General features: G+C 71.6%; 54 protein-coding genes (2 of these 54 cut by a window edge). 24 read left to right on the forward strand and 30 right to left on the reverse strand.

Annotated elements, in window-relative coordinates; all coding sequences use genetic code 11:
- The 3 genes in view from OG381_RS21485 to OG381_RS21495 are tightly spaced (at most 14 nt apart) and all read right to left on the reverse strand, a layout consistent with a single transcriptional unit that may run on beyond the window.
- A protein-coding gene (locus tag OG381_RS21485; RefSeq protein ID WP_327717694.1) for an SDR family NAD(P)-dependent oxidoreductase crosses the window boundary here: on the reverse strand, window positions 1-98 show its 5' end (the start). Its footprint begins 673 nt before the window's first position; 98 of the gene's 771 nt are visible here — the first part of the coding sequence; its start codon is at window positions 96-98; the stop codon falls past the left edge of the window.
- Window positions 99-109: 11 nt separating this feature from the next.
- On the reverse strand, window positions 110-1,018 hold the full coding sequence (locus OG381_RS21490) for a TIGR03619 family F420-dependent LLM class oxidoreductase (RefSeq protein WP_443062036.1): 909 nt from the start codon (window positions 1,016-1,018) through the stop codon (window positions 110-112).
- A gap of 14 nt (window positions 1,019-1,032) precedes the next feature.
- The gene (locus OG381_RS21495) at window positions 1,033-2,274 is read right to left on the reverse strand and encodes an amidohydrolase family protein (protein ID WP_327717696.1); all 1,242 of its coding nucleotides are present in this window, start codon (window positions 2,272-2,274) and stop codon (window positions 1,033-1,035) included.
- Between the two features lie 208 nt (window positions 2,275-2,482).
- On the opposite strand from OG381_RS21495, the gene OG381_RS21500 reads away from it, so the two are divergent.
- Together OG381_RS21500 and OG381_RS21505 are read left to right on the forward strand one after the other, a co-directional pair.
- Entirely contained in the window at window positions 2,483-5,437 is a 2,955-nt protein-coding gene (locus tag OG381_RS21500; protein WP_327717697.1) for an AfsR/SARP family transcriptional regulator, read from the forward strand.
- A 236-nt stretch (window positions 5,438-5,673) separates the two neighbouring features.
- Complete coding sequence (locus OG381_RS21505) at window positions 5,674-5,874, forward strand: hypothetical protein (protein ID WP_327717698.1); 201 nt, start codon at window positions 5,674-5,676, stop codon at window positions 5,872-5,874.
- Window positions 5,875-5,977: 103 nt separating this feature from the next.
- Here OG381_RS21505 and OG381_RS21510 read toward each other — a convergent pair whose 3' ends face one another.
- Window positions 5,978-7,555: a FadD3 family acyl-CoA ligase gene (locus OG381_RS21510; RefSeq protein WP_327717700.1), complete on the reverse strand. Its 1,578-nt coding sequence runs from the start codon at window positions 7,553-7,555 to the stop codon at window positions 5,978-5,980.
- 94 nt (window positions 7,556-7,649) lie between these two features.
- On the opposite strand from OG381_RS21510, the gene OG381_RS21515 reads away from it, so the two are divergent.
- Genes OG381_RS21515 through OG381_RS21525 form a run of 3 tightly spaced genes read left to right on the forward strand, consistent with a single transcriptional unit; the run spans window position 7,650 to window position 9,990 of the window.
- Window positions 7,650-8,798 carry a lipid-transfer protein gene (locus OG381_RS21515; RefSeq protein ID WP_327717701.1) on the forward strand — a complete coding sequence of 383 codons (1,149 nt, stop codon included), beginning with the start codon at window positions 7,650-7,652 and terminating at the stop codon, window positions 8,796-8,798.
- A gap of 14 nt (window positions 8,799-8,812) precedes the next feature.
- Window positions 8,813-9,220, forward strand: a complete 408-nt coding sequence (locus tag OG381_RS21520) for a Zn-ribbon domain-containing OB-fold protein (RefSeq protein WP_327717702.1) — start codon at window positions 8,813-8,815, stop codon at window positions 9,218-9,220.
- The gene (locus tag OG381_RS21525; protein ID WP_327717703.1) at window positions 9,217-9,990 is read left to right on the forward strand and encodes an enoyl-CoA hydratase/isomerase family protein; all 774 of its coding nucleotides are present in this window, start codon (window positions 9,217-9,219) and stop codon (window positions 9,988-9,990) included. Before OG381_RS21520 ends, OG381_RS21525 begins: the two co-directional genes overlap by 4 nt.
- A 1-nt stretch (window position 9,991) precedes the next feature.
- Here the strand turns inward: OG381_RS21525 and OG381_RS21530 are convergent, their stop codons facing one another.
- The 3 genes from OG381_RS21530 to OG381_RS21540 all read right to left on the reverse strand — a co-directional run bounded on the left by OG381_RS21530 (window position 9,992) and on the right by OG381_RS21540 (window position 13,840).
- Window positions 9,992-10,483: a hypothetical protein gene (locus OG381_RS21530; protein WP_327717704.1), complete on the reverse strand. Its 492-nt coding sequence runs from the start codon at window positions 10,481-10,483 to the stop codon at window positions 9,992-9,994.
- Between the two features lie 104 nt (window positions 10,484-10,587).
- Window positions 10,588-12,924, reverse strand: a complete 2,337-nt coding sequence (locus tag OG381_RS21535) for a serine/threonine-protein kinase (protein WP_327717705.1) — start codon at window positions 12,922-12,924, stop codon at window positions 10,588-10,590.
- A gap of 169 nt (window positions 12,925-13,093) precedes the next feature.
- On the reverse strand, window positions 13,094-13,840 hold the full coding sequence (locus OG381_RS21540) for a VOC family protein (protein ID WP_327717706.1): 747 nt from the start codon (window positions 13,838-13,840) through the stop codon (window positions 13,094-13,096).
- 133 nt (window positions 13,841-13,973) lie between these two features.
- Here OG381_RS21540 and OG381_RS21545 point away from each other — a divergent pair, with 133 nt between their 5' ends.
- Complete coding sequence (locus OG381_RS21545; RefSeq protein WP_046262934.1) at window positions 13,974-14,609, forward strand: TetR family transcriptional regulator; 636 nt, start codon at window positions 13,974-13,976, stop codon at window positions 14,607-14,609.
- Between the two features lie 78 nt (window positions 14,610-14,687).
- Here OG381_RS21545 and OG381_RS21550 read toward each other — a convergent pair whose 3' ends face one another.
- On the reverse strand, window positions 14,688-15,140 hold the full coding sequence (locus OG381_RS21550; RefSeq protein ID WP_327717707.1) for an Lrp/AsnC family transcriptional regulator: 453 nt from the start codon (window positions 15,138-15,140) through the stop codon (window positions 14,688-14,690).
- A gap of 82 nt (window positions 15,141-15,222) precedes the next feature.
- On the opposite strand from OG381_RS21550, the gene OG381_RS21555 reads away from it, so the two are divergent.
- Window positions 15,223-15,840 (forward strand): LysE family translocator, encoded by a 618-nt coding sequence (locus OG381_RS21555; RefSeq protein ID WP_327717708.1) that lies wholly within the window; start codon window positions 15,223-15,225, stop codon window positions 15,838-15,840.
- Between the two features lie 4 nt (window positions 15,841-15,844).
- On the opposite strand, the gene OG381_RS21560 is transcribed toward OG381_RS21555, so the two are convergent.
- Window positions 15,845-16,315, reverse strand: coding sequence for a nitroreductase family deazaflavin-dependent oxidoreductase (locus OG381_RS21560; protein WP_327717709.1), 471 nt, complete (start codon window positions 16,313-16,315; stop codon window positions 15,845-15,847).
- Window positions 16,312-17,517, reverse strand: a complete 1,206-nt coding sequence (locus OG381_RS21565; RefSeq protein WP_327717710.1) for an acyl-CoA dehydrogenase family protein — start codon at window positions 17,515-17,517, stop codon at window positions 16,312-16,314. The genes OG381_RS21560 and OG381_RS21565 overlap by 4 nt, the downstream gene beginning before the upstream one ends.
- Window positions 17,518-17,600: 83 nt before the next feature.
- On the opposite strand from OG381_RS21565, the gene OG381_RS21570 reads away from it, so the two are divergent.
- Window positions 17,601-18,752 carry a thiolase C-terminal domain-containing protein gene (locus tag OG381_RS21570; RefSeq protein ID WP_327717711.1) on the forward strand — a complete coding sequence of 384 codons (1,152 nt, stop codon included), beginning with the start codon at window positions 17,601-17,603 and terminating at the stop codon, window positions 18,750-18,752.
- A 19-nt stretch (window positions 18,753-18,771) separates the two neighbouring features.
- On the opposite strand, the gene OG381_RS21575 is transcribed toward OG381_RS21570, so the two are convergent.
- Window positions 18,772-20,088, reverse strand: coding sequence for a hypothetical protein (locus OG381_RS21575; RefSeq protein ID WP_327717712.1), 1,317 nt, complete (start codon window positions 20,086-20,088; stop codon window positions 18,772-18,774).
- A gap of 246 nt (window positions 20,089-20,334) precedes the next feature.
- Here OG381_RS21575 and OG381_RS21580 point away from each other — a divergent pair, with 246 nt between their 5' ends.
- Window positions 20,335-20,763, forward strand: a complete 429-nt coding sequence (locus tag OG381_RS21580) for a pyridoxamine 5'-phosphate oxidase family protein (protein WP_327717713.1) — start codon at window positions 20,335-20,337, stop codon at window positions 20,761-20,763.
- Window positions 20,764-20,820: 57 nt separating this feature from the next.
- Here OG381_RS21580 and OG381_RS21585 read toward each other — a convergent pair whose 3' ends face one another.
- On the reverse strand, window positions 20,821-22,035 hold the full coding sequence (locus OG381_RS21585; RefSeq protein WP_327717714.1) for an RNA-guided endonuclease InsQ/TnpB family protein: 1,215 nt from the start codon (window positions 22,033-22,035) through the stop codon (window positions 20,821-20,823).
- Between the two features lie 51 nt (window positions 22,036-22,086).
- Here OG381_RS21585 and tnpA point away from each other — a divergent pair, with 51 nt between their 5' ends.
- A complete protein-coding gene (gene tnpA / locus OG381_RS21590; RefSeq protein ID WP_327717715.1) occupies window positions 22,087-22,515 on the forward strand; it encodes an IS200/IS605 family transposase in 429 nt (142 codons plus the stop codon).
- 104 nt (window positions 22,516-22,619) lie between these two features.
- Window positions 22,620-23,285: a pyridoxine/pyridoxamine 5'-phosphate oxidase gene (locus OG381_RS21595; RefSeq protein ID WP_327717716.1), complete on the forward strand. Its 666-nt coding sequence runs from the start codon at window positions 22,620-22,622 to the stop codon at window positions 23,283-23,285.
- Window positions 23,286-23,431: 146 nt separating this feature from the next.
- On the opposite strand, the gene OG381_RS21600 is transcribed toward OG381_RS21595, so the two are convergent.
- Genes OG381_RS21600 through OG381_RS21615 form a run of 4 tightly spaced genes read right to left on the reverse strand, consistent with a single transcriptional unit; the run spans window position 23,432 to window position 25,813 of the window.
- Window positions 23,432-24,301 carry a GNAT family N-acetyltransferase gene (locus OG381_RS21600; RefSeq protein WP_327717717.1) on the reverse strand — a complete coding sequence of 290 codons (870 nt, stop codon included), beginning with the start codon at window positions 24,299-24,301 and terminating at the stop codon, window positions 23,432-23,434.
- Window positions 24,298-24,900: a GNAT family N-acetyltransferase gene (locus OG381_RS21605; protein WP_327717718.1), complete on the reverse strand. Its 603-nt coding sequence runs from the start codon at window positions 24,898-24,900 to the stop codon at window positions 24,298-24,300. The genes OG381_RS21600 and OG381_RS21605 overlap by 4 nt, the downstream gene beginning before the upstream one ends.
- Window positions 24,901-24,955: 55 nt before the next feature.
- The gene (locus OG381_RS21610; protein ID WP_327717719.1) at window positions 24,956-25,348 is read right to left on the reverse strand and encodes a Zn-ribbon domain-containing OB-fold protein; all 393 of its coding nucleotides are present in this window, start codon (window positions 25,346-25,348) and stop codon (window positions 24,956-24,958) included.
- Window positions 25,349-25,363: 15 nt separating this feature from the next.
- Window positions 25,364-25,813: a DoxX family protein gene (locus tag OG381_RS21615; protein ID WP_327717720.1), complete on the reverse strand. Its 450-nt coding sequence runs from the start codon at window positions 25,811-25,813 to the stop codon at window positions 25,364-25,366.
- Between the two features lie 201 nt (window positions 25,814-26,014).
- Between OG381_RS21615 and OG381_RS21620 the strand changes: the two genes are divergently transcribed.
- From OG381_RS21620 to OG381_RS21640, 5 genes are all read left to right on the forward strand, one after another.
- Window positions 26,015-27,625: a subtype B tannase gene (locus tag OG381_RS21620; RefSeq protein WP_327717721.1), complete on the forward strand. Its 1,611-nt coding sequence runs from the start codon at window positions 26,015-26,017 to the stop codon at window positions 27,623-27,625.
- 250 nt (window positions 27,626-27,875) lie between these two features.
- Window positions 27,876-29,066: a flavin-containing monooxygenase gene (locus OG381_RS21625; protein ID WP_327717722.1), complete on the forward strand. Its 1,191-nt coding sequence runs from the start codon at window positions 27,876-27,878 to the stop codon at window positions 29,064-29,066.
- 154 nt (window positions 29,067-29,220) lie between these two features.
- Window positions 29,221-30,744, forward strand: coding sequence for a flavin monoamine oxidase family protein (locus tag OG381_RS21630; protein WP_443061920.1), 1,524 nt, complete (start codon window positions 29,221-29,223; stop codon window positions 30,742-30,744).
- 119 nt (window positions 30,745-30,863) lie between these two features.
- Window positions 30,864-33,089, forward strand: a complete 2,226-nt coding sequence (locus OG381_RS21635) for an acetate--CoA ligase family protein (protein ID WP_327717724.1) — start codon at window positions 30,864-30,866, stop codon at window positions 33,087-33,089.
- Window positions 33,089-33,880, forward strand: coding sequence for an enoyl-CoA hydratase/isomerase family protein (locus OG381_RS21640; protein ID WP_327717725.1), 792 nt, complete (start codon window positions 33,089-33,091; stop codon window positions 33,878-33,880). Before OG381_RS21635 ends, OG381_RS21640 begins: the two co-directional genes overlap by 1 nt.
- A 1-nt stretch (window position 33,881) precedes the next feature.
- On the opposite strand, the gene OG381_RS21645 is transcribed toward OG381_RS21640, so the two are convergent.
- Window positions 33,882-34,823, reverse strand: coding sequence for a hypothetical protein (locus OG381_RS21645; protein WP_327717726.1), 942 nt, complete (start codon window positions 34,821-34,823; stop codon window positions 33,882-33,884).
- Between the two features lie 81 nt (window positions 34,824-34,904).
- Here OG381_RS21645 and OG381_RS21650 point away from each other — a divergent pair, with 81 nt between their 5' ends.
- A complete protein-coding gene (locus OG381_RS21650; protein WP_327717727.1) occupies window positions 34,905-35,498 on the forward strand; it encodes a flavin reductase family protein in 594 nt (197 codons plus the stop codon).
- Here OG381_RS21650 and OG381_RS21655 read toward each other — a convergent pair.
- Complete coding sequence (locus tag OG381_RS21655; RefSeq protein ID WP_327717728.1) at window positions 35,495-36,814, reverse strand: MFS transporter; 1,320 nt, start codon at window positions 36,812-36,814, stop codon at window positions 35,495-35,497. The genes OG381_RS21650 and OG381_RS21655 overlap by 4 nt on opposite strands.
- Before the next feature lie 71 nt (window positions 36,815-36,885).
- On the opposite strand from OG381_RS21655, the gene OG381_RS21660 reads away from it, so the two are divergent.
- Window positions 36,886-37,890: a GlxA family transcriptional regulator gene (locus OG381_RS21660; RefSeq protein WP_327717729.1), complete on the forward strand. Its 1,005-nt coding sequence runs from the start codon at window positions 36,886-36,888 to the stop codon at window positions 37,888-37,890.
- Between the two features lie 626 nt (window positions 37,891-38,516).
- On the opposite strand, the gene OG381_RS21665 is transcribed toward OG381_RS21660, so the two are convergent.
- Window positions 38,517-39,773 (reverse strand): MFS transporter, encoded by a 1,257-nt coding sequence (locus tag OG381_RS21665; RefSeq protein WP_327717730.1) that lies wholly within the window; start codon window positions 39,771-39,773, stop codon window positions 38,517-38,519.
- 152 nt (window positions 39,774-39,925) lie between these two features.
- On the opposite strand from OG381_RS21665, the gene OG381_RS21670 reads away from it, so the two are divergent.
- Entirely contained in the window at window positions 39,926-40,234 is a 309-nt protein-coding gene (locus OG381_RS21670; protein WP_327717731.1) for a hypothetical protein, read from the forward strand.
- Between the two features lie 22 nt (window positions 40,235-40,256).
- On the opposite strand, the gene OG381_RS21675 is transcribed toward OG381_RS21670, so the two are convergent.
- From OG381_RS21675 to OG381_RS21685, 3 genes are all read right to left on the reverse strand, one after another.
- On the reverse strand, window positions 40,257-41,306 hold the full coding sequence (locus tag OG381_RS21675) for a Zn-dependent alcohol dehydrogenase (RefSeq protein WP_327717732.1): 1,050 nt from the start codon (window positions 41,304-41,306) through the stop codon (window positions 40,257-40,259).
- The gene (locus tag OG381_RS21680) at window positions 41,306-42,457 is read right to left on the reverse strand and encodes an acyl-CoA dehydrogenase family protein (protein WP_327717733.1); all 1,152 of its coding nucleotides are present in this window, start codon (window positions 42,455-42,457) and stop codon (window positions 41,306-41,308) included. Before OG381_RS21680 ends, OG381_RS21675 begins: the two co-directional genes overlap by 1 nt.
- 136 nt (window positions 42,458-42,593) lie before the next feature.
- Entirely contained in the window at window positions 42,594-43,499 is a 906-nt protein-coding gene (locus tag OG381_RS21685) for an SDR family oxidoreductase (RefSeq protein ID WP_327717734.1), read from the reverse strand.
- Window positions 43,500-43,584: 85 nt separating this feature from the next.
- Here OG381_RS21685 and OG381_RS21690 point away from each other — a divergent pair, with 85 nt between their 5' ends.
- A complete protein-coding gene (locus OG381_RS21690; protein ID WP_327717735.1) occupies window positions 43,585-44,520 on the forward strand; it encodes a cyclase family protein in 936 nt (311 codons plus the stop codon).
- A 385-nt stretch (window positions 44,521-44,905) separates the two neighbouring features.
- Here OG381_RS21690 and OG381_RS21695 read toward each other — a convergent pair whose 3' ends face one another.
- From OG381_RS21695 to OG381_RS21710, 4 genes are all read right to left on the reverse strand, one after another.
- A complete protein-coding gene (locus OG381_RS21695) occupies window positions 44,906-45,379 on the reverse strand; it encodes an ATP-binding protein (protein WP_327722523.1) in 474 nt (157 codons plus the stop codon).
- 509 nt (window positions 45,380-45,888) lie between these two features.
- Window positions 45,889-46,755 carry an acyl-CoA dehydrogenase family protein gene (locus OG381_RS21700; protein WP_327722524.1) on the reverse strand — a complete coding sequence of 289 codons (867 nt, stop codon included), beginning with the start codon at window positions 46,753-46,755 and terminating at the stop codon, window positions 45,889-45,891.
- 8 nt (window positions 46,756-46,763) lie between these two features.
- Complete coding sequence (locus OG381_RS21705) at window positions 46,764-47,897, reverse strand: acyl-CoA dehydrogenase family protein (RefSeq protein WP_327717736.1); 1,134 nt, start codon at window positions 47,895-47,897, stop codon at window positions 46,764-46,766.
- A gap of 8 nt (window positions 47,898-47,905) precedes the next feature.
- Entirely contained in the window at window positions 47,906-49,114 is a 1,209-nt protein-coding gene (locus OG381_RS21710) for an amidohydrolase family protein (protein ID WP_327717737.1), read from the reverse strand.
- Between the two features lie 99 nt (window positions 49,115-49,213).
- On the opposite strand from OG381_RS21710, the gene OG381_RS21715 reads away from it, so the two are divergent.
- Window positions 49,214-50,722: a class I adenylate-forming enzyme family protein gene (locus tag OG381_RS21715; protein WP_327717738.1), complete on the forward strand. Its 1,509-nt coding sequence runs from the start codon at window positions 49,214-49,216 to the stop codon at window positions 50,720-50,722.
- Here OG381_RS21715 and OG381_RS21720 read toward each other — a convergent pair.
- Window positions 50,701-51,213: an EF-hand domain-containing protein gene (locus OG381_RS21720; protein ID WP_327717740.1), complete on the reverse strand. Its 513-nt coding sequence runs from the start codon at window positions 51,211-51,213 to the stop codon at window positions 50,701-50,703. The two genes, OG381_RS21715 and OG381_RS21720, sit on opposite strands and share 22 nt — an antisense overlap.
- A 149-nt stretch (window positions 51,214-51,362) precedes the next feature.
- Window positions 51,363-51,743, reverse strand: a complete 381-nt coding sequence (locus OG381_RS21725) for an STAS domain-containing protein (RefSeq protein ID WP_327717741.1) — start codon at window positions 51,741-51,743, stop codon at window positions 51,363-51,365.
- A 328-nt stretch (window positions 51,744-52,071) separates the two neighbouring features.
- On the opposite strand from OG381_RS21725, the gene OG381_RS21730 reads away from it, so the two are divergent.
- Both OG381_RS21730 and OG381_RS21735 read left to right on the forward strand, forming a co-directional pair.
- On the forward strand, window positions 52,072-52,656 hold the full coding sequence (locus tag OG381_RS21730) for a sigma-70 family RNA polymerase sigma factor (RefSeq protein ID WP_327717742.1): 585 nt from the start codon (window positions 52,072-52,074) through the stop codon (window positions 52,654-52,656).
- Window positions 52,653-54,053 carry a zf-HC2 domain-containing protein gene (locus OG381_RS21735; RefSeq protein ID WP_327717743.1) on the forward strand — a complete coding sequence of 467 codons (1,401 nt, stop codon included), beginning with the start codon at window positions 52,653-52,655 and terminating at the stop codon, window positions 54,051-54,053. Before OG381_RS21730 ends, OG381_RS21735 begins: the two co-directional genes overlap by 4 nt.
- 172 nt (window positions 54,054-54,225) lie before the next feature.
- Here OG381_RS21735 and purU read toward each other — a convergent pair whose 3' ends face one another.
- On the reverse strand, window positions 54,226-55,107 hold the full coding sequence (purU, locus tag OG381_RS21740) for a formyltetrahydrofolate deformylase (protein WP_327717744.1): 882 nt from the start codon (window positions 55,105-55,107) through the stop codon (window positions 54,226-54,228).
- A 46-nt stretch (window positions 55,108-55,153) separates the two neighbouring features.
- Complete coding sequence (locus OG381_RS21745) at window positions 55,154-55,654, reverse strand: SCO4402 family protein (protein WP_327717745.1); 501 nt, start codon at window positions 55,652-55,654, stop codon at window positions 55,154-55,156.
- Between the two features lie 117 nt (window positions 55,655-55,771).
- On the opposite strand from OG381_RS21745, the gene OG381_RS21750 reads away from it, so the two are divergent.
- Window positions 55,772-56,252 carry the start of an ABC transporter substrate-binding protein gene (locus OG381_RS21750; protein ID WP_327717746.1) on the forward strand. It continues 827 nt past the right edge of the window, so only the first 481 of its 1,308 coding nucleotides appear in the window; its start codon is at window positions 55,772-55,774; its stop codon lies beyond the right edge, outside the window.

Here is a 56,252-nt window from a genome sequence, read left to right on the forward strand (position 1 = left end):
ACGGCGGCCCCCTCCTCCCGGAAGAGCCGCGCCTCCTGCTCCCCCTGTCCGCGTGCCGCGCCGGTGACGATGACGACGCGTCCGTCCAGCTTGCCCATGCGGTGACTCCTCAGAGGTGGGGTGCCACGTCGGTACCGAACGCGGCGATCTGGTCGGTGAGTTCGTCGCTGCCGCGGCTGCGGAAGCGGACCTGGATCTGGTCGACGCCCATCTCGCCGTACGCCCGCAGGGATGCGGCGAGCTGCTCGGGGTCGCCGGTGAGGGTGCGGCGTCCGACCTCCCACGCGGGCCGGCCGATGTAGAGGGGCTCGGCGATGGCGCCGATGGTGAAGGGGCCTTGTCTGTCCCGGCGCAGCTCCCTGATCCGGGCGATCTGTGCGGGCAGCCGGTCCCGCGGGTCGCCCTGCGGCAGCCAGCCGTCGCCTCTGAGCGCCGCGCGCCGGACGGCCGCGGGCGAGGAGCCGCCGACCCAGAGGGGGACGTGCGGCTGGGCGGGCCGGGGCCGCTGGCCGAGGCCCTCGAAGTCGTAGAGCTTGCCGTGGTGTTCGGGGAACTCCTCGGGGCCGAGGCAGGCGCGCAGGGCGTCGAGGCACTCGTCGAGCACCGCGCCCCGCTGCCGGAAGTCGAACCCGAGCGCCTCGAACTCCTCCTGCACATGCCCGGCCCCGACCCCGAGGATCAGCCGGCCGCCGCTGAGATGGTCGAGGGTGGCGTACTGCTTGGCGGTGAGCAGCGGGTGCCGCAGCCCGACCACGGCGACGTGACTGAGGAGTCGTACGCGCTCGGTCGCGGCGGCGAGGTAGGCGAGGGTGGCGACGGGGTCGTACCAGACCGTGCTCATCGCGGGGACGAGCCGGCGGGGGATGGCGACGTGGTCGCAGCCGGCGATGTAGGCGAAGCCGGCGCGGTCGGCGGCCCGGGCGACGGCGAGGAGGTCGGCGGGGCGGGCGGCGGTTTCCCAGGGCTCGGTGTAGAGGGTGCTCTGGGACTGGATGGGGAGCTGGATGCCGTACTCCATGCGCTTCGTGTGCGTCATGTGCGGCTCCACAGGCCCTCGGGGGTGAGGCCGAGCAGCTCGATGGCGTTGCCTCGTACGATCCGCTCGACCAGGTCGGGGGCCAGGTGTCCCATCTGGGCCTCGCCGACCTCGCGGGATTTCGGCCAAGTGGAGTCGGAGTGCGGGTAGTCGGTCTCGTAGAGGACGTTGGCGACGCCGATGGCGTCGAGGTTCTTCAGGCCGAAGGCGTCGTCGAAGAAGCAGCCGTAGACGTGCTCGGCGAACAGTTCGGACGGCGGCCGGTGGACCTTGTCGGCGACCCCGCCCCAGCCGCGGTTCTCCTCCCACACCACGTCGGCACGTTCGAGGATGTAGGGGATCCAGCCGATCTGCCCTTCGGCGTACATGACCTTGAGCTGCGGGAAACGTTCGAACTTGCCGCTCATCAGCCAGTCCACCATCGAGAAGCAGCAGTTGGCGAAGGTGATGGTGGAGCCGACGGCGGGCGGGGCGTCGGCGGAGGTGGACGGCATGCGGCTGGAGGAGCCGATGTGCATGGCGATGACGGTGCCGGTCTCGTCGCAGGCGGCGAGGAAGGGGTCCCAGTCGTCGGTGTGGACGGAGGGCAGGCCGAGGTGCGGGGGTATCTCGGAGAAGGCGACGGCCCGGACGCCGCGTGCGGCGTTGCGCCGTACCTCCGCGGCGGCCAACTCCGCGTCCCACAACGGGATCAGGGTCAGGGGTATGAGACGACCCTGGGCATCGGGCCCGCACCACTCCTCCACCATCCAGTCGTTGTAGGCCTGGACGCACAGCAGGCCCAGCTCACGGTCCGCGGCCTCGGTGAAGGTCTGGCCGCAGAAGCGGGGGAAGGTCGGGAAGCAGAGGGCGGACTGGACGTGATTGACGTCCATGTCGGCGAGCCGGGACGGGACGTCGTACGAGCCCTGCCGCATCTGCTCGTAAGTGATGACTTCGAGCTTGATCTCGTCCCTGCTGTAACCGACGGCGGTGTCGAGGCGGGTGAGGGGCCGGTGCAGGTCCTCGTAGACCCACCAGTCGCCGAGGGGGCCGTCGGAGCCCGGGGCGCCCATCACGGGCTTGAAGCGGCCGCCGAGGAAGGTCATCTCCTTCAGCGGGGCGCGGACTATGCGGGGCCCGGTGTCCAGGTACTTCTTCGGAAGCCGGTTCTGCCAGACATCCGCCGGCTCCACGGTGTGGTCGTCGACGGAGATGATCAACGGAAAGGCCGGGGTGGTGTCCGTGGTCTCGGTCATGGGGGTCACGGTAGCGCCGAACTGACGGTCCGTCAGCTACGGCGGCGGCGACCGACTGTGACGCTTTATGTGCGGAAGTGTGCGAAGACCACGTGAGGGGCTTGTGATATCCCGCGCGCCTCCCTGTGATGGGGGTCTCCACGGCTGACGCATCTGCCATGAACAAGGCAAACTGGCGTCGTTGCTCACTGTGTCTAGGGGGACGGCGATGGACGGAGTACCGCGGGTGCCTGAACAGCGGCGTCCCGGCTCCTCGGCGGAGCCGGAACTGCCGCTGCGCTTCAGCGTGCTCGGACCGGTCCGCGCCTGGCGCGGCGAGGAGTCGTTGCCCATGGGCTCCCCGCAGCAACGGGCCCTGCTGGCCGCGCTGCTGCTGCGGGAGGGCCGTACGGCCACCGCGGCCGAACTGATCGACGCCCTGTGGGGCGAGGAGTCACCGTCCCAGGCGCTGGCGGCGCTGCGGACGTACGCCTCCCGGCTGCGCAAGGTCCTGGACCCCGACGTCCTGGTGAGCGAGTCGGGCGGGTACGCGATCCGCTCGCTGGGAGAGGGCGCGCTGGACCTCGCGGTGGCCCAGGAGCTGGCCACGGAGGCGGAGAAGGCGCGGGGCGCCGGGGATCTGTGCCACGCGCGGGAGGTGCTGGGCCGGGCGCTCGCCCTGTGGGACGGCGAGGTCCTGGCGGGAGTGCCGGGGCCGTACGCCTCCTCGCAGCGGGTCAGACTGGAGGAATGGCGGCTCCAACTCCTGGAGTCCCGCCTGGACATGGACCTGGAGCAGGGCTGCCACGCGGAGGCCGTCTCGGAACTGACGGCCCTGACGGCGGCCCACCCGCTGCGGGAGCGGCTGCGGGAACTCCTCATGCTCGCCCTCTACCGCAGCGGGCGCCAGGCGGAGGCGCTGGCGGTCTACGCCGACACCAGGCGGCTGCTCGCCGACGAGCTGGGCGTCGACCCGCGCCCGGGCCTGCGCGACCTCCAGCAGCGCATCCTCCGCGCGGACCCCGGGCTCGCGGAAGCGCCGTCCCCGCGGCCGGAGCCGGCTTCCGTCGCGGTCCGCCCCGCGCAACTTCCCGCCACCGTCCCGGACTTCACCGGCCGCGCGTCCTTCGTGTCCGAACTGAGCGAGGTCCTGGCATCGGCGGAGGGCCGTGTGATGGCGGTGTCGGCACTGGCGGGCATCGGCGGCGTCGGCAAGACGACCCTGGCGGTGCACGTGGCACACCAGGCGCGCGGCACCTTCCCCGACGGCCAGCTGTACGTCGACCTCCAGGGCGCCGGGTCCCGGGCCGCGGAGCCGGAGACCGTACTCGGCTCGTTCCTGCGGGCGCTGGGCACCGCGGACTCGGCGATCCCGGACTCCCTGGAGGAGCGGGCGGCGCTCTACCGCTCGGTCCTGGACGGCCGCCGGGTGCTGGTGCTGCTGGACAACGCGCGGGACGCCGCCCAGGTACGTCCGCTGCTCCCCGGCACGGAGGGCTGCGCGGCGCTGGTGACCTCCCGGGTACGGATGGTGGACCTCGCCGGGGCGCACCTGGTCGACCTGGACGTGATGTCGCCGGACGAGGCGCTGGCGCTCTTCACGAAGATCGTGGGCGAGGAGCGGGTGGGCAGCGAGCGGGACGCAGCCCTGGACGTGGTGGCGGCGTGCGGCTTCCTGCCGTTGGCGATCCGCATCGCCGCGTCACGCCTCGCGGCCCGCCGCACGTGGACGGTGTCCGTCCTGGCGGCGAAGCTGGCGGACGAGCGCCGGCGCCTGGACGAACTCCAGGCCGGTGACCTCGCGGTGAAGGCGACCTTCGAGCTCGGTTACGGCCAGCTGGAGCCGGCCCAGGCCCGCGCCTTCCGGCTGCTCGGCCTGGCCGACGGCCCGGACATCTCGCTCGCCGCGGCGGCCGCGGTACTGGACCTGGACGCTGAGGAGACCGAGGACCTCCTGGAGTCCCTGGTCGACACGTCGCTGCTGGAATCGGCGGCGCCCGGCCGGTACCGGTTCCATGACCTGGTCCGACTCTACGCGCGTGCTTGTGCGGAGCGGGACGAGTGGCCGCCCAGCGAGAGGGGGTCGGCGCTGTCCCGGTTGCTGAACTTCTACCTGGCCACGGCGGCGGGGGTCTACGCGATCGAGCGGCCGGGTGACCGGCTGGTGGACCACCTGTACCCGACCGGTGGCGCGGGCCTGGCGTTCCCCGACCGGCAGGCGGCCCGGGACTGGCTGTACTCCGAAGCCGTACCGCTCCTCGCCTGTGCACGGCAGTCGGCCCGGGGAAGCACACTGGGACGTGCGATCGACCTCCTGTGGGCCTCCGTCGACCTCGCCGAGTCGGGTGCCAACGCGAAGGAGTACGAGGCCTCGGCCACGGCCCTGCGCGATGCCGCACGCACCGCCGGGGACATCCGCGCCGAGGGCCGGGCCTCCGTCGTGCTGAGCAACGCGCGACTGTTCTCCGGCCAGTTCGACCTGGCGTACCCGGAGGCTCAGGAGGCCATCCGGCTCGCCGAGGCCACGGATGACCCGCTGCCCTCCTGCTGGGCGGCGAACATCCTCGGCAGCATCGCCTTCTACAAGAACCGCCACTCGGAGGCCGAGCGCTACTTCAGCCAGGCACTCGACAAGTTCCGCGACTGCGGCGACATGGCGGGGTCCGCCAGCCCGCTGTGCAATCTGTCGCGACTCCATCTCGCCACCGGGCGGGCCGACACGGCCGTCGCGCTGGCCCGCCAGGGAACGGACATCTACCAGGGGCTGGGACACACCCTCAGAGGCGCCAACGGCCTGTACGCCCTGGGAATGGCTCTCGGCAAGACGGGACAGCACACCGAGGCCGCCGCGCAACTGGTGGAGGCGCTCCGCGTGTTCCGCGACAGCCGGCAGCGTCTGTGGGAGGGGATGACCCTCTGCCGGCTGGCGGAGGTCGAACTGGACGCGCGCAAGCCGGCCCCGGCGGCGAGCAACGCCGAGATGGCGCTCACCGTGCTGAGGGGCATCGGGGGCGAATGGCGCCGGGGGCACGTCCTCACGGTCCTCGGCCGGGCGCTGAACGGCATCGGCCACTCCGGCAGGGCACAGGTCTGCTGGCGCGAGGCGCTGGAGATCTACGAGCGGTTGGACTCGCCGGAGGCGGCCGAGGTGCGCATGCTCCTCACTCCTGTCGCCGCCGCCTGAGCCCACCACCCGGGGCCGTCGGTGTCGGCGTCGGCATCGGCGTTCATCGTTCGTTTATCGCGGCCCGGCAGTCTCTGTCTTGTCGATCCGTCGCGTCGGGGGGCAGACGGATCGCAGGTAAGGCCGCGGTGCCCACGGTTTAGGGTGGGCGGCCCGAGCAGCCCACCCGGGCACCCACGGGGGAGTGACCGGGTGGGCTCTCAGTTCACAATGATCCGCCCCAGGGGAGGCAGCACATGAGCACCAGCGAGACCGACCCGGTCGTCAAGCCGGACAACACCCACGTCACCGACGCGGACAGCGGCGAGGAGATCAAGCCGCTCAACACCCACGTGACGGGCAGCCCGATCAAGCCGCTCAACACCCACGTCACCGACGTGGACGACGGCGGCGTGGCCACTCCGGACAACACACACGTCACGGAAGAGCCCGCCTGACCAGACCTTTTTCCCGCACGGGGATCGGCCGCGGCGGCGCGGAGGGGGAGCCGTCGCGGCCGAGGCGTGTCCGGGAGTCACCGGGGTGGGACGGATCTGCCAGTCACCCCCGCAACTCCCCCTTGACCACCTTTCCGCTCGCGTTGCGCGGGAGTTGTGCCACGAACTCCACCGCTCTGGGCACCTTGTAGTTCGCCATTTCCCTGCGGGCCCAGGCGATCAGGTCGTCGCCCGTTGCCAGGGCGCCCTTCCGGCGCACGACGTAGGCCTTTCCGACCTCCCCGAGCCGAGGGTGCGGGACGCCGATGACCGCCACGTCGGCCACGTCCGGGTGCAGGCCCAGGAGTTGCTCTATCTCCGCCGGGTAGGCGTTGAAGCCGCCGACGATGAACATGTCCTTGAGGCGGTCGGTGATGCGGAGGTTGCCGGCCTCGTCCAGGACGCCCACGTCGCCCGTGCGCAGCCAGCCGTGCGGGTCGAGGACCTCCGCCGTCGCCGTCTCGTCCTCGTAGTAGCCCCGCATGACGTTGAAGCCCCGGACCAGCACCTCGCCCGGGACCCCCGGGGCCACCGTCTGGCCGTCGGCGGAGACCACCCGTACCTCCGTTCCGGGGATCGCCCTGCCCGACGTCGACGCGATCACCGTCGGCTCGTCGCCGCGGCGGCACATCGTCACCACACCGCTCGCCTCCGACAGGCCGTACGCCGTGAGGACGGTCTCCACGCCCAGTTCGGTGCGCAGGCGCTCCACCAGGGTCAGGGGGACCACCGCCGCACCGGTCACCACCAGGCGCAGGGCCGACAGGTCGTACGCGTCACGGGAGGGGTGGTCCAGCAGGGACTGGTGGAGGGTCGGCGGACCCGGGAGGACCGAGACGCGCTCCGACGCGATGTTCGCCAGGGCCGTGTCCACGTTGAACACCGGCTGGGGGATCATCGTCGCCCCCCGCATCAGGCAGGCGATCACGCCCGCCTTGTAACCGAAGGTGTGGAAGAAGGGGTTCACGATCAGGTAGCGGTCGCCCTGACGCAGGCCCGCGAGGTCGCTCCAGACCTCGTACGCACGCAACGTCTGGGAATGCGTGATCACCGCGCCCTTCGGGCGGCCCGTCGTACCCGAGGTGAAGACGATGTCCGAGGGCCATGAGCCGCGCACCGAGTCCGCCCGCTCCCGCACCTCCGCCTTGCCCACGCCCTCGCCGCTCGCCAGGAAGTCCTTCCAGGTCCAGTAGTCGGCCGGGGCGTCGTCCGACAGGACCACCACCTGGGCCAGGGACGGCAGCCCCGCCCCGTCCGCCACCGCCCGCCGCAGCGACGCCACGTACGACGTCCCCAGGAACGTCCCCGTCACGAAGAGCAGGCGTGCTCCGCTGCGGCGCAGGACGTCCGCCGCCTCCGTCCCCTTGAACCGGGTGTTCAGCGGGACCAGTACCGCGCCGGCCGACACCGCGCCCAGCGCCGACACCATCCAGTCCAGGGAGTTGGGCGCCCAGATCGCGACCCGGTCACCCGCCTCCACCCCGTTCGCCACGCACGCCGCCGCCGCGCGCTCCACCCGGGCGCCCAGTTCGGCGTATGTCACCCGGGTACGGCCCTCGACCACGGCCTCCACGTCCGCGTACCGCTCGGCCGCCGCCCGGACCAGACCCGGAACGCTGCCCCACTCCACGTCTCCGCGCACAACCAGCCTCCAGAACCCAGTAGCTGACTACCCGTCAGATTAGCTGTAGCCTGACGCACTGTCAGCCCGGAGGACAGCCCCGCGGAGGTGCCTCATGACCGGACTCAAGGACGCCACCGCCATCGTCGGCATAGGTCAGACGCCGTTCGCGAAAAACCTTCCCGAGGACGAGAGAACCCTCGCCTGCCGTGCCGTGCTCGCCGCCCTCGACGACGCCGGTATCGCCCCGGGAGAGGTCGACGCCCTCGCCTCCTTCACCATGGAGGAGACCGACGAGGTGGAGCTCGCGAAGGCGGTCGGCTTCGGTGACCTCACCTTCTTCAGCAAGGTCGGATACGGGGGCGGGGGCTCCTGTGCCACCGTCGGCCATCTCGCCGCCGCCATAACCGCCGGGCAGGCGAGCGTGGGAGTGGCCTGGCGGTCGCGGAAGCGGGGGTCGGGGCCCCGGCCCTGGCGGAACACGACCGTTCAGCTGCCGACCCCCGCCCAGTGGACCCGGCCCTACGGCCTGCTCCGGCCCGTCGACGAGATCGCCATGCTCACCCGCCGCTACATGCACGAGTACGGCGCGACCCGCGACCACCTGTTCAATGTCGCCCTCGCCTGCCGCAACAGGGCCAATCAGAATCCGGCGGCCGTCATGTACGAACGGCCCCTCACCCGCGAGATGTACATGACCTCCCGCTGGATCAGCGAACCGCTCTGTCTCTTCGACAACTGCCTGGAGACCGACGGGGCGTTGGCGTGTGTCGTCGTCAGCAGGGAGCGGGCACGGGACTGCCGGCACGCGCCCGTCTACGTCCACTCCGCCGCCCAGGGGCTCCCCGCCCAGCACCACGGCATGGTCAACTACTGGAACGACGATCCGCTCACCGGCCCGGCGTGGACCGCCGCCCGGCATCTGTGGAAGCACGCCGACTTCACCCCGCAGGACGTCGACGTCGCCCAGATCTACGACGCCTTCACCGCTCTCATCCCGCTCTCCCTGGAGGGCTACGGCTTCTGCGGGCGCGGGGAGGGCGGCGCCTTCACCGAGCAGGGCGCCCTCGAGATCGGCGGGCGGCTGCCGCTCAACACCGGCGGCGGCGGGCTCAGCGAGGCCTACGTCCACGGCTTCAACCTCATCAACGAAGGCGTCAAGCAGCTCCGCGGGACCAGTACCGCCCAGGTCCCGGACGCCGCGACCTGCCTGGTCACTGCCGGCGAGGGCGTCCCCACCTCCGCGCTGCTCCTGAGGACCTGAAGGAGGCATCCCCCATGCTCACCCCCGTCACCGACTCCGACGGCGCCCCCTTCTGGCGCTACGCCGCCCAGGGCGAACTCCGGGTCCAGACCTGCGCCGACTGCGGCGAACCACGCTTCCCGCCCCGGCCCTGCTGCCCGCACTGCCAGTCCTTCGAGACCGAGTGGCGGCCCGTGTCCGGCCACGGCCGCATCTGGTCCTACGTCGTCCCCCACCCCCCGCTCCTTCCGGACTACGCGGCGCAGGCGCCGTACAACGTGGTCGTGGTCGAACTCGCCGACCACCCCCGCGTCCGTCTCGTCGGCAACCTGGTCAGCTCGGCCGGGGCGCCGCTCAACTCCCTTGACCCGGCCCGGATCCGGATCGGCGCCCGGGTGCACGTGGTGTTCTCCGGTGGGCTCGCGCAGTGGGTGCTGTCGTGAGCGGCCTGGGGGTCGCCGTCGACAAGGACTCCGGCGTCGCCGTCGTCACCCTCGACCGGCCGCACCGGCTCAACGCGATCGATCTCGCCCTGCGGGACGCACTCGTGGAGGCGTGGCGGGAGTTGCGGTTCGACGAGTCCGTGCGCGCGGTCGTCCTCACCGGGGCGGGCGAGCGCGCCTTCTGCACCGGGCTGGACCGGGACGCGCAGGTTCCGCAGCCCGACTCCCCCTACATGGCCGACGATCCGCTCCTGCGTGTCGGGCCCAAGGCCAACGACCTCTGGAAGCCCGTCATCGCCGCCGTACAGGGGATGGCCTGCGGAGGCGCCTTCTACCTGCTCGGCGAGAGCGAGTTCGTCGTCGCCGACACCACCGCGACGTTCTTCGATCCGCACACGACGTACGGCATGGTCAGCGCGTACGAGTCGGTCCTCATGGCGCAGCGGATGCCGTACGGCGAGGTCGCCCGGATGATGCTCATGGGGACCGCCGAGCGGATCTCCGCGCGGCGGGCCCACGAGATCGGGCTGGTCTCCGAACTCACCGAGCCCGGCGCCGCGTTGGGGGCGGCGGTGGAGTGCGCCGCCGTCATCGCCGGATATCCGGCCGAGGGGGTGCAGGGCACCGTCCGCGCTCTGTGGGCGGCCAGGGAGGCCGCGCTCGCCGCCGGCTTCGCGCAGGCCCCGCATCTCATCTCGCTCGGGAACCTGCCGGGCGAGCGGCAGGCGGAGCTGTTCGCCGCCCGCCGCCCGGAGTTCAGGACACGCTGAGCTACCCGGCCACCCGCTGCGGGTCCACCAGCTCGCAGGTGCCGTCGGTCACCGTGGGGCTCGCGGTGACGACGGCGGAGTCGGTGGCGCCCGCGGCGACGGAGAAGATCCCGCTGCTCCCGGTCGCGACCGTCGTCCCGGCGGCGTCCTTGAAGGCCACCTGGAACATGTAGGAGTACGTCTGGCTCGTGCTGCTGTTGGTGGCGCGGACGTCGGCGGTGAGGGTCTGGCCCTCCACCTCGCACTTCTCGATCCTCAGATCCTGGGTCGCCTCACCCAGCGAGCTCGACTCGACGCCGCCACCGCCCGGGACCGAACCGGAGTCGTCGTCATCATCATCGTGGTGGCTGCTGCCGCCGGTCGAACTGCTCGAAGAACCGCTGGAGTTCGAGCTGCTGCCGGAGCAGCCGCCGCCGGACGAGTGCCGGGCTCCGGTCAGGGCGACGACCACCCCGACGACGAGGGCCACCTGACGGACATGGCGAAGCTTCACTACTGATCCCCCGTTGTCACAAGCCCCGAAAGGCACTGTTCATGATCGTGAGCACGTCACGCTAACAGGCGTCATCCGGCGCCCGTCCCGGCCGCGAGAGCCGCCTACGCGGTCCTGGCCGTCCCCGTTCCCTTCTCCGCGTCCAGCGCGTACACGCAGCGGTCCTTGCTGCACGCGTACACGACGCCGTCCTTCACCACCGGGGCACCGGTGATCTCGCCGCCGGTCGCCAGCTTCCAGCGCAGCCGGCCGTCGTCGGCCTTCAGGGTGTACAGCAGGTGGTCCGTGGAGCCGAAGTGGATGCGGCCCTCCGCCACCGCGGGCGCGCCCACGATGTCGCCGCCCGCCTGGAAGCGCCACTTGGGTGTGCCGGTGACCGCGTCCAGGGTGTAGAGCCCCTTGCCGCTGCCGACGTGCACATGCCCGGCCACCACCAGCACCGGCTCGATCGAGGCGCGGGCCTCGGTGGCGATGCGCCAGCGGTCGCGGCCGTCGGCGGCGTCGAGGGCGTAGACCGTGCCGAGATAGTCGGCCAGGTAGACGCCACCGCCGGTCACGGCCGGGCCCGGCACGAAGGCGGGCGGGCAGAGGAAGACCGCCGGGGCCTCGAAGTGCCACTTCACATGGCCGTTCGCGACGTCCAGCGCGAGCACCCGGGTGCCGGCCGAGACGTACACATAGCCGTCGGGCGCCTGGGTCACCCGGACCGGTACGCCGCCGCAGGAGGCCGCGTCGCCGATGGGGTACGACCAGCGCTCGTCGCCGGTGCGGGCGTCCAGGGCGCGCAGCCGGGCGTCCTGCCAGACGTACACCGTGCCGTCGTGCAGCGCCGGACCGGCCTCCGGGGTCTCGAAGTCCGTCTGCGCCCCGGTGAGCTCCCACAGTTTCTGCCCGCCCGAGGCCTCCCAGCCCTGGACACCGCCGCCGCGGCTGCCGGTGACGACGGTGCCGCGGTCGGCCTTGAGGGAGTACACCCAGGCGTCCGTCTGGATCCGCCACAGGTCGGCGCCCTCACGGGCCTCCAGGGCGAACAGGGTGGGGCCGTCGGAGGCGTGGATACGGCCGTCCGCGACCGCCATCGACCAGGCGACGTCCCGGGTCTTGAAGCGGCGGCGGCCGGTGGCCACGTCGAGGGCGTGCACCTCGAAGGAGGTGACGTAGACGAGGTCGTCGGCGACGGAGGGGGTCCCCCACACATCGTTCGACATGCGGAAACGCCACGGCCGCCAGCCGCCGCCCGGCTCCTGTGCGGGCGGTGCGGGTACGGCGGGGCCCACGGCGGCGTCCGTGCCGTTGACGCCGGGGCGCGGCTTGGACCAGCTGGCGACCAGGCCGGCCTCCGGTGGCGGCGCCTTCACGGCGGCGGCGCGGGCGTCCGAGACGCGCGGTCCGGGCCCGATGGGCACCTGGGCGCCCGCCAGCCGCACCGGGCCGGTGTCGGGGGCGCCGACGGACACGGGGGCGGGGTCGTGGGAGGGCGGCGGGGGCAGGGGGGCGACCCGGCCTGCGCCGCTGCGGCCGCCGGGGCCCGGCTTGACGGCCGGGCGTCCGTTGCGGCGCGCCTCGATCAGTCCCACGGCCCGCTCCGGCAGCCAGGCCGACGCCGTACCGCTGTCGTCGGAGCCGGAGCCGAAGAGGTGCGGGGCGAGCTGGGACTGGAGGTCGGCCGGGTTGGGGCGGCCGGTGGCGTCCATCTGCATACAGGACTCGATGAGCGGACGAAGTTCGTCCGGGAGGCCTTCGAGGTCCGGGCCCTCGCGGAGCAGCATGAAGACCGTCTCGACAGGGTTGGCGCCGTGGAAGGGCGGGTGGCCGGTGGCGGCGAAGACCAGCATGGAGCCGAGCGAGAAGACATCGCTCGCGCCGGTGACGCTGCGGGAGTCCTTGGCCTGCTCCGGCGACATGTAGGCGGGGGTGCCCACCGCCACATTGGTCATGGTCAGACGCGTGTTCGATACGCCGGAGGCGATACCGAAGTCGATCACCCGGGGGCCGTCCTCGACGACCAGCACGTTGGACGGCTTGAGGTCGCGGTGGACGAGGCCCGCCCCGTGGATCGACTGCAGCGCCTCCGCGACGCCGGCCGCGAGCCAGCGCACCGCCTGGGCCGGCATCGGCCCGCACTCGTTCACTATCTCTTCGAGGGAGGGCGCGGGGACGTACGCGGTGGCCAGCCAGGGCACGGCGGCGCGGGCGTCGGCGTCGACGACGGCCGCCGTGTAGAAGCCGGAGACCGCGCGGGCCGCCTCCACCTCGCGCGAGAAGCGGACGCGGAACAGCTGGTCCTCGGCGAGTTCCGTACGGACCGTCTTGATCGCCACGCGCCGGCCGGACGCCGAGCGCGCGAGATAGACCAGCCCCATGCCGCCGGCGCCCAGCCGTCCCAGCACCTCGAACGGCCCGATCCGCCGCGGATCGTGCTGCGTCAGCTGATCCACCACTTGCCTGCCACCTCCCCGTACGGGCCGCGTCACACCCTTATGCACGCGACCCCGTGCAGCGTCTCACCACCGCACCGCCATGGCGGCACGCACCCTGATTCTTCCTGGCCGGGGCGCAGGTTGCGAACCCGGTTGCAAATCGGGATGTCTCATGCCAAACCGGTGCTTTTCACCACGCCGGTCGGCCGTCGAGGCGTTCCAGTACGGCGAACGACGCCCCCTGATTGTCGGTGACGACGGCGACTTTGCCGTACGACGTCTCGAAGGGTGGAGCCTGGACCCGCCCGCCGAGCCGGTTCACCGTCCCGAGAACGGCCTCACAGTCCTCGACTCCGAAGTGGACGAGGAAGTGGGGCGGCATCTCGGCCGGAAAGACGTCGGAGACGGGGGCGCGGCCGAAATCGGGCCTCGCGTCCGGTCCGAACAGGGCGTCGTGGAACAGCCCGCCGTAGAAGGTGTTGGCGCCCTCGGTGTCCCGGGCGTACAGCTCGGCCCAGACGAACGTGCCCGGCTCGTGCCGTACGCCGAAACCGGTGTGGGAGTCGGGCTCCCACAGGCCGAAGACGGCGCCGTCCGGGTCGGTGACCAGGGCGCTGGTGCCCAGGTCGCCGACCGGCATGGGGGCGGTGACGACCTGTCCGCCGGCGGCCCAGACCCGGTCGGCGAGGCCCTCGACGTCCGGGGTCGCGAAATACACCGTCCAGACGGTGGGCATCCGCCCGTCCGTCTTGTGCGCGAGCGCGGCGACGGGCTCGCCCTCCTTCAGGGCCCATACGGCCCCGCCGTACCGCTGCTCCTCGAAGGTCCACCCGAAGAGCTCACCGTAGAACCGCTTGCCCGCCTCCACGTCGGGAAGCTGCGCGTCCACCCAGCACGGGACGCCCTCTCCGTACGCGGATGCCCTGTTTTCGGCCATACCGCCAAACTAACGGCGACTCACGCAGCGCGCAGACCAGCGCACCCGTCCCGAAGTGCCCTCGCACCCCATTTGCAGTCGGCCGAATCGCGCTCCGATCACCCCTCGGTAAGCTGACGGCATGACAGGACAAGTGCGTACCGTCGACGGCCGCGTGGCCGGCCGGCGTGGGCAGGCGACCCGGCAGAAGCTGCTCGACTGCCTCAGCGAGATGCTCAGCTCCTCCCCTTACCGGGACGTCAAAGTCATCGATGTCGCCCGGAAAGCGGGCACTTCGCCCGCGACCTTCTACCAGTACTTCCCGGACGTCGAGGGCGCCGTCCTGGAGATCGCCGAGCAAATGGCCACCGAGGGCGGCCAGTTGACCCAGCTGCTCGAGGGCAGATCCTGGGTCGGCAAGGCGGGCTGGCAGACGGCGCAGGAACTTGTGGACGGTTTTCTCGAGTTCTGGCGCAGGAACGACGCGATCCTCAGGGTCGTCGACCTCGGCGCCGCCGAGGGCGACAAGCGGTTCTACAAGCTCCGTATGAAGATCCTGAACTCCGTGAACAACTCCCTGTCCGACTCGGTCGCCGAGTTGCAGGCCAAGGGCAAGGTCGACAAGGACGTGAACCCGGCGGCGGTCGCCGGTTCACTGGTCGCGATGCTCGCGGCGGTCGCCTCGCACCAGAAGGGCTTCCAGACATGGGGCGTCAAACAGGCTGAACTCAAGCCGAACCTGGCGCTGTTGGTGCATCTGGGCGTGACCGGAAAGAAGCCGACCAAGTAACCGACAATCTTTTTCCAGGCACCAAGTCCTGTCTGGCAGGCGGTGGTTCACACGAGTGAGCCGCCGCCTGCCGTGTTTTCACGCCGGTAGCGGCCGGTCCTTCACGACATGCTTCATCACGAGCGTGGACGTCAGCCGCTGCACCCCCGGCAGCGTGGCCAGCCGCTCGTCGTACAGCCGTTGATAGGCCGTGAGGTCCGCCGCGACCACCCGCAGCAGATAGTCAGGCTCCCCGAACAGCCGCTGCGCCTCCTGCACGCCCTCCACCTCCGCGAGTGCCCGCTCGAACCCGGCGACGGTGTCCCGGTCCTCCTGCCGCATGGTGACGAAGACGAGCGCCTCGAAGTTCAGCCCGAGAGCCGAGGGCTCCACGACCGCCCGGTACCCGCTGATGGCGCCGGCCCGCTCCAGCTCCCGCAGCCGCCGGTGGCAGGGCGAGACGCTGAGCCGTACCCGTGCCGCCAGCTCGGTCACGGTCAGCCGCCCGTCCTGCTGGAGCTCGGCAAGAATTTTCCGGTCCACGTCGTCCATGGGGGAGATCTTCCCCCAGAACATCCGATCAAGGGCAAACTTCAGAAACACTTTCGGGCCATTCACGCCTAATGTCCCCTCCATGAACTCGGGAACCCTCCTCTCCTTCCTCGCCGTGGACCTCCTGCTGGTCTGCGTGCCGGGCGCCGACTGGGCGTACGCGATATCCGCGGGTCTGCGCGGACGCTCGGTGGCGTGGGCGGTGGGCGGCCTGGTGTCCGGGTACGCGCTGCACACGGCGCTCGCGGTGGCGGGCCTGGCGGTGCTGGTGGCCGGCGAGCCCGGTCTGCTGACCGCGCTGACGGTGGCGGGGGCCGGGTATCTGGTGTGGCTGGGATGGAGCGTGCTGCGCAGGCCGGGCGTCCCCGGCACCGCGGAGGGGCCCGTGGAGAGCTCCGACGCCCGTGTCTTCCTGCGGGGCGCGACGATCAGCGGCCTGAACCCCAAGGGGCTGCTGCTCTACCTCTCGGTCCTGCCGCAGTTCCTCACCACGACGGGCGCCCCCGTACCCGTCCAGACGGCCACCCTCGGCGTGCTGCACATGGTGTGCTGCGCCGCCGTCTATCTGACGGTCGGCCTCGCGGCCCGCGCGGTCCTGGGCGCCCGCCCGGCGGCGGCGCGCGCGGTCACCCGTACCTCGGGCGCCGCGATGCTGGGAATCGGCGCGTTCCTGCTGGTCCAGCGCCTGGCGACGCTCTAGGGGATCACTTCCGTACGATCCGGAACAGCCGTATCTCCCGCTCGATCCGGGCCTGGTACGTCGCGTACGGCGGCCAGAAGGCCAGTGCCGCCTGCCATACGGCGGCCCGCTCCTCCCCTTCCAGCAGACGGGCCGTCACGGCGATGTCGGCGCCCTTCCAGCTGATCCGGGCGTCGGGACGGGCCATCAGGTTGGCGGTCCAGGCGGGATGCCCGTCCCGTCCGAAGTTGGACCCGATGAGAATCCAGCTCCGCCCGCCCTCCTCGGGCATACAGGCAAGCGGCGTACGGCGCGTCAGCCCGCTGCGCGCGCCGACGGACGTCAGGATCACGCCCGGCAGCATCTGCGCGCTGAGGATGACCTTCCCGCGCGTGAGCCGGTGCACGGCCCGGTCCAGCGCCGGAATGACATGCGGGGCGACCTTGGCGAACCCCCGCGTGGACGAGATCCTCTGTACCGCGCGTTCCCCGATCACACCGCCACCTCCGGCTGCCCGGCCACCTCGAAGAGCCGTGCCGCGTCGGCCGCGTGCGCCCGCAGCCGGTGCACCGGCCCGAACAGCAGCTCGTCGCCGGCGGCCCGCTTGAAATACAGCTGGACGTCGTGCTCCCAGGTGAAGCCGATGCCCCCGTGCAACTGGATGGCTTCACCGGCGGCCGCGCGCAGCGCCTCCAGCCCCTGGGCGAGGGCGAGCCCGCCCACCCGCTCCCCGTGCACGGTGGCCCAGGCCGCGTAGTAGGCCGCCGAACGCGCCGCCTGCACCTGCACATACACATCGGCCAGCCGGTGCTTGACCGCCTGGAACGATCCGATGGCCCGCCCGAACTGCTCCCGCTGCTTCACGTACTCGACGGTCCGCTCCAGCACCCGGTCGGCGGCCCCGACGGCCTCGCAGGCGAGGAAGGCGGCGGCGAAGTCCCCGAGCCGGGCCAGCGCGCCAAGCCCGTCGGCACTCTCGTCGCCCAGCAACCGGGCCCGCACGTTCCGCAGTTGGAGCCGGGCGAGCGGGCGGGTGGCGTCGAGGGCGGTCTGCCGTACCCGCACGAGCCCGTCGGCGTCCCCGGGAACGAGGAAGACAAGGGTGCGGGACCGGGCGAACCCGCCGGTGTGCGCGGCGACGAGCAGCATCCCGGCGCAGTGCCCGTCGAGCACGTGCTCGATCTCGCCGTACAACCGCCAGCCGTCCCCCTCCCCGTCGGCACCGCCACCCTGGACCCGTCGAGCCTGTACGCCTCCCGCGCGCCCGCCGCCCGCCCAGTCCCCGCAGTTGTCCCCGGTGAGTGCGAGACCGGCTGCGGGTGCGGCGAGGGCGGCGGTGAGGGAGCCGTCGGCGATCCGGGGCAGCAGTTCGTCCCGCTGGGCCTCCGTCCCGGTCGCGAGGACGAGCGGGGCGGCGAGGACGGCGGTGGCGAGCAGGGGCGAGGGGGCGAGGACCCGTCCCGTCTCCTCTCCCGCGAGGGCGAGTTCGGTGGCGGAGCAGCCCGCGCCCCCGTACCGCTCGGGAAGGGCGAGTCCGGGCAGTCCGAGCTGCTCGGAGAGGGTGGCCCACAACCCGGCGTCGTACCCCTGCGGACGGTCGACGGCGGCCCGCGCCTCCTGGGCCCCGCACCGCTTGTGCAGGAGTTCGCGCAGGGTGCGGCGGATCTCCTCCTGCTCGGTGGTGAAGCCGGCGTCCATGGCGACCCCTTCCCTCCGGATCTGACGGTCCGTCATATTAGGAGCGGCGGGTCGATATGGACAGACAGAGGGAGAGACCATTCATGACGGCCGGAACCCGGAAAGTCGCCGTGGTCGGTGTGTCCCTCTCCGACTGCGGCCGCGTGGACGACGCGACGCCGTACACCCTGCACGCCCAGGCCGCCCGCCGGGCCCTGGCGGACGCGGGACTCGACAGGTCGCTGGTGGACGGCCTCGCCTCGGCGGGCACGGGGGTGCTGGCCCCGGTGGAGGTGGCGGAGTACCTGGGCCTGCGCCCCACCTGGACGGACTCCACCTCGGTGGGCGGCTCGACCTGGGAGGTCATGGCGGCCCACGCGACGGACGCGATAGCGGCGGGCCACGCGAACGCGGTCCTCCTGGTCTACGGCTCGACGGCGCGGGCGGACATCAAGGCGGGCAGGCGCACCGGCAACCTCTCCTTCGGCGCCCGCGGCCCCCTCCAGTTCGAAGTCCCCTACGGCCACACGCTGATCGCCAAGTACGCGATGGCAGCCCGCCGCCACATGATCGAACACGGCACGACGATCGAGCAGTTGGCGGAGGTCGCGGTCCAGGCGAGGGCGAACGCGGCCCTGAACCCGGAGGCGATGTTCCGCACCCCGATCACCGTCGACGACGTGCTGTCCGGCCCGATGATCGCGGACCCCTTCACCAAGCTGCACTGCTGCATCCGCTCGGACGGCGGGGCGGCGGTCCTGCTGGCGGCGGAGGAGTACGTACGCGACTGCCGCACCGCCCCCGTCTGGATCCTCGGCACCGGGGAGCACCTCTCGCACGCCACGATGTCGGAGTGGCCCGACTTCACGGTGTCGCCGGCGGCGGTGAGCGGACGTCTGGCGTTCGAGCGGGCGGGGGTGCGCCCGGAGGAGATCGACCTCGCCGAGATCTACGACGCCTTCACCTACATGACGCTGGTGACGCTGGAGGACCTGGGCTTCTGCAAGAAGGGGGAGGGCGGAGCGTTCGTGCAGTCCCGCACTCTGCCGGTGAACACGGACGGCGGCGGCCTGTCGGCCCAGCACCCGGGGATGCGGGGCCTGTTCCTCCTGGTCGAGGCGGTACGACAGCTGCGCGGCGAGACAGGTGAGCGCCAAGTACGGGCCAGGGACGGCGGCTTGCCCCGGCTGGCCGTGGCGTCCGGCACGGGGGGCTGGTTCTGTTCCTCGGGGACGGTGATCCTGGGCCGGGGGTGAGCCGGGCCCCGGACACCGCCTACCGCTCGCCCCGGACCCTGATGACGGCCTCGTCGTTGCCGGGCTCCGGGTCCCGGCGGCCGACGTCCCAGGGGGCGGTCGGGTCCGGCTCCTCCAGGGACAGGGTGCCCTCGCCCGGTTCGCCGAGGGTCATGGTGAACTCGAAGGAGCGGGAGTCGCCGGGGGCGAGATCTCCGACGGCGCAGGTGTACGCGTACCCGTTGCTCTCGCAGTACTCCTGGTAGACGCCGTCGTCGTACTCCTCCATGGGCTGCTTGACCATGGCCGTCTCGAAGGGCGGGCTGAACACCAGCTCGGCCGCGGCACCGGCGTCGGCGGGGCCGTTGTTGCGGACCGTGATCTCGAAGGTGCGCCGGTCGCCGGGTTCGCCGACCAGGGTCACATCGGAGACCTCGTAGTCGGCGTAGGAGTCGAGCACGACGTACGTACTCCCCCCGCCCCCGACGTAGGGCCCCTTGACGGCCTTGGTCTTCTCGGGCCGGAGTTCCGGGCCGTCGCCGAAGTCGCCGCCCTTCGGAGCGGTCTTGTAGTGCCCCGGCCCCATGTCCAGCGCCCAGACGTCCTTGCCGTAGGAGACGTACATGTCCTCCTCCGCCGTACGCAGCCGCACGGCGGGCCGCAGGACGACGGTCTCCCCGGGGCCGATCGTCAGCTCCGGGTACTCACAGACGGCGACGTGGTCCTTGCTCCGCGGTGGGTAACGGCAGTTGGAGTACTTCTCCGCGAAACCCGCGCTGCTCGCGCTCAGTTCCACCCCCAGCCCCTTCACCGGCAGCTCTCCGGTGTTCCGCACGACGACGGGGTCCGTCAGCTCGGCCCCGGGCCGCGGCCCGTCCTTCTCGTACTCGGGCGCCAGGGCCTCCACCACCGGCTCCCCCACGACGAACCGGGTCCTCGCGGTGAGCTTCTTCCCGTCCTTCGTGGTGTACGTGTAGGTCACGACCGCCGAGTCCCCGACCTCGGCCCCCTCGGCCGCCACCACCTTGGCGCGGGGCGCGTCGGCCCAGTTGCTGTAGTCGCCGTCGACCTCGCACGTCACATGGGCCGAACTGCCTTTGCACCCGCCGTACTTGCGGATCACGACCGTGTCCTGCCCGCTCTTCGGCACATCCGCGGCGAGCGTCCGGACGCCGGGCTCGTCACCGTCCTCGGCCTTGAGCTCGTACGGCATCTTGTCCCGCACACCGGCCTTGTCGCCCTGGGGACGGAGGTAGAAGACCGCGGGTGCGGTGAGGGACGGCGGCTCTTCGCCGTCGCCGGAGCACGCGGTGAGGGAGGCAGCGAGGAGGAGGACCGCCGCGGCCAGGCGCCTCAACGGACGGTGGGGACGGGGGCCGTGCCGAGGCAGATGGCGCCTTCGCCGGCGCCGGGGCTCGACGTGAACCACGTCAGTTCGGTGTGCACAGCTGTCCCGCTCTCCCTCTCCGGTCCGGGGATCAACGTACTGCCGCGCCCTTCGACGTACCCGCGCCGGACGGGAACATCCTTCCCCTCAGCCGGTGTTGTGGCCTACCGGAACGGTGAGTTCGTGAGGCAGCCGCACACCTCTGGAGGAGACCGTATGACCGCCCTGACCCGGTTGGAACGCGAGCAATTCCTGGCCGAACCCCATGTGGCCGCGCTGTCGGTGGACGCCGGAGAGGGACGGGCGCCGCTCTCCGTGCCGATCTGGTACCAGTACGAGCCCGGCGGCGACATCTGGATCATCACCGGCCTCGGCTCCCGCAAGCAGCGCCTGATCGAGGCGGCGGGCCGCTTCTCCCTCATGGTGGACACGGTCGAGCCGAAGCTGAAGTACGTGTCGGTGGAGGGCCCGGTCCTGGAGACCACCCCCGCCACGATCGAACTCCTCCGGGAGATGTCTGCACGCTACCTGCCGCCCGAGAAGGTGGAGGCGTACGTCGACTTCGCCTGGAAGAACCACGGCGAGCAGGTGATCATCCGGCTGCGCCCGGAGCGCTGGGTGTCCTCGGACATCGGTTCGTTGTAGACGGCGGGTGAGAATCGGGTCGTGACTCCTCCCCCGGCTGAAGCCGGGGGCTTCTCGTTACGCCAGGTTGGCGTCGCGACGGACCAGCCCGGCCCGTAGAACGTTGATCGCCCCGACCGTGTCGGCGTGCGCGGTGTGGCCGCACGAGACGCAGTGGAACTTTTCCTGTGTGGGCCGGTTCTCCTTGGCGGTGTGCCCGCATTCGGGGCAGGTGCGGGAGGTGTTGCGGGGGTCCACGGCGATCACTTCCCGTCCGGCGCTTTCAGCCTTGGCGCGCAGGATCGTCAGGAACACCCCCCATCCGGCATCGTTGATCGACCTATTGAGCCCGGCCTTCGCGGCGGCCCCGTTAGGCAGGAAGGTATCCGGCCGGTCGGGGTCGGGCTTCGGTGCGGGGGCCTTGCTCATGTTGCGGATCTTGAGTTCTTCGTGCGCGATGACGTCGTGTGCGCGGACCAGGCCGAGCGCTGTCTTGTGTGCGTGGTCGAGCCGCTGACGACGCACCTTGCCGTGCAGTTCGGCGACCTTCTCCACCGCGCGCTGGTGGTTGGCGGTGCGGTCCTTGGCCTTGCGGCGCGGGAACCGGGACAGGGCCTGCTGCGCTGCCTGGAGCTTGTCGGCCGCGCGGCGGCCGTGGCGCGGGTTGGGGACGAAATCGCCGCCCGAGTCGGCCAGGAAGTTCGCGATGCCCAGATCGATGCCGACCACGCTGCCGGTCGCCGGCAGCGGCTGCGGCTGGTCCTGCTCGGCGGTCAGCACGACGAACCACCGACGGCCCTCACGCTTGACCGACACGGTCTTGACCCGGCCGGCCACCGGGCGGTGCTGGTTGACCTTCACATGCCCGACGCCCTGAAGGCGGACGCGGGTGGTCGGGTCGTGCGGGGTGGAGTCCCACCGGCAACCGTCCCCGTCCTTCGGGAAGTCCACCGTGTCGAACCAGGTCCCCCCGCGAAAGCGCGGGTAGCCGGGCGTCTGACCGGACTTGACGCGACGGAAGAACGCGGCGAACGCCTTGTTGAGACGGCGAAGCGTCGCCTGCTGCGAGGAGAACGACCAGCGGCCCTGACGCTCCGGGTCGAACGCCCGGATCTCCTTGAGCTGCGCCGACTGCATCCCGTACTTCACGGTGGTCTTCGAGGCGTGCCGCCAGGCGTCGCGCCGCTCCTGCAAGGCCCCGTTGTAGAGGGAGCAGTGGTCCCGCAGCATCTGGCCCAGCGCCTGCTCCTGGCGGACGGTGGGCCGCAGGAGGAACTTGTACGCACGGATCAACTCAGCCCACCCCCTCCGGTCGAGTTCGCTCGATTTTACTACACTTGGCGTATGTCACCACGCTGGGAACCAGATCCTGACGTCAGACGGGGAAACCACGTCATCTGCAACCTCCACGCACACTTGGTGTTCGTCACCAAGTACCGGCGGGAGGTCTTCAACGACGACATGCTGACCCGCTGCGAGGCGATCATGCGCGACGTGTGCGAGAGCTTCGGCGCGGAACTGCGCGAGTTCAACGGTGAAGGCGACCACGTCCACCTGCTCGTGCACTACCCACCGAAAATCGCCCTGTCCAAGCTCGTCAACAGCCTCAAGGGCGTCAGCTCCCGCTACCTGCGCGCGGAGTACACCGGCCGGATCAACCGGATCGGCACGGGCTCGGTGTTCTGGTCCCCGTCGTATTTCGCGGGGTCCTGCGGCGGCGCACCACTAAGTCTCGTCAAGGACTACATTGACAACCAGAAGCGGCCTGTCTGACCGTCAGAACGAAAGCGCAGAGAACTCCGGCGCTTCGCGCCTCCGGGGCGAAGATCGCATTCCCGCTCGGCCTGAAGGCCGGGATTCCCTGCGAAGATCAAGGGATGGGAACAGATCTTCACGCACTCCTGAGATCACTGCGGGTATGGGCCCCCGAGGCCACCACCCTGCCCCCCTTCGACCCGGCCACCGCCCCCGCCGAACCGCTCCCCCTCTTCACGGAGTGGTTCGCGGAGGCGGTGGCGGCGGGCCAGCCCGAACCGCACACGATGTCCCTGGCCACCTCGGACGAGGAGGGCCACCCGGACGTCCGCACGGTGATGCTGCACGGCGCCGACACCACGGGCTGGACCTTCGCCTCCCACGCCACCAGCCGCAAGGGCCGGCACCTCGCCGCCCGCCCCTACGCGGCCCTGGGCTTCTACTGGCCGACTCTGGGCCGCCAGGTCCGTGTCCGCGGCCCGGTCACCGCGGCCCCCGCCCAGGAGGGCCAGGCCGACCTCCACGCCCGCTCGACGGGCGCCCTGGCCGCCGCGCTCACCGGCCGCCAGAGCGAAGTCCTGCGCTCCCTGGAGGAGTTGGCCGAGGCCTCCGAGACGGCCTGGACCGAGGCCCAGTCGCGACCGGACGCCCCGGTCCCGACGTGGACCCTGTACCGCCTGGCCCCGCAGGAGGTGGAGTTCTTCCAGGGAGACGCCCGACGACGCCATGTACGACTGACGTACCGCCGTACGGAGGAGGGGTGGACGTCGACCCTGCTCTGGCCGTGAGCCACGCGCGCCGGGGTCGGGCAGGGAGGGGTCGGGCAGGGCGGGAGGGACTGGCAGATCTGTCCCCCTCCGGGCTCCGCTGACCTGCGGCTTTCCCCACACCTCTGGGACACATCCGCCCATCACCCCTGCCCTGCCCACCGGGGTCAGCCGAGGAAGTCGTACACCTCGAACTCGGCCATTCCCCGGTAGCCCAGCCTCCGGTACAGGCCGTTGCTCGTGGTGTTCGCCAGATCCGTGAACAGCAGCACGTCGTCGGCCCCGGCCGCCAGCGCGCCCCGGCTCGCCGCCACCGTCGCGGCTCCCGCGTAGCCCCGCCCCCGGAGCTCGGCCGGCGTGTAGACGGGCGCCACCCGTATCTGCCCGGCGACCATGGGATGCGTTCCGGCCATGGACACGGGCACCCCGTCCGGGGTCTCCCAGAGCACCACGCCCCCGGAGCGGATCCGGGCGTCCGCCCAGGACTCGGCGTCGCCGGCGGCGACATTTCCGACGGCCTCGGCGAACTCCTCGTGCCAGCGCGTCAGCAGCTCGCGGTCCGGCGCCCCCGCGACCCTGGCCCGGCCCTGGGGCACCGGAGACGGTGGCGTCAACTCGCCGAGGCGGTAGAGCCGTTGGCGCTGACGCAGCTCGGCCTTGGCGCCCGTGCGCCGCTGCCACGCCTCCGCGAAGGCACCGGCCGTCGCCTGCTCGGCGGACACCCCCGGCAGGGCGTGCCCGAGCCCCGCCAACTGCTCGGCCAGCGCCTCCAGCATCGGCCCCTCCTCCGCCTCCGGCACGGTGAGCGGCGTGAGGGTCAGCCGGTACGGCGGCGTACGGAACCACGCCCCCCGGACCGCGCCCCCGCCCTCCAGCACCCCGAAGACCGGCGCCTCCGCCCCGTACGCCTGCGGCCCCCGCACCCGCAGCGTCTCGGTCACCGTCAGCGGGACGGTGTGCAGCACCGGCCGCGAGTGCAGGAAGGTTCCGGCAACGCCGAGGAACTCACCGAGATCCTCGATCACCACCCACCTCATCGGCCCGCCACCTCCGGATCCGTGGACAGTCGGGCGTGCAGATGGACATCCCGGAAGGCGTCCTGCCGTCCCGCCTCGAACATCGCGCCCCGGAGCGTCCCCTCGTAGGGGAATCCGCAGCGCTCCGCTATCCGGCAGGACGCGTCGTGGCCGAGGGCATGGCCGAGTTCGAGGCGGTGCAGGCCGAGGTCGGTGAAGGTCCAGCGGGCGACGAGGGTGAGGGCGCGGGCGGCGACGCGGTGGCCGCGGGCCTCGGGGAGGACCCAGTAGCCGATGCGGGCGACCCGTACGACGTGGTCGATCTCGTGGACGCCGACGTGCCCCAGGGTCGTGTCGCTGTTCGCGTCCGTGACGCGGAAGGCGACGCCGACGCCGTCCGCCGCGGCCTCGGCGGCCGCGCGGAGCGAGGCGCGGGCGTCGTCGAGGCCGGCGATCTCCTTCAGGGGGGTGTTCCAGCGCCGGAACTCGGGGTCGGAGCGGCCGCGCAGCCAGGTCTCGGCGTCCGCGTCGGAGTCCGCGTCCCAGTGGCGCAGGCGCAGCCCGTGGCCGAGCAGTTCGGGAGCGGGGTGGCTCGGGGACCGTTCACGTGTATGGGCCATCGGGCCATTGAATACGGAAGGAGGGCCGCCGATCACCCCTCTCCGGCGGAACATCTCATCCTCTCGGCCGGAACACCGGGATCCCCTGCCGGAAATCGACCTCCAGCGCCATGCCGGCCCGCAGCGTCCGCGGCGGGGCGTCGACGAGTTCCGTCATCATCCGTGGCCCTTCGGCGAGTTGGACGACCGCGGCGACGTAGGGCGTGCGCTCCCCGAAGGGCGGCAGGTCGTTGCGGTGGACGACGGACCAGGTGTAGAGCTCGGCCCGGCCGCTCGCCGGCTCCCATGTCACGTCCTCGCTCCAGCAGTGCGGGCAGAACTCGCGGGGGTAGTGGTGGGTGCGTCCGCACGCCCCGCAGTGGCGTACGAGCAGCCGTCCTTCTTCTGCCGCGTCCCAGTAGGTGCGCGTGAAAGCGTCCGGCTCCGGCACATCGAAGCGCGCGTCCATCAGGAGCCACCTCCCTCAGAAAAGGCCCAGCGCCGCGTCCAGCGACCACTTCTGCCAGGACATCGCGAACAGCGCGACCACCGATATCAGCCCCATCATGGCGTTCTGCCCCTGCTCGGCCCAGTCATGGATCATCAGCGTGAAGTAGAGGACGTTGAGCAGCAGCCCGCCCACCAGGGCCACCGGGGTCAGCAGGCCGGCCACCAGCCCCAGCCCCACCGCCAGTTCCGCGTACACGACGATGTACGCCATCGTCCGCGGCCGGGGCGCGACCACCGTGTCGAAGCCGGAACGGACCGCGTTCCAGCGGTGCTTGGCGGCGACGTCCGCCGCCCACGCGATGCCGGTCCCCCGCTCGAACCAGCCCTTCTTGTCCTTGTGCCGCCAGCTCTCCAGCCACCACAGCCCGAGCCCGATCCGCAGCAGGGCCAGCCATTGCGCGCCGGTGAGCCAGATGGAGTCCATGGATCTGACGGTACGTCAGATAAAGCCCCGCAGGGAAGACCGTGTGTTCCACCTGGGAGAAACCTGTGCGGCGACCTCGAAGCTGTGGGGCCGCGATGAATACGGCAGGATTGTTGGCAATGTTGTCGGCACTCACCTACGTTCGCAGACGCAAGGAGAATCCACCGCGATCCCGGGATCGTGCGAGCGAGAGGGACCACCGTGAAGCACAGGGCAATCAAGCGCAGGAGCGTCGTACTGGGCATCGGCGCGACCGCCGGTGTCGCGGCAGTCGGCGGCATCGCCCTGAACGCGCAGGCGTCGGACACCGGCAGCGGCTCGTCCTCCTCGGACGCCCTGGTCTTCGACAAGGACGCCTACACGGAGCTGACGACGACCGTCACCGACACGGAGGGCACCGAGCACTCGGTGACCTACCACTTCTGGAAGGCGATCACCTACGTCGCCAAGCCGGTGGACGAGAAGTACCAGAGCCTGATCGTCAGCGCCCCCGTCAAGATCGACGGCAAGACGGTCGACGCCTCGAACGCGCCGATCCTGTTCGCGAACTCCATCGGCGGGTACATGCCGTCCTCGGTCGCGGACGCCACCGGGATCGGGGCCGGGGGCATGTCCGGCGGCGGTGCTCCGAGCGGTGCGCCCAGCGCCTCGGCCTCGGCCTCCACCGCCCCCAACGCGAACGGGAACACCAACGCCACCGGCGGTGCCACCGCGAGCAACCAGCTCCTCGCCCTCGCCGCCGGCTACGTCGTCATCGAGCCCGGCGCCCGCGGCCGTACCCTCAAGAACTCCTCCGGCGAGTACTACGGCACCGCTCCCGCCGCGATCGTCGACCTCAAGGCGGCCGTGCGGTACATCAAGTCCAACAAGGGCCGTATCCCCGGCAACGTCGAGCGGATCGTCTCCGCCGGCACCAGCGCGGGCGGCGCCCTGTCCTCGCTGCTCGGCGCGTCCGGCGACAGCTCGATCTACGACAAGCTCCTCAAGGAGATCGGCGCGGCCGACGCCTCCGACGCGATCTTCGCGGTCGGCGCCTGGTGCCCGATCACCGACCTGGAGCACGCCGACGGCGCCTACGAGTGGAACTGGGGCTCCCTCAACACGAAGTCCGGCTCGACCGTCGACCAGACGGTGTCCAAGGCGCTCCGGTCCCAGTTCGCCGAGTACCAGGCGGGCCTGAAGCTGCGCGGCCTGAACGGCTTCGGCTCGCTGAACGCCCGCAACTACGACGAGTACCTGGTCAAGCAGTACCTGGAGCCCTCGGCGACGAAGTACCTCACCGACCTGTCGGACTCCGACCGCGCGACCTACCTGGCGAAGAACACCTTCATCACCTGGAAGAACGGCAAGGCCTCGTTCACCTGGGACGGCTTCCTCGGCCACGTCGGTGCCCGCGGCAAGTCCGCCCCCGCCTTCGACGCCTTCGACCTCTCGGCCGGCGAGAACAACCTGTTCGGCGCGGGCACGACCCAGAACCGCCACTTCACGGCCTACGGCGCCAAGAACGACACCACGGGCCTGAGCACCAAGCGCGTGGCGAGCGACATCCCCGAAAAGCTCAGGCTGATGAATCCGATGTACCACCTGGTGGAGAAGGCCAACGGGAAGCGTTCCAAGCACTGGTGGATCCGCCTCGGCACCAACGACACCGACACCTCGCACGTCATCTCCGCGAACCTCGCCGCCGCCGCGAAGGGTCTCGGGGACGACGTCGACCACCTCTACTACTGGGACCAGGGCCACGGCGCGAACACCGACCCGGGCGACTTCATCACCTGGATCGCCAAGGTGACGGGCCACAAGAAGCGGTGACCCCCGGCCGTACCAGGCCCCGAAGGACGCGGTGCCGGTTTCCCGTCACAGGTCCCCGGCCACCGCCCACCACGGCGCCGAACCCCCTCGTACGCGGGTTCGGCGCCGCGGCTTTCCCGCACTCCGCCCGCACAACCAGGTGACGTACGCCACGAGCCCCACCCACTCCTCCTACAGGCGTGATCAATCCGAAACCAATTCCGGTCTTGACCGAGACCCATCAACCGGAACCCTGATTACGCTCGCGCACATGGCCGACTCCGCAGCGCCCCCCGCGCCCTCCACCGCCCGCCCCGTGTACGTCATCGGCGGCGGTCCGGGCGGCCTCGCCGTCGCCCACGCGCTGCGGGCCCAGGGGATACGTGCCGTGGTGCTGGAGAAGTCCGACCGGGTCGGGGCGTCCTGGCGGCGCCACTACGACCGGCTCCACCTGCACACCACCCGCCGCCTCTCGGCGCTCCCGGGGCTCGCGATGCCGCGCCGGTTCGGGCGCTGGGTGTCACGCGACGACGTCGTGCGCTACCTGGAGAAGTACGCCGAGCACCATGAGCTGGAGATCGTCACCGGCGTGGAGGTCTCCCGCGTCGAACGCTCCCCCGACGGCACCGGCTGGCTTCTGCACGCCACCGGCGGCCGCGAACTGACCGGCGCCGCGGTGGTCGTGGCGACCGGCTACAACCACACACCGCTGGTGCCGGACTGGCCGGGCCTCACCTCGTTCGCCGGCGAGCTCGTGCACGCCGCCGACTACCGCAACCCGAAGCCCTACGCCGACCGGGACGTCCTGGTCGTCGGCGCCGGCAACACCGGTGCCGAGATCGCCGTGGACCTGGTGGAGGGCGGGGCCGGGCGGGTCCGGCTGTCCGTGCGCACCGCCCCGCACATCGTCCGCCGCTCGACGGCGGGCTGGGCCGCCCAGTACACGGGGGTGCTCGTGCGACGGCTGCCGGTCGGGCTGGTCGACCGGCTCGCCCGGCCCCTGGCGAAGCTCAGCGTGCCCGACCTGTCCGGGCACGGTCTGCCCCGCCCCGACACCGGCCTCTACACCCGGGTCCACCAGGGCGCCATCCCCGTCCAGGACGTCGGCCTCATCGACGCCGTGCGCAAGGGCAGGGTCGAGGTCGTCGCCGCCGTCGACGGCTTCGAGAAGGACGAGGTGCTCCTCGCCGACGGCACCCGCATCACCCCGGACACCGTCATCGCGGCCACCGGATACGCCCGCTCCCTGGAGGACCTCGTCGGCCACCTCGGTGTCCTCGACGTGCGGGGGCTGCCGGTGGTCAACGGCGCCCGCTGCCCCGACGACGCCCCCGGCCTCTTCTTCAGCGGCTACGTCACGCCCATCAGCGGCACGTTCCGGGAACTCGCGATCGACGCGGTGAAGATCGCGAAGGCGGTCGCCAAGGACGGGGCCCGGCAGGTCTCCCGACTTCCCGTCTGACACCGAATCCCTCAACTCGCTGACGTACCGCTTCCGTTACTCATGGGTCAGAAGTGCCCGGAGAGCTGTACGGCGCCACCGCATGGGGCCAGAATGTGAGCACTGTTCATGTTCTGGCTCCACTCCAACCTCTCGCACCTGACGGAGGATGCACGTGGCACGTGAAAGACAGCTCCCCCAGCCCGACCGACTCCCCCGGCCCTCCCGGCTCTCCCGCCGCACCCTGCTCGGCGGTGCCGCCGCCACCGCCGGTGCCGCCGCCCTCGCCGGCACCGCGGCCTCGCCCGCCGCCGCGGCCACCCGCGAGGCCGACGTCGTCGTCATCGGCGCCGGGCTCGCCGGCCTCACCGCGGCCCGCGACCTGGTGGCGGCCGGCAAGTCCGTGATCGTCCTGGAGGCCCGTGACCGCGTCGGCGGCCGGGTCGTGAACCTCCCGCTCGCCAACGGCGGGGTCACCGAGGGCGGCGGCGAGTTCATCGGCCCCACCCAGGACCGCATCAAGGCCCTCGCGGACTCCCTCGGCGTGGGCACCTTCGCCACCTACAACACCGGCAAGAACCTCCTCTACAAGGACGGCAAGAAGACCGCGTACGCCACCGACGGTCTCCTCGGCTCGGTCCCGCCCATCGACGCGGCCGGCCTCGCCAACGCCGCGATCGTGCAGGCCACCCTGGACGACCTGGCCAAGCAGATACCGGTCGACGCGCCCTGGACCGCCGCGAAGGCCGACGAATGGGACCGGCAGACCTTCGAGACCTGGCTGCGCGCCAACGCCGTCATCCCGTCGGCCAAGTTCCTCTTCGACGTGGCCTGCACCTCGATCTTCTCGGCCGAACCCCGTGAACTCTCCTTCCTGTTCGTGCTCTTCTACATCGCCGCCGCGGGCAACGAGACCAACGTCGGCACCCTGGAGCGCCTCACCGAGACCGCCAACGGCGCCCAGGAGCTGCGCTTCGTCGGCGGCTCCCAGCTGGTGCCGATCAAGCTCGCCGCCACCCTCGGCGACCGGGTGGTGCTGAACGCCCCGGTGCGCACCATCGCCAAGTCCGGCGCCAAGTACGTCGTGACGGCCGACGGCACCACCGTGACCGCCAAGAAGGTCGTCGTCGCCGTGCCCCCGCCGATCGCCGCCCGCATCACCTACGACCCGCTGCTCCCGGCCTCCCGCGACCAGCTCACCCAGCGGCTGCCGATGGCCTCGGTCGGCAAGGCCATCGCCATCTACGACACCCCGTTCTGGCGTGCCGACGGCCTCAACGGCCAGGTCGTCAGCGACACCGGGATCATCAGCTCCACCTTCGACAACTCCCCGCCCGACGCCTCCTACGGCGCCCTGATGGGCTTCATCGAGGCCGACGAGGCCCGCAAGTACGACGGCGCGAGCGAGGCGGAGGTCAAGGCGGCCGTCCTGAAGGACTACACGACCTACTTCGGCGCGAAAGCGGCCTCCCCCACCTCCTTCGTCCTGCAACGCTGGAACAACGAGACCTACACCCGCGGCGGCCCCGTCTCCATCGCCGCCCCGGGCGTCCTGACCCAGTACGGCCCCTCCCTGCGCACTCCCGTCGGCGGCATCCACTGGGCCGGCACGGAGACCTCCGTCCACTGGATGGGGTTCATGGACGGTGCGGTGCGGTCGGGCGAGCGGGTGGCGAAGGAGGTGCTGGCGGTGCTGTGAGCGGTTCCGTCGGCATGCTCTGCCCAACTTTGTGTGCACGGCCATTCCTGACACAGCGTCAGTTCCTTTAATCTGACACTGCGTCAGTTAATCGCTGTCACACAGGAGCGGGCGGACCGATGCTTGGATCAACCCACGGCACCCTCACCACCGACTCCCGCCGGGCCCGGGTCATCGCTTGCGGCGAGCAACCCGGGCCCGCCGTCCACGGCAGGCCGGCCGAGGTCGACGACCTCGACGTCAGCGGCCGGCCGCTGTACTGCGACGTCCCCGATCTGGACCGGTTCTTCCGGCCGGAGTCGGTCGCCGTCATCGGCGCCTCCGACGCCGAGGGGCGCCCGAACACCGGTGTCACCCGGCAGTTGGTGGCCTGGGCCGAGCGGGTCGGGGCCCGGCTGCACCCGGTGCATCCCACCCGCCCGTCCGTCTTCGGCATCCCCTGCTCCCCTTCCGTCGCCGACCTGCCCGAACAGGTCGATCTCGCCGTGCTGCTGGTCGCCGACCCCCTTCCCGTGGTCGAGGAACTGGCCGAGGCCAAGGTGAAGTTCGCGGTCGTCTTCGCCTCCGGGTTCGCGGAGACCGGCGAGGAGGGCGCCGCCGCCCAGGCCCGGCTCTCCGCGGCCGTACGACGGTCGGGGATGCGGCTGCTGGGGCCCAACACCAACCTCAACGCCTTCGAGCGGTTCCGCGACGACCTCGACGGACCGGCGATCGCCCTCATCACCCAGTCCGGCCACCAGGGCCGCCCCGTCTTCGCCCTCCAGGAGCTCGGCATCCGCCTCTCCCACTGGGCGCCGACCGGCAACGAGGCCGACCTGGAAACCGCCGACTTCCTCTCCTACTTCGCCGAGCGGCCCGAGGTCGGCGCGATCGCCTGCTACCTCGAGGGGCTGAAGGACGGCCGCTCCTTCCTGCTCTCCGCCGACCGGGCCGCCCGCCGCAAGGTGCCGGTGGTCGCGGTCAAGGTGGGCCGCACCGAGACCGGAGCCCGCACGGCCGCCTCCCACACCGGCAAGCTGACCGGCGCGGACACGGTGGTGGACGCGGCGATGCGGCAGTACGGGGTGATCCGCGTCGACGGTCTCGACGAACTCCAGGACACCGCCGCCCTGTTGGCCCGGGCCCGCCCGCCGCACGCCGAGGGGGTCGTCGTCTACTCGATCTCGGGCGGCACGGGCGCGCACTTCGCCGACCTGGCGACGGAGGCGGGGCTGAGCCTGCCCACGCTCTCGGACACCAAGCAGGCCGAGCTGCACCAGTGGATACCCGAGTACCTGAACGTGGCCAACCCCGTGGACAACGGCGGCCATCCGGTCGGCGACTGGCGCGGCCGGAAGATCATCGACGCGATCCTCGACGACCCGGCGGTCGGGGTGCTGATCTGCCCGGTCACCGGCCCCTTCCCGCCCCTGAGCGACAAGCTCGTCCAGGACCTGGTGGACGCGGCCGAGCGCACGGACAAGCTGGTCTGCGTGGTGTGGGGCTCACCGGTCGGCACCGAGCCGGCCTATCGCGAGGTCCTCCTCGGCTCCTCCCGGGTGGCCACCTTCCGCACGGTCGGGAACTGCATCACCGCGGTCCGCGCCTACCTCGACCACCACCGCTTCGTCGCCGCCTACCGCTCCCCCCTCGACGAGGCCCCGCGCACCACGTCCCCGTCCTTCCGCAAGGCACAGGCCCTGATGCGCCCGGGCCAGCAGCTGAGCGAGCACGCGGCGAAGCAACTGCTGCGGGCGTACGGCATCCGCGTACCGCGCGAGCAGCTGGTGACCAGCGCGGCGGCGGCCGTACGGGCGGCGGGCCAGGTGGGCTACCCGGTGGTGATGAAGGCGTCCGGCGCGCAGATCGCCCACAAGACCGAACTCGGTCTGGTGAAGATCGAGCTCACCTCCGCCAGCCAGGTCCGGGACGCCTACCGGGAGCTGACCGACATCGCCCGCTACGAGGGCGTCTGTCTGGACGGCGTCCTGGTCTGCCAGATGGTCGAGCGGGGTGTCGAGATGGTCGTCGGCGTCACCCACGACGACCTCTTCGGACCGACCGTCACGGTCGGGCTCGGCGGGGTGCTGGTCGAGGTCCTGCGCGACACCGCCGTACGTGTGCCGCCCTTCGGGGAGGAACAGGCCCGGGACATGTGCGGTGAGCTGCGCGGGCGGGCCCTGCTGGACGGGGTCCGGGGGCGCCCCCCGGCGGACCTCGACGCGCTCGTCGAGGTCATCCTGCGGGTGCAGCGCATGGCGCTGGAGCTCGGGGACGAGCTGGCCGAACTGGACATCAACCCGCTGATGGTGCTGCCCCGCGGGCAGGGCGCCGTGGCGCTGGACGCGCTGGCGGTGTGCCGCTGATGGCGTCGGCAGGGGTGCGCCAGGAGACACGCGACCAGGTCTCGCACATCACACTCGACCGGCCCGAGGCCCTCAACGCCCTCACCCCCGGACAGCGGGACCACCTCATCGGGCTGCTCGGCGACGCCTCCGGCGACCCGGAGGTGCGGGCCGTGGTGCTGACCGGCACGGGGCGGGGGTTCTGCGCGGGCGCGGATCTGCGAGGGGCGCTCACGGGAGGCGACCGGGTCCCCGGTGACGTGGCCCGCACGATCCGGCTCGGCGCCCAGCGGCTGATCACGGCCGTCCTCGACTGCGAGAAACCCGTGATCGCCGCGGTGAACGGGACGGCGGCGGGCATCGGCGCACACCTCGCGCTCGCCTGCGACCTCGTCCTCGCGGCCGAATCGGCCCGGTTCATCGAGGTGTTCGTGCGCCGGGGACTCGTACCGGACGGAGGCGGCGCGTATCTGCTGACCCGGCTGATCGGCCCGCAACGCGCCAAGGAGCTGATGTTCTTCGGCGACGCGCTGAGCGCCGCCGACGCCGAACGCCTCGGCCTGGTCAACCGGGTCGTGCCGGACGGGGAGCTGGACAAGACGGCCCGTGAATGGGCGGCCCGCCTCGCCGCGGGGCCGACCCGCGCCCTCGTCCTGACCAAGCAGCTCGTCAACGCCTCCCTCGACGGCGACCGCGCCACCGCGTTCGCCGCGGAGGCCGCCGCACAGGAGATCAACATGACGACCGAGGACGCCCAGGAGGGGGTGGCGAGCTTCGTGGAGCGGCGGAGCCCGGAGTTCCGGGGGCGCTGACTCAGTCCCGCGTGAGGATCCGCAGGGCCCCCGCGTCCGGGTCGCCGAACAGGACGAACAGCTCGGGCTCACGCTCGGTGCCGCCGATCGTCCAGAGCGTCGGCGCCCCGCATCCGCCGTCGACGCGCAGGCCGACGCCGTCACGGTCCGCGGCGTCGTCCTTGTCCGCCCGCACCGGTTCCCAGGCGCCGGTGCCCTCGCACACGGTGTAGGGCGGGTCGGCGGACCAGTCGTCGTGCTCCGACACGGTGGGCAGCGCGGTGAGTTCGGCCCGGCCGCCCGGGCGCAGCCGCAGGACCGAGCCGTCCTCGCCACGCCATACGCCGGCGAGCTGCCCGGCGGACAGCTTCGGGGGCTCGTACTCCTCGACGATCCCGGTCTCGGTGGCCAGTACGGCGCCCCCGAAGACGACCATGAACAGCACGAAGGAAATCCCCGCCGACAGGATCCAGGTCCCCGCACACCCCCACGCCCGCCCACGGGACCGGCCACCGCGCCCGAAGTACGCCACACCGAGCACCGGGAGGATCCCGAGGGCCACGAAGGCGGCGGCCGTGGCGGCGAACGGCAGGCCGGCGGGCAGGGCGAAAGCGCCCGCCCAGACCACCCCGAGCACCGCCGCCCACGCCAGGTGCCACGCCCACTCGGGTCCGCGGACGCGGCGGACGGTGGCCCGGGCGAGCACGGCGGCCGGCAGGGTCTGCGCGCACGCGTGCAGCAGTCCCACGAACGGCAGCCACAGCGGCGCGAGGAGAAGCAGACAGGCCAGCCCGTACGCGGCGCCCGAGCCGCCGTAGTCGTCGCCCGTCGTGACGTCGACGTACGCGATCAGTACGGCCGCCGGCAGCTGTGCCGCCCCCACCGCCGCGGCCGCGTTGACCGCGACCGAATCCCCGGCCCGCCGGGCACGCCCGAGCTCACGCCGTATGTCTCCCCACCCCATGGGCGCAGCGTACGCAGCCGCCTTCGCCGCCTTCGCACACCCCTTCCTATCTGACGGCCCGTCAGCTTCAATGGGAGTGTGATGGGACAAGCAGGTATGGCCGAGGCCGCCGTCCGCTATCTCCGGTCGGCCGGCGCGGCGCCCGTGGACGCGATGCCGCGGCCCGAGCTGCGCTGTGTCCGCGAGGACGAGCGAGCGCCGGTCGCACCGGCCGAGTTCCGGCGGGTGCTCGGGAGCTTCGCCTCCGGCGTGGCCGTCGTCACCTCACCCGCCGCCGAGGGCGAGGACGGCCCCGCCGGCTTCGCCTGCCAGTCCTTCGCCGCCCTGTCCCTCGACCCGCCCCTCGTCGCCTTCATGGTCGGCCGTACGTCGACGACCTGGCCCCGTATCGCCCGCGCCGGGGTGTTCTGCGTCAACGTCCTCGCCGCCCACCAGGGCGAGCTGTGCCGTGGCTTCGCGGTGAGCGGCGCGGACAAGTTCGCGGGCGTCGCCTTCGACGCGGCACCGGCGTCCGGCTCACCGCGGCTGGCGGACACGCTCGCGTGGATCGACTGCACGATCCACGCCGTGCACACGGGCGGCGACCACCTCATCGTGGTGGGACGGGTGGACGCGCTGGGGGCGGCCGACGAGGACCGGGCACCGCTGCTCTTCCACAAGGGGCGGTTCGTCTAGGCCACGGCCGGGACCAGCGCGGCCGGCCTGCGCCGGATCACCAGCGCCATCAGCGCCGCCGCCGCGCACAGCGCCCCGGACGCGTACCAGATCATGTCGTACTCACCGAAGACGTCCCGCACCACACCGCCGACGAAGGCCACGAGCGCCGCCCCGACCTGGTGCGAGGCGAGGACCCAGCCGAAGACGATCGCGCTGTCGTCGCCGTAGTGCTCACGGCACAGGGCGACGGTGGGCGGGACGGTGGCGACCCAGTCGAGGCCGTAGAAGACGATGAAGAAGAGCATCGGCGGGTGGACGCTCGGCCCGAGCAGCATGGGCAGGAACAGCAGCGAGATGCCGCGCAGGGCGTAGTACACCGCGAGGAGCCGGCGCGCGTCGAAGCGGTCGGTGAACCAGCCCGAGGCGATGGTGCCGACCACGTCGAACACCCCGATGACCGCGAGCAGCGAGGCCGCCGCCGTGATGGGCATGCCGTGGTCGTGGGCGGCGGGCACGAAGTGGGTCTGGATCAGGCCGTTGGTGGAGGCGCCGCAGATCGCGAAGGTGCCGGCGAGCAGCCAGAACGGGCCGGTGCGGGCGGCCTTGAGGAGCACGGTGACCGCGCGGCGGGCGGCGCCCGGCACGGGCTCCGGCTTGGGCACGAACTCCGTCGCGCCGTACGGCTTCAGGCCCACGTCGGCCGGGTGGTCGCGCAGCAGCAGCCAGACGAAGGGGACGACCGCGAGGGCGGCCAGGGCCACGGTGACGGCCGCCGGGCGCCAGTCGTGCCTCTCGACCATCCAGGACAGCACCGGCAGGAAGATCAGCTGGCCGGAGGCGGAGGCGGCGGTCAGGATGCCGGTGACCAGGCCGCGCCGTTCGGTGAACCAGCGGTTGGTGACCGTCGCCGCGAACGCCAGCGCCATCGAGCCGGAGCCCAGCCCGACCAGCAGGCCCCAGCACAGCAGCAGCTGCCAGGCCGCCGTCATCCACACCGTCAGCCCCGAGCCCAGCGCGATCACGGTCAGCGCCACGGCGACGACCCGGCGGATGCCGTAGCGGTCCATCAGCGCGGCCGCGAAGGGGGCGGTGAGCCCGTACAGCGCGAGGTTGATCGAGACGGCCGCGCCGATCGTGCCGCGCGACCAGCCGAAGTCCTCGTGCAACGGGTCGATGAGCAGTCCGGGCAGCGAGCGGAAGGCGGCCGCGCCGATGATCGTCACGAAGGTGACGGCGGCGACGAACCAGGCGCGGTGGATGCGGGTGCGGGGGACGCGGTTGCGCTTCTTTCCCGTGCGGGGTGCCGGTGCGGCGGCTTCGGTTGTCTGGGTCACGACATAGAGCTTCCGGCCTGGCCGCCCGCCGATCCACTGGCCCGAAGGACAGCATTCGTTAGGATCGGGCCATGGCCGCGTCCGAGGAACCGTTCCGCCCGCATCGCGTCGCCGTCCTCGCCATGGACGGTCTGCTCCCCTTCGAGCTGGGCATCCCGCACCGCATCTTCGACCGCCCCAGGGACCGTCTGGGGCGGCGTCTGTACGAGGTCGTCACCTGCTCGATCCGGCCGCCGGGCCCGGTCCGCACGGACTCCGACTTCGACGTCATGGTCGCGAACGGCCCGGAGGCCCTGGCCACCGCGGACACCGTGATCGTCCCGGCGTCCTACGAGTTCGGCCCGGTCTACGAGGACGGTGTCCTCACCCCCGAGCTGGCCGCCGCGCTCGCCCACATCCGGCCCGGCACCCGGCTCGCCTCCATCTGCACCGGCGTCTACGTCCTCGCCGCCGCGGGCTACCTCGACGGCCGTCCCGCCACCACGCACTGGGCCGACGCCGAGCGCCTCCAACGGCTCTTCCCGCGGATCGCGGTCGACCCGAACGTCCTGTACGTCGACGACGGCGACGTCCTCACCTCCGCTGGCGTCGCCGCCGGCATCGACCTGTGCCTGCACATGCTCCGCCGCGACCACGGCAGCGCCGTCGCCAACGCGGTGGCCCGGCGCACGGTCGTACCGCCGCACCGCGAGGGCGGCCAGGCCCAGTACATCCGGCGCCCCGTGCCGGAGCCCCAGCTGGCCACCACGACCACCGCCCGCGCCTGGGCCCTGGGCCGCCTCCACGAGCCGATCCAGCTGCGGGACATGGCCGAGCAGGAGTCGATGTCCGTACGGACCTTCACGCGCCGCTTCCGCGAGGAGGTCGGCATCAGCCCCGGCCAGTGGCTCACCCAGCAGCGAGTGGAGCACGCCCGGCACCTGCTGGAATCCACCGACCTCTCCATCGACCAGATCGCCCGCAACGCCGGCTTCGGCACGGCCCAGTCCATGCGCCAACACCTACAGTCGACCCTCGGCGTCACCCCCACCAGCTACCGCCGCACCTTCCGTACGGGGAGCGGGATCAGCGGCTAGGCCCACAGTGGGCTCAAGCCCTCGCGGACGGCATCGACGGACAGCTCAGCAACGCCACGCGGGCCCGGCCGGACGGCACCGAGGGTCGGGTGCGCGGCACCACTCGGTCGCGCCAGGATGCCGTCAGCGGCAGCAGCCGACCCAGCGACAGCGACGGCCAGGCCCCCGGCGGGGCTCAAGCCCGCGCGGCCGCCCTCGACGGACGCTCAGCGACGCCACGCGAGCCCGGCACGACGGCACCGAGGGGCGGATTCACGGCGGCGCGCGGTCCCGGCAGGATGCCGTCACCGGCAGCAACCGACCCAGCGACAACGTCGGCCAGGCCTGCGGCAGGGCACGAGCCCTCGCGGACGGCATCGACGGACACTCAGCGACGCCATACGAGCCCGGCCGGACGGCACCGAGCGCCACGCGGTCGCAGCAGGACGCCACCACCGGTAGCAGCCGGCCCAGCGGCAGCGACGGGCAGAGCCCAAGCCCACGCGGACGGCATCGACGGACAGCTCAGCAACATCACACGAGCCCGGCACGACGCCATCACCGGCAGCAGTCGGCTCAGCGGCAGAGCCCCCGCGGCCGACACCGACCCACAGGTCAACGGCGCCACACGGGCCGGCAGGACGCCATCACCGGCCGCAGCCAGGCCCAGCGGCATCGTCGGTCAGGTCCGCCACGGACCCTGAGCCCGCGGCAGCGTCAGGAGCGGCCGACCCAGCGCCCTCCCGCCGTATGCCCTCCCGTCGTACCTCTCCCCACCACCCGAGTGCCGTCAGCAGCAACGTCAGTGCCACGCCTGCCAGGATCGCCGTGGACGGGGTCACCACCTGGAGCAGTCCACCGGCGAGGGACCCGGTCGCCGCGTACCCCGCGCCCGCGGCCGCGTACATCACGGAGTACCCCGCGGCCAGCGCGCCCGGCGGCAGCGCCTCCCGCAGGGACAGGTTGCGGGTGATCAGCGCGCCCGACTGGAGCGTGCCCGCCAGGACGAGGGCGACCGCGATCCCGGCCGCCCCCGGTATCAGCGCGGCGAGGCTCACGAAGACCGACATCCCGCACATCAGCACGACACTGCGCCCCCGGAGCCGCCCGGGCCACGACCGCAGCCCGTACACGAACGCCCCGAGCCCCGCCCCGACCGCCAGCCCCGCCAGCATCGGCCCGGACCAGCCGACCCCGATGCCGCGCTGTTCCAGCAAGGCGGGCAACGTCAGTTCCGCCAGGCCGAGCAGCGTGAGGCTCGCCGCGCCCGTGACGTACACCGGCCAGGCGCGCACCAGGACTCTGATCCGGCCCGACTCCCCGCCCCGCTCGCCCGTGTCCCAACGGGCCGGCAGCCAACGGTGCCCCGCGATCGACAGCGCCATCAGCGCGGCGCCGAGCAGCAGCGGGAGGCGCGGTGCGACGCCAAGGGCGAGCCCGGCCACCGCGACCGGGGAGACGGCCCACACCCCGGACATCAGCATCGACTCGGCGGACAGCGCCTGTGCCACGGACCGCTCCGGGACCAGCGAGGTCAGCAGCGCCCGCTGCCCTCCGGCGGCAGCGGAAGGAGCCGCCCCGGCCAGGAACGCGAACACGCCCAGCACGGGATGCGCCCCGGCCAGCACCCCGAGCCCCGCGAACCCGGCCGCCCCGCCCGCGAGCCCGAGCATCAGGTGCCGCCGGCCCCGCGCCGGGTCCATCCGCATCCCGAGCACCGGCGCCCCGATGATCTCGCCGATCACGTACGCCGCCGCGAGCGCCGCCCCCAGCGTGTAGCCGCCGGGGCGCTCACGCACCAGGAAGACCAGCGCCAACGGGGCCATGGCGACCGGCATACGGGCGGCGACGGCGGTGCAGGCCCAGATGAGGACCGGTCTGGTGGCGATGTCTCGGTAGGTCATGAGTCGAAGCTACGGCCCGCCACCGACAGCGCCCCAGGAGTTTTCCGGCGCCTGTGGACAACCCCTGGCATGTCCAGAACGCCGGGCAACGCGCCGAGCCCTGACGGCACATGGGACTCTGCGTCAGCAGACGAGCCCGGTGGGAGCAACCCGTGACACTCGAGGAACTGGTCAGCCGGCTGGCTGAGGCGGATGACGGCCTGACCGTCTTCGCCGCCGAGCCCTGGACGGCGCAGAGCGACGCGACGGCTGTCCCCGACCCGGGCGGTCCGAGCCGGCCGGACGCGGAGGGCCGCACCTATCTCCTGGAAGTCTTCCTGATCCGCGACGTCCTGGAGACCTGGCGGGCGCACCGCGGCGGCGCCGTTCCCTCCCCTCGAGAAGCCTGCGAGGCAGTCATCCACTACGCCGAGCACGACACCTATCAGTACCCGGACGAAGAGCCGCCCCTCTCCCCGTGACCACGGGCAAGGAGCCCCCCGTTCAGAAGGTCAGCACCCCTCTGGCCACCTTCCCCGCCTCCGCGTCCGCCACCGCCCGCTCGAACTCCTCGACCGGATACGTCTGCGTCACCAACTCGTCGAGCAGCAGCCGCCCTTCGCGATACAGCTCGGCGTACAGGGCGATGTCCCGCTGCGGCCTGGACGACCCGTACCGGCATCCCAGGATCGACTTGTCCAGGAACATGGACGCCACGACGAAGGACGCCTCGGCCCCGGCGGCCGGCATCCCGAGCAGCACGGCCTGACCGTGCCGGTCCAGCAGATCGACGGCCTGGCGGACGAGTTCCACCCGCCCGACGCACTCGAAGACATGGTCCGCCCCCGTCGGCAGCAGCTCCCGCACCCCCTCCGTGGAGGTCAGGAAGTCGGTCGCCCCGAACTGCCGCGCCACCGCCTCCTTGGCGGGGTTGGCGTCGACGGCGACGATCCGCAGCGCCCCCGCGATCCGGGCCCCTTGGAGGACGTTGAGCCCGATGCCCCCGGTGCCGATCACGACGACGCTGTCCCCGCGATCCACCTTGGCCCGGTTGAGCACGGCTCCGACGCCGGTCAGCACCCCGCACCCGATGAGCGCGGCGGAGGGCAGCGGGATGTCCCGGGGGATACGCACCACCTGCACGGCCTTCACCACGGTCCGCTCGGCGAAGGCGGAGTTGGACGCGAACTGGAAGACCGGCCGCCCGCCCCGCGCGAACGGCTGTCCCGGCCGCCCGATCGCCTTGCGGCACATGGTCGGCCGCCCCCGGTCGCAGTCCGCGCAGGTACCGCAGTTGGCCAGTGTGGACAGGGACACATGGTCCCCGGCCGAGACATGCGACACCCCCTCCCCCACGGCCTCGACGACCCCGGCCCCCTCGTGTCCCAGCACCACGGGCACCGGAAAGGGAATGGTCCCGTCCACCACGGACAGATCGCTGTGGCACAGCCCCGCCGCCGCGATGGCGACCAGCACCTCGCCCGGCCCCGGTCCCCGTACCTCCAGGTCGTCGACGACCTCGACCCGCTTCCCGTCGAACACCACGCCGCGCATCACACAACCCCCTTGGGTTCCTTCGGCAGCCCGAGCACCCGCTCGGCGATGATCGTGCGCTGGACCTGGTCCGAGCCGCCGTAGATCGTGTCGGCCCGGGAGAACAGGAACAGATGCTGAAACGCGTCGAGTTCGTACGGCGCCGTGACCGACCAGTCGACAGGCCCGACCCCCGCCACCGACCCCCGCACCTGCATGGCCAGCTCCCCGAGCCGCTGATGCCACCCGCCCCACAGCAGCTTGGCGACGTTGGAAGCGCCGGCGTCCCCCGAACTCCCCAGCGTCCGCAGGGCGTTCCACCGCATCACCCGCAGCTCGGCCCACTGCCGGACCAGCCGGTCCCGTACGACGGGATCACCCACCGCCCCACTGTCGACGGCCGCCCGCACCACCCGCCCCAGCTCGGCGGCGAACCCGATCTGCTGGGCGAGCGTGGACACCCCCCGCTCGAACCCGAGCAGACTCATCGCGACCCGCCACCCGGCCCCCTCGCCTCCGACGACGTGCTCCACGCGCGCGTGCGCACCGTCGAAGAACACCTCGTTGAACTCGCTGGTGCCGGTCATCTGCCGAATGGGCCGCACCTCGATCCGCCCCGGCTGGTCCATGGGAACGAGCAGGAAGGACAGGCCACGATGGCGGCTGGACCCGGGGTCGGTGCGGGCCAGGACGAAACACCAGTCCGCCTCCCGCGCCAGGGACGTCCAGATCTTCTGCCCGGTGACGCGATACGTACCGTCCCCGGCCCGCTCGGCCTTCGTACGGATCCCCGCGAGATCGGAGCCGGCCCCGGGTTCGCTGTACCCCTGGCACCACAGTTCGTCCCCGGCCGCGATCGCGGGAAGGAACCGCCCCTTCTGCTCGGGCGTGCCGTGTGCGAGCAGGGTCGGCGCCAGCAGGTTCTCCCCGATGTGCCCGGAGCGAGGCGGCGCACAGGACCGCGCGTACTCCTCGGCCCAGGCAACCTGCTGCGTGAGCGTGGCACTCCGATTCCCGTACCCGCCCTCGCCCCACCCCAGCCCGATCCACCCGGCCTTCCCCAGCGCACGCTCCCATGACCGACGATCCAGCTCAGCCGATGCATGCTCACCGAGCCAAGCCCGAGCCTCCGCCCGGAAAGCCTGATCCTGGGCGCTGAATCCAAAGTCCACGGACCTCTCCTCCCAACGCCGGTTCCGCTGCCCCACCTCAGGGGCGCGGGGCTGTATCGATATGCGGCTACCGCCGCGTGGGCGCGACCAGCCACAACGAACCCGCAGCCGCCAACTCACCGATCCGCGCACCCCACTAGGCGTTAGGACGTTCCCCCTCACGCGCGGCCCTCTCCATGGCGGCAAGCCGCTCCAGCATCGGCATCGGGTCCACCCCCACGGACCCCGGCAAAAACTCCGCGATCGTTTCCGGCGTCCAACCGCCGGAGGCATACGCCGAGCGCAGCTCCCTCGGCTGCGCCCACACCGCGATCTTCGGCCCGGCGACCGTGTAGACCTGCCCGGTGACCTCCCGGGCCCGCTCCGACAGCAGATACACGACGAGTGCGGCCACATCCTCCGGCTCCCCGATCTCCGCCAGCTCCATCGGCACCCCGGCGGACATCCGCGTACGCGCCACCGGCGCCACCGCGTTCGCGGTCACCCCGTACTTGTTCAGCCCCAGCGCCGCACTCCGGACCAGCGAGATGATGCCGCCCTTCGCGGCGCTGTAGTTGGCCTGCGAGACGGACCCTTGGTGGTTTCCGCTGGTGAACCCGATCAGGGTCCCGGTCCGCTGTTTCCGCATGACGGCGGACGCGGCCCGGAACACGGTGAAGGTGCCCTTGAGGTGGGTGGCGACGACCGGATCCCACTCCTCCTCGGTCATGTTGAACAGCATCCGCTCGCGCAGGATCCCGGCTACGCACACGACGCCGTCCAGCCGCCCGTACGACGACAGGGCCACGTCGACGACCCGCTGTCCCCCCGCCATGGTCGACACGTCGTCGGCGACCGCGACGGCCTCCCCGCCGGCCGACTCGATCTCCTTGACCACGCCCGAGGCGACCTCGCTCGTCGGCGACCCGCCGTCCACCGATACCCCGTAGTCGTTGACGACGACGGATGCCCCCTCGGCCGCCGCGCAGAGCGCCACCGCCCGCCCGATCCCGCGTCCCGCCCCCGTCACGGCGACCACCTTGCCTGCCAAGAAGTTCCCCATGCCCGGCCCCTTCCCGCGGTTTCTGACGGACCGTTAGATTTTATGTCCCGTCAGACACCCGTAGACAAGCCCCGGGGGAGCACCGATGCCACTGCCCGCGATGCATCCGGCGTTTCACGACATCGCCAAGCGCGTGAACAACTGGGGCCGTTGGGGGGCCGACGACGAGATCGGCACCCTGAACCTGATCACCGACGAGGTCGTCCGCGGGGCCGCGGCGGAGGTCAGGTCCGGCCACCGTGTCCCGCTCTCCCTCCCGCTGAAGGAGGACGGTGTGCAGACGGGACTGATACCGGGCCGGGTCAACCCCCTGCACGCGATGGTGCAGATCAACCAGGAGATCTTCGGCCCGGGCACGGTCGCGTGCAGCGACGACACCGTGACGATGGGCCTTCAGGCGGCCACGCACTGGGACGCGCTCACCCACGTCTCGCACTCGGGCGTGCTCTACAACGGCCGCCCCGCCGACACCGTGACCGCGCACGGCGGCGCCCGGTTCAGCGGCATCGACAAGGTGCGGCACATCGTCTCGCGCGGGGTCCTGCTGGACGTGGCCCGCGTACGCGGCACGGACCGGCTGGACGGCGGGCACGCCGTCACACCGGAGGACCTGGAGGCCGCCGAGGAACTCGCGGGCACGCGCGTGCGGGCCGGCGACATCGTGCTCGTACGGACGGGGCAGATCCAGACGTATCTGGCGGGCGACAAGCACGCGTACGGCTATCCGTCGCCGGGGCTGTCGATCCGTACGCCGGAGTGGTTCCACGCACGCGATGTCGCCGCGGTCGCGAACGACACGCTGACCTTCGAGATATTTCCGCCCGAGATCGAGGATCTGTGGCTGCCCGTGCACGCGCTCGACCTCGTGGAGATGGGGATGCTCCAGGGCCAGAACTGGAATCTCGAAAAGTTGTCCACAGCCTGTGGAGAAGCGGGCCGCTACACGTTCCTGCTGTCGGCGATGCCCGAGCCGTTCGTCGGCGCGACGGGCACTCCGGTGGCGCCGGTCGCCATTCTCTGACACCAGGGATCCGGGCAAGGTCGGACGGCGGCGCCCCAACGCCCGCCCCGAGCACGGCATCGCACTCCGCCGTCCGACTCCGGCGCACCCGCCCCGCGTCCCCCGGCCCTGAAGGAACCCGGCGCCGAATCACGACCCACACTCGCCGAGGGCCCCCGTCACCGGAACCCTCGTCGTCCCCTCGCGGCGAATCGCTGACCACAAGCGTGAGCAAACGGACACGCGGCGTCAACACCTGTTCGGGGATTTATGACTTACGCCCCCTTTGATACGGGCGCGCACGGAAGCACATCACGGCGCACCACCTGCCGGTCGACAGGGAGGACAGGGGCATGCCGCGACCGAGCGCCGACCGTGCCGATCGCACCGTCTCGGGACAGCGGCCTCAGACCGCCTCGTACGCCAGTCCCTCGTACCCCTCGAACGCCGCGGCACCGCCCGCGAAGGGCGCCGCTCCTTCACGGCCCTTCGCCGCACAGCGGTCGAGTTCGCACCAGATGCGCTTGCCGGCCCCTTCGGGGCTCCAGCCCCACCGGTCGGCGAGCCCGTCGACCAGGGCGAGTCCGCGTCCGCCCGTGGCATCACCGTCGACACAGCGCGGCACGGGGGCGCGGCCACTGGCGTCGGCCACCTCGAGACGCACCGTGGCCTGCTCGGCCGCGGTACAGGGCAGCGACAGACGCAGCACGGCCGGACAGCCGGTGTGCACCACGGCGTTGGTGACCAGTTCGGACACCAGCAGGATCAGCGTCTCGGCAAGCCCCTCGTCAGCCCCTATCCCGGACCCGGCGAGCCGCGAACGGGCCCACCGCCGGGCTCGCCCCACCTCAGCGGGGTCGGGCCGGATCTCCAGCTGCACTTGAAGCACCTGCACCGCTCACACCATCCGAACCGGCAGACACATAGCCTCGCGCCTCACGAGGGCCACGATCGTAGCCATTTTTTGCATGGCCAGAACAACAGCCACAGCCGGGATCACAGAACGTGAATCCCTTACGAGACAGCATGGTTGACGTACAGTCACCTCAACAAGCGCTTCGGGCATATTCCAGCGCGAAGGAGTACCCGGGTGGCATACTGTGCGACGCTCGTTGCGGGGAGTCGAACAGGTGGCGGCCAAAGGCCCACCGACCGTGCGGGAAGCGGCGCGCACCTCCGTATCCGGAGCCGCCACAGAGGCAACACCGGCACGGCTCGTGCTCGGAACCACTCGCATCCCACAGAAGGTACCGGAGCGGCTCCCCGACTCCAGGCCGTGACGGGTCACGCATAGGACACAACCCGATATCAACGCTCCGTAATTCCGGTATGCCACAATCCGCGACATTCACGGGAGCGCTCCCGCCGATTCCGCGGCCCACGCCCTCGTCAGGCTGCCAGCTCGGCCGCGAGCAGCTCCTCACTCTCCGTGCGTCCGCCGCCACGCTGTGCCCGCACCCAGGCCCGCTTCAGATGCAGATGCACCTCGGACTCCCAGGTGAAGCCCATGCCTCCGTGCACCTGGAGGCAGTCGCGGGCGCCGCGTACGGCGGCCTCGTCGGCGAGCAGCCGGGCCGCGGCGATGTCGGCCGGGTCCCCGGTGACGGAGGCCGCGTAGACCGCCGCACGGGCCACCTCGGCCCGCACCAGGAGCTGCGCGCACAGATGCTTGACGGCCTGGAACGCCCCGATCGGCTGCCCGAACTGCTCACGCGTCCGGGCGTGTTGCACCGCCAGCTCGCACGCGCGCGTGGCGGTGCCGAGCTGCTCGGCGGCGGTGAGGAGCACGGCGACGGGATCGGTCACGGCGACCGCGGGCGTGCGGTGCAAGGGCGTCAGCGGATCGACCGACCGCAGCGCCACAGCGCCGGCGGCATCTCCCCGTACGACGTCGGCGGCGTCCAGCCACTCCACCAGCGCCCCGTCCACGCCCGCCACGACGACCGACCCGTCGGCCGCCCCGGGCACCGCGCCCGCCGCGAGATGGGTGGCCACCAGCGGCCCGGGCAGCAGCACCCGCCCCGCCTCCTCGAAGGCCAACACGGCCTCGGGCAGCCCGAGTCCGACCCCTCCGTCGCCCTCCGGCACCCGGAGCGCGAAGAAGCCGGCCTCCCCCAGCTCCCGCCACAGGGCCCGGTCCAGGCGGCCGGGCGAGTCGACGGCGGCCCACAGCGCCTCGCGGTCGAAGCGCCGGGCCAGCAGCGCTCGTACCCCGTCCCGCAACGCACGTTGATCATCGGTCAGTTGGAAACGCACGGGAACAGTCACCGCCCCTTCGGCAGCCCCAGGATCCGTTCGGCCACGATGTTCTGCTGGATCTGCGAGGTGCCGGCGGCGATGGTGTACGACAGCGAGGACAGCCGGTCCAGGACCCACGGCCGGTCGAGGTCGAGGGCGTCGGGGCCGAGGACATCGGCGGCGGTGTCGTAGAGCTCCTGCCGCGCCTGCGAATACCTCAGTTTGAAAACCGAACCCCCCACGCCGGGGACTCCCCCGGAGGCCTCCGCCTCGCTCACGTTCCACTGCGTCAGCCGCCACAGCGCCCGGAACTCGGCATTCAGCCGCCCGAGCCGCCGTCTGAGTTCCGGCTCGTCCCACCGCCCGTTCTTGCGCGCCTCAGCGGCGAGTTCGCGCAACACGCGCCTGCACGCGACGACTTCGCCCACGAAGGCGGTGCCGCGCTCGAAGGACAGCGTCACCATGGTCACGCGCCAGCCGTCGTTCTCGTCCCCGACCCGGTTGCCGACCGGCACCCGGACCTCGTCGAGGAACACCTCGGCGAACTCGGCGGACCCGGCGAGGGTCCTCAGCGGCCGTACGGTGATCCCCGGAGCGTCCATGGGCAGGGCGAGCCAGGTGATGCCCCGGTGCTTCGCGGCCGCGGGGTCGGTGCGCACCAGCAGTTCGCACCAGTCGGCGACCTCGGCGTGCGAGGTCCAGATCTTGGACCCGCTCACCACGTACTCGTCGCCGTCCCTGCGCGCGCGTGTCCGCAGCGCGGCGAGGTCGGACCCGGCGTCGGGCTCGCTGAAGCCCTGGCACCAGACCTCCTCGCCGCGCAGGATCGGCGCCAGCCACCGCGCCCGCTGCTCCTCGGAGCCCTCCGCGGCGATCGTGGGCCCGGCGTGCAGCAGGCCGACGAATCCCGCGCCCACATAGGGCGCCCCCGCCTTCTCGGTCTCCTCCAGGAAGATCAGCCGTGTGGTCGGCGAGGCGTCCCAGTGCACGTCCGCGTACCCGGCGTCGTACAGCATCCGCTGCCAGCCCATGTCGTAGGCGCGGCGCCCGGGCCAGTCGTCCGGGGACGGCTTGGGCGGGAGCGTGGGCAGCACCCGGCCGAGCCACTGCCTCAACCGGGCCCGGAACTCCTCCTCTTCGGGAGAGTGGGAGAGGTCCACGGGCTCGCCTACCGGTCCCGGTCCCGGTCCAGGTCGAGACCGAGCATGCGGATGGCGTTGCCGCGCATCAGCTTGTAGACGGTCTCGTCGTCGAGGCCCTTCACATGGTCGAGAGCGACCTCCTTGGTGTGCGGGAAGGTCGAGTCGACGTGCGGGTAGTCGGTCTCGAAGGTGGCGTTGTCACGGCCCACCACGTCCAGCGAGGCGACGCCGTGCTTGTCGCGGAAGAAGCAGCAGAAGATCTGCCGGTAGTAGTACGTCGACGGCGGCTCCGGGACGATGTCGCGCACCCCGCCCCAGGCGCGGTGCTCCTCCCACACGTCGTCGGCGCGCTCCAGGGCGTACGGGATCCAGCCCATCTGGCCCTCGCTGTAGGCGAGTTTGAGCCGCGGGAACTTCACCAGCACGCCGCTGAAGAGGAAGTCCATCATCGAGGCCATGGCGTTGTTGAAGCTGAGCGCGGCCTGGACGGCGGGCGGGGCGTCGGGCGAGGCGGCCGGCATCTGGGAGCTGCTGCCGATGTGCATGTTGACGACCGTGCCGGTCTCCTGGCAAACCGCGAAGAACGGGTCCCAGTGGCCGGAGTGGATGGAGGGCAGGCCGAGATAGGTGGGGATCTCGGAGAAGGTCACGGCCCGCACCCCGCGCGCGGCGTTGCGCCGGATCTCCGCGACCGCCAGCTCCACATCCCACAGGGGGATCAGGCACAGCGGGATGAGCCGTCCGCCGCTGTCCCCGCACCACTCCTCGACCATCCAGTCGTTGTAGGCCCGCACACAGGCCAGCGCGACCTCTTTGTCGTGCGCCTCGGCGAAGGTCTGCCCGCAGAAGCGCGGGAAGGTCGGGAAGCACAGGCTGCCCTCGACGTGGTTGAGATCCATGTCCTTCAGCCGCGCGACGGGGTCCCAGCAGCCGCGTCGCATGTCCTCGCGGGTGATGCCCTCCAGGGTCATCTCGTCGCGGTCGAAGCCGACGGCGGCGATGTTGCGCTTGTACGGGAACTTCAGGTCCTCGTAGATCCACCAGTCGGTGGGCGGGCCTTGCGGGTCCATCGTGATCTGGTACTTGCCGGCTACGTAGGCGAGTTCACCGATCCCGGCGGTGAGGGGCTGCGGTCCGCGGTCCTGGTACTTGGCGGGCAGCCAGGTCTTGAACAGGTGCGCGGGCTCGATCACATGGTCGTCGACGCTGATGATGCGGGGCAGTTCGGTCGGCATGATCTCCTCCGCCGGTCGGTGTTCACGTGACAGGCACGATCTGATGGAGCGTCAGATAGCATGTCACCTGACGAGTCGTCAGCCAAGCAGGGGGCACCCATGAACGAGACCCCGCACTCCCTGAGCTCCTCCCGCACCCTGTGGGAACTGGTCACCCGCCGCGCCGGCCTCACCCCCGACCGCCCGGTCCTCCTCCAGGACGACCGCTCCCTGAGCTTCGGGGAGCTGCACGCGCGAGCCGAGCGGGTGGCGGCGGGGCTGTACGACATGGGCGTACGCCCCGGCACGGTGGTCGCCTGGCAGCTGCCCACGCGGATCGAGACGGCGGTGCTGTCCTTCGCGCTGGCCCGCCTGGGCGCGGTCCAGTCGCCGGTCATCCCGTTCTACCGGGACCGCGAAGTCGGCTTCGCGCTAAGGGAGTCGAAGGCCGAGTACTTCGCGGTACCCGGCGAGTGGCGGGGCTTCGACCACACGGCGATGGCGCGGCGGCTCGGCGCGAAGGGCGTCTTCGAGGCGTACGACCGGCTGCCCGACGGCGATCCCGGTCTGCTGCCCGCGCCGCCCTCCTCGGGCACCTCGGTCCGCTGGATCTACTGGACCTCGGGCACGACCTCCGACCCCAAGGGCGTGCTGCACACGGACCGTTCGCTGATCGCGGGCGGCTCGTGCCTGGCCCACGCGCTGCGGCTGCGGCCCGACGACGTGGGCTCGATGGCCTTCCCGTACGCCCACATCGCCGGCCCCGACTACACGGTGATGCTGCTCCTGTACGGCTTCCCGGCGGTGATGTTCGAGCAGTTCGCGCTGCCGGACGCGCTGGAGGGGTACCGCCGGCACGGGGTGACGGTGGCGGGCGGCTCGACCGCGTTCTACTCGATGTTCCTGGCCGAGCAGCGCAAGCGGCCGGAGACCAGGGTGATACCCACCCTGCGGCTGCTGGCCGGTGGCGGTGCGCCCAAGCCGCCGGAGGTGTACCACGCGGTGGTGCGGGAGATGGGGGTGCAGCTCACGCACGGCTACGGCATGACCGAGGTACCGATGATCACCATGGGCTCACCGGACGACACCGTGGACAACCTCGCGACGACCGAGGGGCGGCCGCCGGAGGGGATGGAGATACGGATCGTCGACGGGGAGGTGCGGCTGCGCGGGGAGGCCGTGTGCCAGGGGTATCTGGACGCCGGGCAGACGGCGGAGGCCTTCGACGAGGACGGGTTCCTGCGCACCGGCGACCTGGGAATGCTCACGGACACCGGGCATCTGGTGCTCACCGGGCGGCTCAAGGACGTGATCATCCGCAAGGGCGAGAACATCTCGGCGAAGGAGGTCGAGGACCTGCTGGCCGCGCACCCGGCGGTCGGGGACGTGGCGGTGATCGGGCTGCCGGACGAGGAGCGCGGGGAGCGGGTGTGCGCGGTGGTGGAACAGCCCTCCGGGGCCGAGGAGCTGACCCTGGCGGCGATGACGTCCTATCTCCGCGCGGAAGGGCTCTCGGTCCACAAGCTGCCGGAGCAGCTGGAGGTGGTGGACGCCCTTCCGCGCAACGAGACGCTCCGGAAGGTGCTCAAGTACAAGCTGCGGGAGCGCTATTCGGGGACGGTGAAGTAGCGGGCGAAGGCGGCGACGATCTCCTCCTCGCCGATCCTGCCGTCACCGTCGGTGTCGAGCGCGGCGGCGGCGGTGCCGGCGGTCTCCTGCGTCGCGCCGAGGCTGCGCAGCACGCGCGCGGTGTCCTCGACGGTGGCCGATCCGTCACCGTCCGGATCGGCGACGGCGAGGGCCGCGTGCAGGAAGGGACGGGCGATCTCGGCGAACCGGTCGGGATTGTCGCGCAGCTGCTTCACCGCGCCGTTCACGAACTCCTCGCGGGTGATCCGCTGGTCGCCGTCCCGGTCCGCGATGCCCGCCATGCCCTGCCAGAACGCCTCGGCGCCGACATACAGGGCCTGTCCCTTGTCGGACCGTGCCGCCGTACCGAACTCCGCGAGCAGCGCCTTGGCCGCCACGTTGAAGTCCGCCCGGTCGATGTAGCCGTTGCCGTCCTGGTCGAAGGTGGCGAACCGGCCGGCGATCCTGCGCTCGTACTCGCTGCTGACCATGTCTTCTCGTGCCGCCTTACGTCACGTGGGGTGTATCTGGTTCGGAGCGTACGACGCCGGGGCGGGGCGGGGAGCGGGAAAGCGGCGGTTGTGCCAAGACCGGGGGAATTTTGGGACAACGGTGTGGCAGAAGCGGTGGCAGCTGTGGTTCACGCAGACAAGGGCCCCGCTTCGTCCTCCGTCGCCGAGTCCACGTCCATGTGGACGTCGAACAGCCGCCGCACCCCCAGCGCCCCCAGCACCCTGTTGACGTGGGAGCCGTCCACCGCGCCCTGGGCCGGCAGTATCAGCCGCAGCTGCCCCTGGCAGGAGCGGATGAGGCGCCGGGAGGCGATGAGGACGCCGACGCCGCTGGAGTCGCAGAAGAAGACCTCGGAGAGATCGAGGACAAGACTGTGGCGGCCCTCGGCCACGACGTCGTGCACCCGCTGCCGCAGCACCGGCGACGTCACCAGATCCAGTTCGCCCGACACATGGAGCACGGCCCAGTCGCCGTGCTCGCCGCCGGTCACGTTGAACCCCACCACCACGCCCTTCGCTCGCCGGGACTTCCCGGAACGGCCCGCAAACGGAAGCCGTTCCTACGCTTCCTTGCAGCGCGGCTGCCCAGCGGCGGTTCCCTGAAACTCGAGCCAGGAAACGGAAACCGATCAGAAGAGGCTTGTTTTAGCCGCCTTCGATCCTGTTCGATCGTGGATGGACGCAGAGTGGAAGGAAGACGAAGGTCCACTACCACCGACCGCTCCCCCAGGGGCGCACATTGCTACAAAGGGGCGTGCGCTGTCAGACGTGCCGACTACATTCGGGGAGACGGTGGGTCCAGGCTTGACGAGTCGCGAACGGCAGCGAGGGGGCGGCATGGCGAAGAAGGACGCACCTCCCCGCTGGGACCGCAAGATGCAGCAGCGGCTCGCACGCGGTGAGGCGGCCGCCCTCGGCGAGCTCTACGACCGGTTCGCCTCGCTCGTGCACGGCCTCGCCCACCGCGTGCTCGGCGACGAGCACGCCGCCGACGGCATCACCCGCGAGGTCTTCGCCCACGTCTGGGAACACCCCGACGCCTACGACCCCAAACAGGGCCCCCTGCGCTCCTGGGTCGCCACACTGACCCACCGCCTCGCCGTGCAGCGCCTGCGTGCCACCGAGACCGAGGCCCTCGCCCAGGGCGGCCGCGGCTCCACCGAGGAACTGGAGCGCAAGGTCCGCCACGCATCCGTCGCCGCCCGCGCCGACTACATCGTCCAGTCCATGCCGTCACCGCTGCGCGCCGCCCTCGAGCTGGCGTACTTCCAGCGCCGCGACTACCGCCAGACCGCCGCCGACCTCGGAGTCACCGAGGACGAGGCCCGCCGCCGACTCCGCCTGGGCCTGCAGCTCCTCGCCACGGCCCACGACACCGGCGCCGCCCCCGGAGCGCCTCCCGGCTACGGAGGTGCGGCGTGAACGAGGCGAACCGCTTCGAGGCGTACGACGAGCACGAAGGCCCGGAGGGGGAGAACGGCCAGGACGGTCAGGACGGCAAGCAGCACGCGTCCCGCAGCGGCGCGGACCGGCAGGGCGAGCCCTCGCCCCCGCCGGGCGACGACGGCACCGGCGGCCCGGCCGACGGCGCCGGTCCCACCCCCGGCCCCGCCGCCGAACCGCCCCGCATACCGCTCCCGCGCGCCTCCGTCGAGGACACCGGGCACCCCCTGCCCCCGCTGGAGACACCACCGCCCCCGCCGCCCCTCGTCCTGGAGCACCCCGTACTGAAGGCGCTCCTCGGCGCCTGGGCGCTGGCGGCCTGCTCACCCGAGGAGACGGCGGCCGTCGAGGAGCACCTCGGCGACTGCGGCTCCTGCGCGGACGAGGCGCTGCGGCTGCGCGGCGCGGTCGGCCTGCTCCACCCGCAGGAGAGCCTCGACCTCGACCCCGGACTGCGCACCCGCGTCCTGGCGGGCTGCCTGGACCGCCGCCCGCCGCGCATCCCGGTGCCCGACTGGGCGGCGCCCTACGACGCCGAGACCGCACGTCTGGACGCGCTGCTGCGGGACATGGGCGACGCCGAGTGGCACGCGCCCGTGCGGCTGCGCTGGTTCGAGGCCGACGAGGCGACCAGCCGTCGCACGACGGTCGCCGGCGTCATCGCCCACCTGCTCACGGTCGACGGCCTCGTCGCCCTCGCGCTCGGCCTGGACGACCCCCTCGGCGACATCACCACGAGCTCACCGACCCCCGCGGCCCGCACCGAGGCGTTCTGGCGCGGCTCCCACTTCCCGCCGACCCGCTCCGTCCGGGGCCCCTGGCGCGAACAGAGCCACGACCTGGTGCGCACGGTCTCCTTCACCGGCGGCGGTGCCGGCAAGCTCTCGGTGGCGTACGGCGACTTCGAACTCCCCCTGCACGACGCCATGCTGGACCGGGCCTTCGAGTGCTGGGTCCACGCGGAGGACATCGCCGAGGCGGTCGACTACCCGTACGGCCCTCCGTCCCCCCGCCATCTGAACCGCATGATCGACCTCGCCGCCCGCATGCTCCCCGCGGTGCTGGCCGTGCGGCGCCGCACCGGGTTGGCCGGGCCGGCCCATGGGCGCCACCTCGTCCCCGCGGGCGAGCCGGGGCGCAGCCTGCGGCTGGAGATCGAGGGTTCGGGTGGCGGCGAGTGGCTGATCCCGCTGGACTCCCCGGCGGCGGTGGGCTCCGCGGACCTCGAGGTCGCGCACGTGGCACTGGACGGCGTGGAGTTCTGCCAACTGGCCGCGGGCCACGTTCCTCCGGCGGAAGCGGCGGCAGGACAGGTGGGTGACCGGGAGGCGATCAGAGACGTACTGTTCGCGGTCGCGTCGCTGAGCCGCATCTAGGGGCGGGTTGCGGGTTCGTCGGCGGCTGCGGGCCGGTTGTGGCTGGTCGCGCAGTTCCCCGCGCCCCTAGAAGGTGCGTCCAGTGAACCGGCCTGCTTTTAGGGGCGCGGGGAACTGCGCGAACGGCCCCCACGCACCCGCAGCCGCCCATGCGACCGAGCCCCCCGGGCTCCTAGGCGAACACGACCGTCCGGCGCCCGTTCAGCAGAATCCGCCGCTCCGCATGCCACTTCACCGCCCGCGCCAGCGCCTGGCACTCCACATCCCGCCCGATCGCGACCAGCTGGTCCGGCGTCACGTCATGCCCGACCCGCTCGACCTCCTGCTCGATGATCGGCCCCTCGTCGAGGTCGGCCGTCACATAGTGCGCGGTCGCGCCGATCAGCTTGACCCCCCGGGCATGCGCCTGGTGATACGGCTTCGCACCCTTGAAGCTCGGCAGGAACGAGTGGTGGATGTTGATGATCCGCCCGCTGAGCTGCTTGCAGAGGTCGTCCGAGAGCACCTGCATGTACCGGGCGAGCACCACGAGCTCCACGCCCTGCTCACGCACCAGCTCCAGCAGCCGCGCCTCCGCCTCCGCCTTGTTCTCCCGCGTCACCGGAATGTGGTGGAAGGGAACGTCGTACGAGGCCACGAGCTCGGCGAAGTCGGTGTGGTTGGAGACCACGGCGGCGATCTCCACCGGCAGTGCGCCGATACGGGCCCGGAACAGCAGGTCGTTCAGGCAGTGCCCGAACTTGCTGACCATGAGGACGACCCGCATCTTCTCCTCGGGCTGGTGGATCTGCCAGTCCATGTGGAAGGCGTCACCGATCGCCGCGAAGCTGGCCCGCAGCTTCTCCACCGTCACCGGCGCCTCCGCCGAGAAGTGGACGCGCATGAAGAACAGACCCGTGTCGTGGTCGCCGAACTGCTGGCTGTCCTCGATGTTGCAGCCGGTCATGAAGAGGTAGCTCGACACGGCGTGCACGATGCCCTGCTTGTCGGGGCAGGACAGGATGAGGACGTACTGCTCGGCGGGCGCCGCGGCTCGGGTGGACTGCTCGTTCATGCGGGACAGGGTCCCATATCCGCCGGCACCGCAGAGAACGCGTCCGTCACGCGGACCGGGTCATGAGCTGCAGCACATGCAGCGAGCTCGGCGGCTGGTCCGGGTCGTCCCCGTCGGCCGTCGCCATCCGCACATGGGCGTCGCGCGCGGCCCGTACCGCCTCCGGCCACCCGGCGTGGTCGACGTAGGCGGAGACGGGTGCGTCCGGGCCGACCTGGTGCATGATCCGCAGCACCCGCAGGACCGCGGTGTCGACGAGGGCCGACTCCTGGGAGTCCCGGAAGATCGTGCCGACGTATTTCTCGGCGGACCAGTTGTCCAGCCAGGTGTCCTCGACGAGGCGGTACACGGCGTCGGTGACGTCCCCGTACCCCTCGACACCGGCCAGCCAGACGTCCCGCTGGAACGCGGGGTCGGAGAGCATGTGCAGCGCGGAGCGCACATTGCTGCGCCAGCGCCACCACGGCATGTCGTTCAGTGGCATGTCGCCCATGGTGGATGAGCGACGGCCGCGACGGGAAGAGTTCTCCGAACCTTGCACGGTCATCGATCGTACGTTCCTTGTCACACCTGCCTCACCACCCCCCGCATTTCACCTTCGCGTCACCGGCTGTTGACCGTAAGTCACTCCCGGGTTGGTCATGTGGCGGAAGCGTGTGTGCCCATGACCGGCAGGCGACGCATCCGCAGCACCTTCCTCCCCAGGCTCCACCCGCCCGTCAGAGCCACCGCCCTCGCGGCGACGGCACTGGCCGCGTGTGCCTCGCTGACCGTCGGTTGCGGGGTCGTCCCCGGTGCCACGGGGGGCTCCGGGGACGACCCGATCAAGGTCATGACCTGGGCCCCGATGAACACCGGCGCGACCAACAAGCCCGGTATGCCCGCCTTCGCGCAGGCGTACGCCCGGTGGATCAACGCGCACGGCGGCATCGGCGGCCGCAAGCTCTCCGTCCTGGTCTGCAACGACCACAACGACGCCGTCACCGCCGCGAAGTGCGCCCAGCGCGCGGTCGACGAGGGGGTCGTGGCGGTGGTCGGCTCCTACAGCCAGTACGGCGACGCGTTCTTCCCGACGCTCGAGGGCGCCGACATCCCCTACATAGGCGGCTACGGCATCACCAACGCCGAGTTCGACAGCGTGGCCT

It is taken from the genome of Streptomyces sp. NBC_00490 (assembly GCF_036013645.1).
GTDB lineage: Bacteria > Actinomycetota > Actinomycetes > Streptomycetales > Streptomycetaceae > Streptomyces > Streptomyces canus_F.

What these genes read in the sequence shown, in the direction of transcription:
- OG381_RS21490 (WP_443062036.1), bottom strand. Translation starts at nt 1,018, where the DNA reads ATGGAGTACGGCATCCAGCTCCCCATCCAGTCCCAGAGCACCCTCTAC.
- OG381_RS21495 (WP_327717696.1), bottom strand. Translation starts at nt 2,274, where the DNA reads ATGACCGAGACCACGGACACCACCCCGGCCTTTCCGTTGATCATCTCC.
- OG381_RS21500 (WP_327717697.1), top strand. Translation starts at nt 2,483, where the DNA reads ATGGACGGAGTACCGCGGGTGCCTGAACAGCGGCGTCCCGGCTCCTCG.
- OG381_RS21505 (WP_327717698.1), top strand. Translation starts at nt 5,674, where the DNA reads ATGAGCACCAGCGAGACCGACCCGGTCGTCAAGCCGGACAACACCCAC.
- OG381_RS21515 (WP_327717701.1), top strand. Translation starts at nt 7,650, where the DNA reads ATGACCGGACTCAAGGACGCCACCGCCATCGTCGGCATAGGTCAGACG.
- OG381_RS21520 (WP_327717702.1), top strand. Translation starts at nt 8,813, where the DNA reads ATGCTCACCCCCGTCACCGACTCCGACGGCGCCCCCTTCTGGCGCTAC.
- OG381_RS21540 (WP_327717706.1), bottom strand. Translation starts at nt 13,840, where the DNA reads ATGGCCGAAAACAGGGCATCCGCGTACGGAGAGGGCGTCCCGTGCTGG.
- OG381_RS21550 (WP_327717707.1), bottom strand. Translation starts at nt 15,140, where the DNA reads ATGGACGACGTGGACCGGAAAATTCTTGCCGAGCTCCAGCAGGACGGG.
- OG381_RS21555 (WP_327717708.1), top strand. Translation starts at nt 15,223, where the DNA reads ATGAACTCGGGAACCCTCCTCTCCTTCCTCGCCGTGGACCTCCTGCTG.
- OG381_RS21565 (WP_327717710.1), bottom strand. Translation starts at nt 17,517, where the DNA reads ATGGACGCCGGCTTCACCACCGAGCAGGAGGAGATCCGCCGCACCCTG.
- OG381_RS21570 (WP_327717711.1), top strand. Translation starts at nt 17,601, where the DNA reads ATGACGGCCGGAACCCGGAAAGTCGCCGTGGTCGGTGTGTCCCTCTCC.
- OG381_RS21580 (WP_327717713.1), top strand. Translation starts at nt 20,335, where the DNA reads ATGACCGCCCTGACCCGGTTGGAACGCGAGCAATTCCTGGCCGAACCC.
- tnpA (WP_327717715.1), top strand. Translation starts at nt 22,087, where the DNA reads ATGTCACCACGCTGGGAACCAGATCCTGACGTCAGACGGGGAAACCAC.
- OG381_RS21595 (WP_327717716.1), top strand. Translation starts at nt 22,620, where the DNA reads ATGGGAACAGATCTTCACGCACTCCTGAGATCACTGCGGGTATGGGCC.
- OG381_RS21600 (WP_327717717.1), bottom strand. Translation starts at nt 24,301, where the DNA reads ATGAGGTGGGTGGTGATCGAGGATCTCGGTGAGTTCCTCGGCGTTGCC.
- OG381_RS21605 (WP_327717718.1), bottom strand. Translation starts at nt 24,900, where the DNA reads ATGGCCCATACACGTGAACGGTCCCCGAGCCACCCCGCTCCCGAACTG.
- OG381_RS21610 (WP_327717719.1), bottom strand. Translation starts at nt 25,348, where the DNA reads ATGGACGCGCGCTTCGATGTGCCGGAGCCGGACGCTTTCACGCGCACC.
- OG381_RS21615 (WP_327717720.1), bottom strand. Translation starts at nt 25,813, where the DNA reads ATGGACTCCATCTGGCTCACCGGCGCGCAATGGCTGGCCCTGCTGCGG.
- OG381_RS21625 (WP_327717722.1), top strand. Translation starts at nt 27,876, where the DNA reads ATGGCCGACTCCGCAGCGCCCCCCGCGCCCTCCACCGCCCGCCCCGTG.
- OG381_RS21635 (WP_327717724.1), top strand. Translation starts at nt 30,864, where the DNA reads ATGCTTGGATCAACCCACGGCACCCTCACCACCGACTCCCGCCGGGCC.
- OG381_RS21640 (WP_327717725.1), top strand. Translation starts at nt 33,089, where the DNA reads ATGGCGTCGGCAGGGGTGCGCCAGGAGACACGCGACCAGGTCTCGCAC.
- OG381_RS21645 (WP_327717726.1), bottom strand. Translation starts at nt 34,823, where the DNA reads ATGGGGTGGGGAGACATACGGCGTGAGCTCGGGCGTGCCCGGCGGGCC.
- OG381_RS21650 (WP_327717727.1), top strand. Translation starts at nt 34,905, where the DNA reads ATGGGACAAGCAGGTATGGCCGAGGCCGCCGTCCGCTATCTCCGGTCG.
- OG381_RS21660 (WP_327717729.1), top strand. Translation starts at nt 36,886, where the DNA reads ATGGCCGCGTCCGAGGAACCGTTCCGCCCGCATCGCGTCGCCGTCCTC.
- OG381_RS21665 (WP_327717730.1), bottom strand. Translation starts at nt 39,773, where the DNA reads ATGACCTACCGAGACATCGCCACCAGACCGGTCCTCATCTGGGCCTGC.
- OG381_RS21675 (WP_327717732.1), bottom strand. Translation starts at nt 41,306, where the DNA reads ATGCGCGGCGTGGTGTTCGACGGGAAGCGGGTCGAGGTCGTCGACGAC.
- OG381_RS21685 (WP_327717734.1), bottom strand. Translation starts at nt 43,499, where the DNA reads ATGGGGAACTTCTTGGCAGGCAAGGTGGTCGCCGTGACGGGGGCGGGA.
- OG381_RS21690 (WP_327717735.1), top strand. Translation starts at nt 43,585, where the DNA reads ATGCCACTGCCCGCGATGCATCCGGCGTTTCACGACATCGCCAAGCGC.
- OG381_RS21710 (WP_327717737.1), bottom strand. Translation starts at nt 49,114, where the DNA reads ATGCCGACCGAACTGCCCCGCATCATCAGCGTCGACGACCATGTGATC.
- OG381_RS21715 (WP_327717738.1), top strand. Translation starts at nt 49,214, where the DNA reads ATGAACGAGACCCCGCACTCCCTGAGCTCCTCCCGCACCCTGTGGGAA.
- OG381_RS21720 (WP_327717740.1), bottom strand. Translation starts at nt 51,213, where the DNA reads ATGGTCAGCAGCGAGTACGAGCGCAGGATCGCCGGCCGGTTCGCCACC.
- OG381_RS21730 (WP_327717742.1), top strand. Translation starts at nt 52,072, where the DNA reads ATGGCGAAGAAGGACGCACCTCCCCGCTGGGACCGCAAGATGCAGCAG.
- purU (WP_327717744.1), bottom strand. Translation starts at nt 55,107, where the DNA reads ATGAACGAGCAGTCCACCCGAGCCGCGGCGCCCGCCGAGCAGTACGTC.
- OG381_RS21745 (WP_327717745.1), bottom strand. Translation starts at nt 55,654, where the DNA reads ATGACCGTGCAAGGTTCGGAGAACTCTTCCCGTCGCGGCCGTCGCTCA.